The 55726-nt window shown below is 71.9% G+C and carries 52 protein-coding genes, 1 pseudogene and 1 riboswitch; of the genes and pseudogenes, 10 read left to right on the top strand and 43 right to left on the bottom strand.

What is annotated here, in order from left to right:
- Positions 1-90: 90 nt before the first annotated feature.
- The 8 genes from ACGFR9_RS00005 to ACGFR9_RS00040 all read right to left on the bottom strand — a co-directional run bounded on the left by ACGFR9_RS00005 (position 91) and on the right by ACGFR9_RS00040 (position 9067).
- The gene (locus ACGFR9_RS00005) at positions 91-549 is read right to left on the bottom strand and encodes an RrF2 family transcriptional regulator (RefSeq protein WP_393201126.1); all 459 of its coding nucleotides are present in this window, start codon (positions 547-549) and stop codon (positions 91-93) included.
- A gap of 28 nt (positions 550-577) precedes the next feature.
- Entirely contained in the window at positions 578-1102 is a 525-nt protein-coding gene (locus tag ACGFR9_RS00010; RefSeq protein ID WP_393201129.1) for a hypothetical protein, read from the bottom strand.
- Positions 1103-1314: 212 nt separating this feature from the next.
- Positions 1315-2685: a CARDB domain-containing protein gene (locus tag ACGFR9_RS00015; RefSeq protein WP_393201132.1), complete on the bottom strand. Its 1371-nt coding sequence runs from the start codon at positions 2683-2685 to the stop codon at positions 1315-1317.
- Between the two features lie 157 nt (positions 2686-2842).
- Positions 2843-4036 carry an MBL fold metallo-hydrolase gene (locus tag ACGFR9_RS00020; protein ID WP_393201135.1) on the bottom strand — a complete coding sequence of 398 codons (1194 nt, stop codon included), beginning with the start codon at positions 4034-4036 and terminating at the stop codon, positions 2843-2845.
- A gap of 33 nt (positions 4037-4069) precedes the next feature.
- Positions 4070-4549 carry a GNAT family N-acetyltransferase gene (locus ACGFR9_RS00025; protein ID WP_393201138.1) on the bottom strand — a complete coding sequence of 160 codons (480 nt, stop codon included), beginning with the start codon at positions 4547-4549 and terminating at the stop codon, positions 4070-4072.
- A 25-nt stretch (positions 4550-4574) separates the two neighbouring features.
- A complete protein-coding gene (locus ACGFR9_RS00030; protein ID WP_393202719.1) occupies positions 4575-5360 on the bottom strand; it encodes an SGNH/GDSL hydrolase family protein in 786 nt (261 codons plus the stop codon).
- Positions 5361-5566: 206 nt separating this feature from the next.
- The gene (locus ACGFR9_RS00035; RefSeq protein ID WP_393201141.1) at positions 5567-6514 is read right to left on the bottom strand and encodes a peptidoglycan DD-metalloendopeptidase family protein; all 948 of its coding nucleotides are present in this window, start codon (positions 6512-6514) and stop codon (positions 5567-5569) included.
- 4 nt (positions 6515-6518) lie between these two features.
- A riboswitch (cyclic di-AMP (ydaO/yuaA leader) is annotated at positions 6519-6676 on the bottom strand.
- 318 nt (positions 6677-6994) lie between these two features.
- Entirely contained in the window at positions 6995-9067 is a 2073-nt protein-coding gene (locus ACGFR9_RS00040) for an alpha-galactosidase (protein ID WP_393201144.1), read from the bottom strand.
- Positions 9068-9240: 173 nt separating this feature from the next.
- On the opposite strand from ACGFR9_RS00040, the gene ACGFR9_RS00045 reads away from it, so the two are divergent.
- On the top strand, positions 9241-10038 hold the full coding sequence (locus ACGFR9_RS00045) for a tyrosine-protein phosphatase (protein ID WP_030223232.1): 798 nt from the start codon (positions 9241-9243) through the stop codon (positions 10036-10038).
- A 45-nt stretch (positions 10039-10083) separates the two neighbouring features.
- Here the strand turns inward: ACGFR9_RS00045 and ACGFR9_RS00050 are convergent, their stop codons facing one another.
- The 20 genes from ACGFR9_RS00050 to ACGFR9_RS00145 form a co-directional block, all read right to left on the bottom strand.
- The gene (locus tag ACGFR9_RS00050; RefSeq protein ID WP_393201147.1) at positions 10084-10212 is read right to left on the bottom strand and encodes a DUF6126 family protein; all 129 of its coding nucleotides are present in this window, start codon (positions 10210-10212) and stop codon (positions 10084-10086) included.
- Complete coding sequence (locus ACGFR9_RS00055) at positions 10209-10832, bottom strand: helix-turn-helix domain-containing protein (protein WP_393201150.1); 624 nt, start codon at positions 10830-10832, stop codon at positions 10209-10211. Before ACGFR9_RS00055 ends, ACGFR9_RS00050 begins: the two co-directional genes overlap by 4 nt.
- Positions 10833-10898: 66 nt before the next feature.
- Entirely contained in the window at positions 10899-12314 is a 1416-nt protein-coding gene (locus ACGFR9_RS00060) for an aspartate aminotransferase family protein (RefSeq protein ID WP_393201153.1), read from the bottom strand.
- Positions 12311-14224 (bottom strand): 1-deoxy-D-xylulose-5-phosphate synthase, encoded by a 1914-nt coding sequence (gene dxs / locus ACGFR9_RS00065; protein WP_393201156.1) that lies wholly within the window; start codon positions 14222-14224, stop codon positions 12311-12313. The genes ACGFR9_RS00060 and dxs overlap by 4 nt, the downstream gene beginning before the upstream one ends.
- Positions 14225-14254: 30 nt before the next feature.
- The gene (ispG, locus tag ACGFR9_RS00070; RefSeq protein ID WP_393201159.1) at positions 14255-15412 is read right to left on the bottom strand and encodes a flavodoxin-dependent (E)-4-hydroxy-3-methylbut-2-enyl-diphosphate synthase; all 1158 of its coding nucleotides are present in this window, start codon (positions 15410-15412) and stop codon (positions 14255-14257) included.
- Between the two features lie 4 nt (positions 15413-15416).
- Positions 15417-16439 carry an adenosyl-hopene transferase HpnH gene (gene hpnH / locus ACGFR9_RS00075; RefSeq protein ID WP_393201162.1) on the bottom strand — a complete coding sequence of 341 codons (1023 nt, stop codon included), beginning with the start codon at positions 16437-16439 and terminating at the stop codon, positions 15417-15419.
- A 5-nt stretch (positions 16440-16444) separates the two neighbouring features.
- Positions 16445-17086, bottom strand: a complete 642-nt coding sequence (locus ACGFR9_RS00080; protein ID WP_030223242.1) for a hypothetical protein — start codon at positions 17084-17086, stop codon at positions 16445-16447.
- Complete coding sequence (gene shc, locus ACGFR9_RS00085; RefSeq protein WP_393201165.1) at positions 17086-19131, bottom strand: squalene--hopene cyclase; 2046 nt, start codon at positions 19129-19131, stop codon at positions 17086-17088. Before shc ends, ACGFR9_RS00080 begins: the two co-directional genes overlap by 1 nt.
- A 117-nt stretch (positions 19132-19248) precedes the next feature.
- Complete coding sequence (locus tag ACGFR9_RS00090; RefSeq protein ID WP_030223246.1) at positions 19249-20313, bottom strand: polyprenyl synthetase family protein; 1065 nt, start codon at positions 20311-20313, stop codon at positions 19249-19251.
- Positions 20314-20384: 71 nt separating this feature from the next.
- The gene (gene hpnE, locus ACGFR9_RS00095) at positions 20385-21812 is read right to left on the bottom strand and encodes a hydroxysqualene dehydroxylase HpnE (protein WP_393201168.1); all 1428 of its coding nucleotides are present in this window, start codon (positions 21810-21812) and stop codon (positions 20385-20387) included.
- Complete coding sequence (locus ACGFR9_RS00100) at positions 21809-21913, bottom strand: DUF6380 family protein (protein WP_393201171.1); 105 nt, start codon at positions 21911-21913, stop codon at positions 21809-21811. The genes hpnE and ACGFR9_RS00100 overlap by 4 nt, the downstream gene beginning before the upstream one ends.
- Complete coding sequence (hpnD, locus tag ACGFR9_RS00105) at positions 21913-22863, bottom strand: presqualene diphosphate synthase HpnD (RefSeq protein WP_393201174.1); 951 nt, start codon at positions 22861-22863, stop codon at positions 21913-21915. Before hpnD ends, ACGFR9_RS00100 begins: the two co-directional genes overlap by 1 nt.
- Positions 22860-23771 carry a squalene synthase HpnC gene (gene hpnC / locus ACGFR9_RS00110; protein WP_393201177.1) on the bottom strand — a complete coding sequence of 304 codons (912 nt, stop codon included), beginning with the start codon at positions 23769-23771 and terminating at the stop codon, positions 22860-22862. Before hpnC ends, hpnD begins: the two co-directional genes overlap by 4 nt.
- 359 nt (positions 23772-24130) lie before the next feature.
- A complete protein-coding gene (locus ACGFR9_RS00115; RefSeq protein WP_393201180.1) occupies positions 24131-24907 on the bottom strand; it encodes an ABC transporter ATP-binding protein in 777 nt (258 codons plus the stop codon).
- Positions 24900-25835 carry an ABC transporter permease gene (locus ACGFR9_RS00120; protein ID WP_393201183.1) on the bottom strand — a complete coding sequence of 312 codons (936 nt, stop codon included), beginning with the start codon at positions 25833-25835 and terminating at the stop codon, positions 24900-24902. The genes ACGFR9_RS00115 and ACGFR9_RS00120 overlap by 8 nt, the downstream gene beginning before the upstream one ends.
- A gap of 99 nt (positions 25836-25934) precedes the next feature.
- Positions 25935-26807, bottom strand: a complete 873-nt coding sequence (locus tag ACGFR9_RS00125) for a glycosyltransferase family 2 protein (protein WP_393202721.1) — start codon at positions 26805-26807, stop codon at positions 25935-25937.
- 8 nt (positions 26808-26815) lie between these two features.
- The gene (locus tag ACGFR9_RS00130; RefSeq protein WP_078621149.1) at positions 26816-27595 is read right to left on the bottom strand and encodes a CDP-alcohol phosphatidyltransferase family protein; all 780 of its coding nucleotides are present in this window, start codon (positions 27593-27595) and stop codon (positions 26816-26818) included.
- Positions 27573-28634 (bottom strand): iron-containing alcohol dehydrogenase family protein, encoded by a 1062-nt coding sequence (locus tag ACGFR9_RS00135; RefSeq protein WP_311647614.1) that lies wholly within the window; start codon positions 28632-28634, stop codon positions 27573-27575. The genes ACGFR9_RS00130 and ACGFR9_RS00135 overlap by 23 nt, the downstream gene beginning before the upstream one ends.
- A complete protein-coding gene (locus tag ACGFR9_RS00140) occupies positions 28622-29374 on the bottom strand; it encodes a sugar phosphate nucleotidyltransferase (RefSeq protein WP_393201187.1) in 753 nt (250 codons plus the stop codon). The genes ACGFR9_RS00135 and ACGFR9_RS00140 overlap by 13 nt, the downstream gene beginning before the upstream one ends.
- Positions 29371-31191: a DUF5941 domain-containing protein gene (locus ACGFR9_RS00145; RefSeq protein ID WP_393201190.1), complete on the bottom strand. Its 1821-nt coding sequence runs from the start codon at positions 31189-31191 to the stop codon at positions 29371-29373. Before ACGFR9_RS00145 ends, ACGFR9_RS00140 begins: the two co-directional genes overlap by 4 nt.
- A gap of 287 nt (positions 31192-31478) precedes the next feature.
- Here ACGFR9_RS00145 and galE point away from each other — a divergent pair, with 287 nt between their 5' ends.
- The 3 genes from galE (at position 31479) to idi (ending at position 34292) form a co-directional block, all read left to right on the top strand.
- Complete coding sequence (galE, locus tag ACGFR9_RS00150; RefSeq protein WP_393201193.1) at positions 31479-32468, top strand: UDP-glucose 4-epimerase GalE; 990 nt, start codon at positions 31479-31481, stop codon at positions 32466-32468.
- A 120-nt stretch (positions 32469-32588) separates the two neighbouring features.
- Positions 32589-33527: a cation diffusion facilitator family transporter gene (locus ACGFR9_RS00155; RefSeq protein WP_393201196.1), complete on the top strand. Its 939-nt coding sequence runs from the start codon at positions 32589-32591 to the stop codon at positions 33525-33527.
- Between the two features lie 171 nt (positions 33528-33698).
- On the top strand, positions 33699-34292 hold the full coding sequence (idi, locus tag ACGFR9_RS00160; protein WP_393201199.1) for an isopentenyl-diphosphate Delta-isomerase: 594 nt from the start codon (positions 33699-33701) through the stop codon (positions 34290-34292).
- A gap of 3 nt (positions 34293-34295) precedes the next feature.
- Here the strand turns inward: idi and ACGFR9_RS00165 are convergent, their stop codons facing one another.
- Together ACGFR9_RS00165 and ACGFR9_RS00170 are read right to left on the bottom strand one after the other, a co-directional pair.
- Complete coding sequence (locus ACGFR9_RS00165) at positions 34296-34757, bottom strand: ATP-binding protein (RefSeq protein ID WP_393201202.1); 462 nt, start codon at positions 34755-34757, stop codon at positions 34296-34298.
- Positions 34758-34895: 138 nt separating this feature from the next.
- Complete coding sequence (locus ACGFR9_RS00170) at positions 34896-35543, bottom strand: HdeD family acid-resistance protein (protein WP_393201205.1); 648 nt, start codon at positions 35541-35543, stop codon at positions 34896-34898.
- Positions 35544-35674: 131 nt separating this feature from the next.
- Here ACGFR9_RS00170 and ACGFR9_RS00175 point away from each other — a divergent pair, with 131 nt between their 5' ends.
- Positions 35675-36424 (top strand): enoyl-CoA hydratase/isomerase family protein, encoded by a 750-nt coding sequence (locus tag ACGFR9_RS00175; RefSeq protein WP_393201208.1) that lies wholly within the window; start codon positions 35675-35677, stop codon positions 36422-36424.
- Here ACGFR9_RS00175 and ACGFR9_RS00180 read toward each other — a convergent pair.
- Complete coding sequence (locus tag ACGFR9_RS00180) at positions 36411-37046, bottom strand: DJ-1/PfpI family protein (RefSeq protein ID WP_393201211.1); 636 nt, start codon at positions 37044-37046, stop codon at positions 36411-36413. The two genes, ACGFR9_RS00175 and ACGFR9_RS00180, sit on opposite strands and share 14 nt — an antisense overlap.
- A gap of 10 nt (positions 37047-37056) precedes the next feature.
- Entirely contained in the window at positions 37057-38025 is a 969-nt protein-coding gene (locus tag ACGFR9_RS00185; protein WP_393201214.1) for a GlxA family transcriptional regulator, read from the bottom strand.
- A 150-nt stretch (positions 38026-38175) separates the two neighbouring features.
- Here ACGFR9_RS00185 and ACGFR9_RS00190 point away from each other — a divergent pair, with 150 nt between their 5' ends.
- Both ACGFR9_RS00190 and ACGFR9_RS00195 read left to right on the top strand, forming a co-directional pair.
- The gene (locus tag ACGFR9_RS00190; RefSeq protein WP_267883060.1) at positions 38176-38307 is read left to right on the top strand and encodes an LPFR motif small protein; all 132 of its coding nucleotides are present in this window, start codon (positions 38176-38178) and stop codon (positions 38305-38307) included.
- Positions 38308-38412: 105 nt separating this feature from the next.
- Positions 38413-40764, top strand: coding sequence for a Tex family protein (locus ACGFR9_RS00195; protein ID WP_393201218.1), 2352 nt, complete (start codon positions 38413-38415; stop codon positions 40762-40764).
- 146 nt (positions 40765-40910) lie between these two features.
- On the opposite strand, the gene ACGFR9_RS00200 is transcribed toward ACGFR9_RS00195, so the two are convergent.
- From ACGFR9_RS00200 to ACGFR9_RS00210, 3 genes are all read right to left on the bottom strand, one after another.
- Positions 40911-42551 carry an ABC-F family ATP-binding cassette domain-containing protein gene (locus ACGFR9_RS00200; protein ID WP_393201221.1) on the bottom strand — a complete coding sequence of 547 codons (1641 nt, stop codon included), beginning with the start codon at positions 42549-42551 and terminating at the stop codon, positions 40911-40913.
- A gap of 291 nt (positions 42552-42842) precedes the next feature.
- Positions 42843-44564: a BCCT family transporter gene (locus ACGFR9_RS00205; RefSeq protein ID WP_393201224.1), complete on the bottom strand. Its 1722-nt coding sequence runs from the start codon at positions 44562-44564 to the stop codon at positions 42843-42845.
- Between the two features lie 151 nt (positions 44565-44715).
- A complete protein-coding gene (locus ACGFR9_RS00210) occupies positions 44716-45195 on the bottom strand; it encodes a macro domain-containing protein (RefSeq protein ID WP_393201227.1) in 480 nt (159 codons plus the stop codon).
- Positions 45196-45353: 158 nt separating this feature from the next.
- Here ACGFR9_RS00210 and ACGFR9_RS00215 point away from each other — a divergent pair, with 158 nt between their 5' ends.
- Positions 45354-46049, top strand: coding sequence for a MerR family transcriptional regulator (locus tag ACGFR9_RS00215; RefSeq protein ID WP_393201230.1), 696 nt, complete (start codon positions 45354-45356; stop codon positions 46047-46049).
- Positions 46050-46086: 37 nt separating this feature from the next.
- Here ACGFR9_RS00215 and ACGFR9_RS00220 read toward each other — a convergent pair whose 3' ends face one another.
- The 4 genes and pseudogenes from ACGFR9_RS00220 to ACGFR9_RS00235 form a co-directional block, all read right to left on the bottom strand.
- Positions 46087-48264 carry a 3-hydroxyacyl-CoA dehydrogenase NAD-binding domain-containing protein gene (locus ACGFR9_RS00220; protein ID WP_393201233.1) on the bottom strand — a complete coding sequence of 726 codons (2178 nt, stop codon included), beginning with the start codon at positions 48262-48264 and terminating at the stop codon, positions 46087-46089.
- A 38-nt stretch (positions 48265-48302) separates the two neighbouring features.
- Positions 48303-49517 carry an acetyl-CoA C-acetyltransferase gene (locus ACGFR9_RS00225; RefSeq protein ID WP_393201236.1) on the bottom strand — a complete coding sequence of 405 codons (1215 nt, stop codon included), beginning with the start codon at positions 49515-49517 and terminating at the stop codon, positions 48303-48305.
- Entirely contained in the window at positions 49514-50674 is a 1161-nt protein-coding gene (locus ACGFR9_RS00230) for a CaiB/BaiF CoA transferase family protein (protein WP_393201239.1), read from the bottom strand. The genes ACGFR9_RS00225 and ACGFR9_RS00230 overlap by 4 nt, the downstream gene beginning before the upstream one ends.
- A gap of 98 nt (positions 50675-50772) precedes the next feature.
- A pseudogene (locus tag ACGFR9_RS00235) lies at positions 50773-51181 on the bottom strand (MmcQ/YjbR family DNA-binding protein).
- 91 nt (positions 51182-51272) lie between these two features.
- Between ACGFR9_RS00235 and ACGFR9_RS00240 the strand changes: the two are divergent.
- The gene (locus ACGFR9_RS00240; protein ID WP_393201242.1) at positions 51273-52487 is read left to right on the top strand and encodes a saccharopine dehydrogenase family protein; all 1215 of its coding nucleotides are present in this window, start codon (positions 51273-51275) and stop codon (positions 52485-52487) included.
- On the opposite strand, the gene mmpA is transcribed toward ACGFR9_RS00240, so the two are convergent.
- The 3 genes from mmpA to ACGFR9_RS00255 all read right to left on the bottom strand — a co-directional run bounded on the left by mmpA (position 52460) and on the right by ACGFR9_RS00255 (position 53887).
- Positions 52460-52606: a morphogenic membrane protein MmpA gene (gene mmpA / locus ACGFR9_RS00245; RefSeq protein WP_393201245.1), complete on the bottom strand. Its 147-nt coding sequence runs from the start codon at positions 52604-52606 to the stop codon at positions 52460-52462. The genes ACGFR9_RS00240 and mmpA overlap by 28 nt on opposite strands.
- 207 nt (positions 52607-52813) lie before the next feature.
- The gene (locus ACGFR9_RS00250; protein ID WP_393201248.1) at positions 52814-53506 is read right to left on the bottom strand and encodes an endonuclease V; all 693 of its coding nucleotides are present in this window, start codon (positions 53504-53506) and stop codon (positions 52814-52816) included.
- A gap of 57 nt (positions 53507-53563) precedes the next feature.
- Positions 53564-53887: a plasmid stabilization protein gene (locus tag ACGFR9_RS00255; RefSeq protein WP_393201251.1), complete on the bottom strand. Its 324-nt coding sequence runs from the start codon at positions 53885-53887 to the stop codon at positions 53564-53566.
- Positions 53888-54131: 244 nt separating this feature from the next.
- Here ACGFR9_RS00255 and ACGFR9_RS00260 point away from each other — a divergent pair, with 244 nt between their 5' ends.
- Positions 54132-54545: an SsgA family sporulation/cell division regulator gene (locus ACGFR9_RS00260; RefSeq protein ID WP_393201254.1), complete on the top strand. Its 414-nt coding sequence runs from the start codon at positions 54132-54134 to the stop codon at positions 54543-54545.
- 431 nt (positions 54546-54976) lie between these two features.
- Here the strand turns inward: ACGFR9_RS00260 and ACGFR9_RS00265 are convergent, their stop codons facing one another.
- Entirely contained in the window at positions 54977-55588 is a 612-nt protein-coding gene (locus ACGFR9_RS00265; protein ID WP_393201257.1) for a GPP34 family phosphoprotein, read from the bottom strand.
- Positions 55589-55726 lie beyond the last annotated feature (138 nt).

Consider the following 55726-nt stretch of genomic DNA (forward strand, 5'->3'; position numbering starts at 1 on the left):
GTGCGGCGAGTGGGGGCACCTCCCGCGCCCTTGAGGCAGCGGGGGAGCGTGCATGGCGTCGCGCGGCAGACGGGAATTGTCAGACAGGCCCTAGGGGTTGGTCCAGGCGGCCGGCGCGTCGGCCAGCCGCACGACGTCCTCGGGCAGCCGGCCCGAGACGACGTCCGCGAGGGACACGCCCTCCAGGATCTGCCGCACATTGGCCCGCAGGGCGATCCACAGCGGCAGCAGGGCGGTGGCCGGTCCGGTGTACGAGAGGTCGGGCGGCCGCACGTCCTGCACCGAGACGAGCGGGCCGTCGACGGCCCGGATGACGTCGGCGATGCTGATGTCGTCCGCGGGCGCGGCCAGCCGGTAACCGCCGTTGGCGCCGCGCCGGCTCGTCACCAGGCCCTCGCGGCGCATGTCGTTGAGGATGCCCTCCAGGAACTTGTGCGGGATCCCCTGCGCGTCGGCGATCGTCTCCGCGGTGAGCGGACAGGCCTCCGGCGCGGCAGCGAGCTGCAGCGCGGCACGCACCGCATAGTCCGCCCTGGCCGAGATCCGCATACCCGCATTATCCAGCACGCCCGTACGGCTACAGCTGGTCCCCCACGCCCGCCGGCTCCGGGGGATGCGCCCCGCCACCGTCCTTGGGGTCGTCCTCGCAGGTCCGTCTGTCGAAGACGGACTGGTCATTGGGGATCATCAGCACGGCGGCAACCCGCTCCGGATGCTCAACGACGAGATAGTCGTCCCCGGTGGGATCGCCGCCCGGCCCGAACGCCTGGGACGCGTGGACCGTCCGGCACCCCAGCGCCACCCGCTCGTCATCGACCGCACAGGCGTCCACCGCCGGACCGGATCCCTCGTCACCGCCGTGGAAGCGGAACCGGAAGTGCACCTGGTCGCCTTCGGCGGGCACCTGCGGATGCGGCTCGAGCCGCCACCCGACGACCTCGGCGGTGGTCCCGACAAGCCGCCCCGTCTCGTCCTCGACCTCCACCCTGACCCCGGCCTCCCCCCGCTCCGCGGTCGTCTCGGAACAGACCCAGGAAGAACACCCGGACAGCGCGAACACCAGCCCCAGCAGACCACCGGCACGCGCCCACGGGACCGACACTCAGGTGACCTCCAGTCGGGGCGGAGTGGATCAGTGTATGTCCGCGCCCGGTGGCCGCAGGTGCGGGGGGGGCGCCACGTCGGGCGCCTGACGGAGACGGCCGACTCCGGCGACTCGCCGCCGCTGCCGAGCCTGCCGGGGCGTGGCCCGTCACCCCGGCATCACCGACGCGCTGTCGGAGCGGCTGCTTCCGGACCCGGTTCCCGAGGTCGTCAGTTGACGGCCAGGACCGCCGAGTTGTTCGCGAGATCCGGGTCGAAGCCGCGGGGGTACTCCTCGAACTCACCGTACGCCGGGTGAATGCTCACCGCACCGGTCGCGCCGGGCACCACGGTGTCGACGCGCACGGAGAACGCGAACGTGCGCCGGGTGTCCTCCAGTACCCAGTACCGCAGGGCGCAGTCGTAGCGCGGGGCGCCCGTCCGCTTGGGGTAGTAGCCGCCTTCGAGGGTGCGCGGATAGCAGCCGGACGGCACCTCGGTGACCGTGGTGCCGCCGGGCACGACCAGCCGGACCATGGCGACCGGGTCGCCGGAGCCGAGGTTCCCGAGCCAGGCCGGTCCGTTGTTCTCGAACGTGATCTCGGCCGTGGCCGTCTCCCCCGCCGCAGCGGAGACGGCGTCACCGGTCACGGAGAAGTCAGCGGTGTTGTCCGCGCCGATCTGGAGGGCCACGTAGTCGTTGTCGGAGTCGATGTCCTGGGCGCCGCCGCCCGGTTCGACGTCGATGTCGAGTCGCTCGTTCAGCGCGTGCGGGGCGAGGCGCACCGTCAGCGGCTCGGGCAGTTCGAAGGAGTCGCCCGGCGCCAGCACCTGGTCGAACCTGCAGATCGCCTTGTTCGACGGTGCGTAGTCGTCGCCCGCCGTGGATGTGTAGACGCAGGCGTCGTACCGGGTCAGATCCGTCAGGCCGTACGAGGCGTACAGCTCGACGGTGAATCCGTTCGCGCTCTCGTTGCCGTTGTTGGTGACCTTGAACGGGATGGTCCGCTCGTCGCCGGGCCGGCCCTTCTCGATGCCGCTGACGGGGTCGATGGCGAGATCGGGTCCCGCGCCGACGGTGAGCGTGGTGTCGAAGCTCTCCTGCGGCGCGGTGAGCGTCCCCTCGGGGCCACCGGTGGCCGTCGCCTCGTAGGTGATCCTGCCCGTTGCTCCGGCTTCGGCGCCGTCGGCCGCGCGGACGGTCAGGAAGACCTGGTCCTCGTAGTCGCCCCCGATGGCGGGCACCACGGGGATGTCGCACACCGCGCCGGTTCCGCCCGGGGTGCAGTTGTCCGGCCAGGTCACCTCGGCGACCCCGGCCAGGTCGGAGACGTCGACGACGAGCCGGCCGTCGGTCACCGTGAAGTTCTCGTTGTCGTGGTAGAGGCCGATGCCGAGGGTGCGGGACTGCGGCTGACCACCGTCGGTGGCGGTCGGCAGCGTCTGCTCGTACGGCGAATTGATCCACAGCTGATCGGTCTGCGGCGGGTCGTCGGCGGCGAACGCGGGCGCGGCGAGACCGGCCGTCACCAGACCGGCCGCCACCGCCACGGCGGCACCGGATCTGAGTCGGATCAGACGTCCGGCGGACAACAGACGCATAGCTCCCCCAAGGGTGTGGTCACACGACCGGTGTGCCGGAGGCCCCGGCACACCGGCATGATCGTCACACGACGGGGAAGCCCGCCGCACCCCGGTTTCCGGCCCTCGAAGAGACTGTCCGGTTCCCCTCGGTACGGCGGTCTCCGTGGCTCCCGCGTCAGCGGTCGCCGGCCAGGTCGAGGGTCTCCTCGGGGGCCGGGGTGGCGTCACCCCGCTTCGCGGTGGGGGTCCAGTGGTGTGTGACCGGGGAGGTCAGGGGGCGCCACCAGGGGGTGGTCGGGACTTCACCCGTGGGTTCGAAGGGTTCGCCGGGGCGGGGGAACGCCGCCGTCTGGCCGACGGCCGCCGCCGCGTCCGTCATCCACTCCCCCGGCTCCGCCCACGCGTGCGGGGCCAGGTTGAAGGTGCCCCAGTGGATGGGGAGGAGGACGCCGGTCGCCTCGCCGGACTGGAGGTCGAGGTGGGCGCGGACGCCTTCCTCGGGGGTCATGTGGATGTCGGGCCAGAAGTCCGAGTACGCGCCGACCTGGATCATCGTGGCGTCGAACGGGCCGTGGTCGGCGCCGATGTCCTTGAAGCCGTCGAAGTAGCCGGTGTCGCCGCTGTGGTAGATCCGGTGGTTCTCGCCCGCGACGGCCCAGGAGGCCCACAGGGTGTGCTGGGTGTTGCGCAGGCCCCGGCCGCAGAAGTGGCGGGCCGGGGTGGCGGTGAGGGTGAGGCCGCCGACCTTGGTCGCCTCGTGCCAGTCCAGCTCGCGCAGCCTGCCGGGGGACACGCCCCAGCGCTCCAGGTGCGCGCCGACGCCGAGGGGCACGGCGAACAGCGTGTCCGTGCCGGCCAGCGCCTTGATCGTGGGCAGGTCGAGGTGGTCGTAGTGGTCGTGGGAGATCACCACGACGTCGACCGGGCCGAGGGCGGCCAGCGGCAGCGGGGCGGGGTGCAGCCTCTTGGGGCCCGCGAAGGGGAACGGCGAGCAGCGCTCACCCCATACGGGGTCGAAGAGCACCCGGTGTCCGTCGATCTCCGCGAGCACGCTGGAGTGGCCCATCCAGGTCAGCCGCAGCCCGCTCGCCGGCGGGCGGGAGATGTCGGCGAGGGTGGTGGGGTGCACCGGGATGGTGCCCTTGGGTGCGCGCCGGGAGCGGGAGTCCTTGTCGAAGTAGATCTTCGCGAGGTCCCGCGTCGAGCCCGAGGGGCGGATCCGGGCGGTACCGCCGGGGTTCTGGAACACGCCGTCCCTGAAGTGCGGGGATCTGCGGATGCGGGCCATGCGCTCACCGCTCGGGTCCGCGCCGAAGGCTTCGGGCCGCAGGGCACGCAGCCCGGAGCTCTGGGAACGGGAACCGGCCACGGTACCTCCAGGTGGAGTCGGTCAGACATTCCATTATGTGCGGCCGGACCGACAACGCGGTGCCGGGTACGGCCGGGACGGTTCGCGGGTCATGAACACGTCGACCGGGTCCTCCGTCCGTACGGTGAATCCGTGCCGCTCGTAGAGGCGGCGGGCGGGGCTGCCGCGCACAACGTTCAGCCGTACGACGGTGGCGGCGCGGTCGCACCGCTCCAGCAGTCGGCGCAGCACGGCCGACCCGATGCCGCCGCCCTGGCGGTCCGGGGCCATATAGAAGTGCTCCAGCCAGTGGCAGTCCCCGGCGGGACGCAGCGCCACACAGCCGGCGAAGGCGCCGCCCGTCTCGATCACCCACGTGTGGGCCGGGTCGAAGCCGTCGCGCAGCCGCTGCCGTACCCGCCGCGCGTCGTAGCGGCCGAGCCGTTCCGGATCGGCCCGCAGGACCAGGGCGCGCAGCTCGGCCACCGCCTCCACGTCCGTGGCGGCCGCCTGCCGCAGGCCCCAGTTCTCCATGATCACCACGCTACCGCGCGGGTGCTCACGCCACCGAGGCGATCCGCTCCTTGATGGCGTGCGGCGACAGCGCCCCCTTGGCGATCACATGGTCGCCGGAGGACTCCCCGCGCAGCCGGCGGCCGATCCACGGCACCAGGTACTCGCGGGCCCAGTGGACGTCGTCCCGCCGGATCTCCAGGACGCCGCGGGGCGGCAGGGACGGCCAGGGCTGCTCCGGGTCCGCGGGGGTCCTGAGGCCGAGGGCCTGTCCCGCGCGCAGTGCGACGCGGGTGTGCCCCTCCGGTGACAGGTGCAGCCGGTCGGCGTCCCACGCCCTGCGGTCCTGGACGCTCCTGAGGGACCACAGGTCGAGCACCGGGCAGCCGTAGCGGTCGGCGACGGCCCGCACATGCCCGTTGTACGTCGCGATCTTGCCGCGCAGATGCTTCAGCAGGGGTACGCCACGGGTGTCGAACCCGGTCGTCACCATCACCGTGCCCGATACGGCCGTGAGCGCGGCGATCGCCTGCTCGAACCGCTCGGCCACCTCGTCCGGGTCGCTGCCGGGACGGAGGATGTCGTTGCCGCCCGCGCAGAACGAGACCAGATCGGGGGCGAGTTCGACCGCCCTCGTCAGCTGGTCCGCCATGATCTGGTCCAGTAGCTTTCCGCGCACCGCGAGATTCGTGTACTGGAAGTCGCCTTCGGGCCGGAGGTCCGCGAGAAGGACGGCGAACCGGTCGGCCCAGCCGACGAACGCCCCGTCGGGGCCGGGGTCGCCGACGCCCTCGGTGAAGCTGTCCCCCACCGCCACGTACGACCCGATCACTGCTCTGCTGTCACTCTTCGAATCGTCTGCCACGGGAGCTCATGATTCACCTTCCATTGTGACCTACGCGACCGTAAGGAAGGGTTGACGCGCGGTGAGATAAGACACTCTCAAAATGTTGGCCAATTCCGGAATACGCCGAAGGCCGGCCCCGTGGATCGGGGTCCGGCCTTCGGCGCGCGTGTCAGGAAGGGGTGCCGCGGGGGTCAGCCGATGGAGACGCCCTTGGAGCGGAGGTAGGAGACCGGGTCCACGTCCGAGCCGTAGTTCGGGGTGGTGCGGATCTCGAAGTGCAGGTGCGGGCCGGTCACGTTGCCGGTCGCACCGGAGAGGCCGACCTGCTGGCCGGCGGTGACGGACTGGCCGGCCGAGACGGACAGCGAGGACAGGTGGGCGTACTGGGCGTAGTAGCCGTCGTTCAGCTTGACGACGACCTGGTTGCCGTACGCGCCGCCCCAGCCGGCGGAGACGACGGTGCCCGCGCCGACGGCCTTCAGGGAGGTGCCGGTCGGGACGCTGAAGTCGACACCGGTGTGGTAGCCGCTGGACCACATGCTGCCGGCCACCTTGTAGGCGGTGCCGAGGCCGCCGGCGCCGGGCACCGGGGAGCTGTAGGCGGAGGTGTTCGCGTTCTGCGCGGTGGTGTCCGGGGAGGACTGCTCGGCGGGCTGCTCGGCCGCCTTGGCGGCGGGCTTCGCGGCCTTCGGCGCGGCGGGCTTCGCCGGCGCCGGAGAGGACTGCTCCGGTGAAGAGGACCGCTTCGGCGTGCTCTTGGCGGTCTCGCCGTCGATGGAGAGCCTCAGACCGGGGTGGATGAGCGCCGGGTCGGCGCCGACGGCCTCGCGGTTGTCCGCGTAAAGCTGCTTCCAGCCACCGTCGATGTGCTCGGTCGCGGCGATCTTCGCGAGGTAGTCGCCGGCCTTCACGGTGTACGTGCGGGCCTCGTCGCCCTTTTCGGCGGTGGCCTGCCGGCTCACCACGGAAAGGGACTGGACGGCCTTTCCGGGGGCGGCCGCCTCGGTGGCGGCGTGCGCGCCGGTCGCGCCGAGAAGCGGCAGGGCCAGTGCGGCGCCACCGGTGCCGGCGACGGCGACGGCGATGGAACGGGTGAAACGCTGTGCCGTGGTACGGCGGTGCTTACCCTTCGCGGGCATGTCGAATTCCTCTCCGGCGCCTACGAGGTGAGCTGTCGGGTTCGGGCTGGAGATGCCCGGCCGCATTGCCGCGCGGCTTAACCCCTAGCCGTTCCGGGAACCGGAACAGGCGGTCCTGCCTGTGGGTCCCCCGTTCCTGCCGTGCACGGGTATGTGTGTGCGGGGCTCCGGGCGGCGGCAGGATTAGGCGTCCGTCCGGATCGGTGGCGAACGTAAGCGACCCGGACGCGAAGGGACAAGCGCGGGTTCACCGGGGACGGGTTTTTCCGTGATCCAACAACGGAAAAGATCTCACCCAGCGTCAGCCGGGATTCCTTTTACCTCACGAATTCCCTTGTCGCTCCACGGAATTACGTGAGCATGGCGACAACACATCGTCACGGATATGACGATGCTCACGCACCCTCGCCCCATCCCCCCTCCTTTCGGGGCGCGTTATATCAAAGCCACCCAACCGGACAGAACGCCCCAATCGGTCGATCACCGGCGGCGGAGGCGAAGCACCGCGGCGTCCAGATCCCCCCGCAGCCCGGTGAGCAGTCCGTGGTGCAGCAGTACGGCGCCTCGGTGCGTTTCACCCGTTTCGAGGCATTCGTACGTCGCCTCCGGGTCAAGGCCGCGCAGCCGGAGCGCCGGGGCGGGTTCGCCGTAGTGCTGCGCCCGGAGACACGCGAGGACGACGGTCTCGTCGCCGAGGACGTACTGCACCGCGCTCAGCCCGCCCTCCGGGGGCCGCAGCCGGTACTGGTCGCCACGCTGGACGAGCGGCCGGATCTCCTTGTAGAGCCCGACCCACTCCCGCGCCTCGGCGAGCTCCTCCCCGGTCCACCGGGTGAGGTCGCCGCCGACACCGAGCACCCCGGCCATGGCGCTGACGAACCGGAACCGCAGCGAGCTGACCCGTCCGTTGAGCATCACGTTCGGGCTGTCGGTGACCCAGGCCGCCATCACCCGGGCCGGGTGGACCTGGCTGAAGCCGTGCTGGATGGCGAGCCGGTCGAGCGGATCGGTGTTGTCCGAGGTCCATACCTGGTCGGTACGGGAGAGGACGCCCAGGTCGATCCGGCCGCCACCGCCCGAGCAGGACTCGAAGGCCACGCCCGGATGGGCCGCCCGCAGCCGGTCGAGGAGCGCGTACAGCCCGCGCACATGGTCCGTCCACAGCCGCTGCGGATACGGGTCGTCCGGCCAGCCGGCGTCGGTGAAGGACCGGTTGAAGTCCCATTTCACATAGTCCACGGGAGCGCTGGAGAGCAGCCCGTCGAGCTGTTCCCAGAGGTACTCCCGGACGTCGTCCCGCGCGAGGTTGAGGACCAGCTGGTTGCGCAGCTCCGTACGCCGGCGGCCCTGCTGGAACTGCACCCAGTCGGGGTGCGCCCGGTAGAGATCGCTGTCGGGGTTGACCATCTCCGGCTCGACCCAGATGCCGAACTGCATCCCGAGTCCGTGCACATGGTCGGCAAGGGGTTTCAGTCCGCCCGGGAAGCGGTCCGGGTTGGGCGTCCAGTCGCCGAGCCCGGCCCGGTCGCTCGTACGGGCCCCGAACCAGCCGTCGTCGACGACGAACAGCTCGACGCCCATCGCGGCGGCCCGCTCGGCCAGGGCCCGCTGCTGCTCCTCCGCGATGTCGAACTGGGTGGCCTCCCACGAGTTGAACAGCACCGGCCGGTCCCGGTCCGCGGCCGGGATCACATACGTCCGCTGATAGGCGTGCCAGGCACGGCTGGCGCCGCCGAAGCCGCCGTCGCTCCACAGTCCGGCGAAGACCGGCGTGACGTACGTCTCGTCCGTGCCCAGCATCAGCAGGCCGGAGTCGTCGTGTCCGGCGCCGCCGGTGATCTGCACGCGCGCGTCGGGAAGTTGGGCGACGCCGATCCGCCAGGACCCGGACCAGCCCAGCGCGCAACCGTAGACCTCGCCGCGCTCCTCGGTGGCGTCGGTGTCGAGCGCGACCCAGGGCAGATGGTGGTGCCCGGTGTGGCCGCGGCGGCTGCCGACGACCTTCTCGCCGTAGGTGAGCGGGGCGCGGGTCAGCCGGGACTCGGCGGCCCAGCGGCCGTGCAGCTGGGACAGCCGCCAGTGCTCGCGCTCGGGCAGGGTCCAGGTCGCGGAGTCGGCGCGCAGGAGTTCGACGGCGGGTCCCCGGTTGCGCAGGGACACCCAGCGTTCGATCACGTCGTCGCGCATCCGGTAGTGCAGGGTGACGGCCAGGTCGCCGTCGCGAAAACGCAGACGCAGTTCGCCGTCGTCGCTCTCGTGGCCGTCGAAGGTCCACTCGGTGCCGCGCCGTCCCTCGGCGGTACGTACGGACAGGGCGGGCCGGGTGAAGCGCGGGCCGCCCTCGACCGGGTACTCCTCGCGCCCGTCCAGCGGGGACTCGAAGGAGCAGTGCTCCGGCATCGGACGGGCGGCGAGGGCCTCCGCGTCGGCGAGCGTGATCCTCGGACCCCAGTGCAGATGCACCAGCTCGTCACGGTCGGTGAGATGCAGCGCGTAAGCACTGGCCGGCCCCGACAGGAGCCATGTACGACCGTTTTGGGAGACCTGCGTCACCCGAACCTCCAACAGACCCGAACAGATGCGATCAGACACCAACATCATCGAGGATATGGGGGCGGCCGGGCAATGCCTGTGGACAACTCATTGGCCCAGGCAGGCATGTCGTATCGTCGAGGCGTGCCCGTCGGCGAGCCCGCCGACGGCGCCGCGAGTGGGAGGAGTCCTTCGTGACGCAGCAGGTGCCGTCGACCGAACCCGAGCTGGCCGGAGTACGCAACTTCCGCGACGTGGGCGGGCTGCCGACCGTCGACGGTCGGCGGGTGCGCCACGGGGTGCTGTTCCGCAGCGGGCATCTCGCCCACGCGACCGCCGAGGACGCCGCCTTCCTCTCCTCGCTCGGACTGCACACGGTGTTCGACTTCCGCAACGCGGCCGACCAGAAGCTGGAAGGGCCGGACGTCGCGCTGCCGGGCGTGCGCAATGTGAACCTGCCGCTGAGCGACCCGGCCGACGGCGCCGAGTTCTGGAAGATGGTCCGCGACGGCGATCTGGAGCAGCTGCGCTCGATCCTCGACGACGGCAAGGGCGCGGACCGGATGATCAGCTCCTACCGTCTGATCGTCAAGGAGCGCACCGCCGAGCACTCCCGTGTGCTGCGCTCGCTCGCCGAGGACAGCGTGCCCGCGCTGATGCACTGCGCGGCCGGCAAGGACCGCGCGGGGCTGTCGGTGGCGGTGACGCTGCTGGCGGTGGGTGTGGAGCGCGACGCGATCCTCGCCGACTATCTGAAGTCCAACGAGAAGCACCGGCGCTACAAGGTGCGGCGCAGCGGCAGCTCGGCCTCGGCCTACTCCCCCGAGGTGATGGAGCTGCTCAGTCCGCTGTTCGACGCGCGCGCGGAGTACCTGTCGGCGGCCTTCGAGACCGTGGAGGAGACCTGGGGCGGGGTCGAGCCGTATCTGGAGAAGGGGCTCGGACTCACCCCCGAGGCCCGGGAGCGGCTGCGCGAACGCCTGCTCGACTGATACGCGGCCCGAGGCCGGGACCGGTACGAGGGCCGGGGCGGCCGGTCACTTCTTCGGAGCCACCTCGAAGAGGAAGTAGATGAAGGCCGCGAAGAGGTGCCCCACGACCACGTAGACGAACAGCCGCACCCACAGGGCCCGGGGGAACTTCTCTTCCATGTCACGGCCGGTCATGTCGTGTCTCCGTGGATCGGGCCCAGGCACAGGGCGGCCGTGGGACTCTGCAGCAGGGTGTGGACGAACAGCAGTTCGACCCCGTCGGGGTCGGATGCGGCGATACGGTGCGGGGTCAGCGAGTCGAAGTGCGCGCTGTCCCCCGGCCCGAGGCGGTGCAGGGTGTCTCCGAGGCGCAGCCGCAGCCGCCCCCTGAGGACGTAGAGCCATTCCTCGCCGGGGTGGACGCGCACGATGTCGCCCTGGGAGCCGTGCGGCACGCGGACCCGCAGGGCCTGCATACCGCGTCCGGCGGCACCCGCCTGCCAGTACGTCCAGCCGCCGGCCTCCGTGGACTCCATGTCACCGGCGCGTACCACGGGGTCCCGGTCGGCGGCCGTCTCACCGAGCAGGTCGGAGACCGTCGTACCGTAGACGCGGGCGAGGGAGAGCAGCATCGGCAGCGAGGGCTGGCGCTGCCCGGTCTCCAGCCGGGAGAGGTGGGCCGGCGACAGACCGGCTTCCCGGGCGGCGGCCTCCAGGGTGAGGGAGGCGCGTCGCCGCAGGGCGCGCAGCTGTGGCGCGACCACGGGGAGCGCGTCGGCCGGTTCGGCCGGCGGCCCTGTGTCGGAGGAGCTCATGCCTCCATTCAGCCCCGGATTTGCCTCGCGGGCAAATTTCTTGCCTCTGTGGCAAATCGCGCGGGTTCAGCGATGGGCGACCGCCTGCTTCATCAGTGTCCTGCCGAACTCCCACACCAGTCCGCCGTCGTGCGCGTCGTCCATCACCGCGGTGAAGGCGTCCACGAACCGCTCTACGTCCTCCTCGTCGATGACCAGCGGCGGAATCAGCTTGATCACCTCCATGTGATCACCGGACACCTGGGTGAGGATGCGGTGCCGCTGGAGCAGCGGTACGACCACCATCTGCGCGAAGAGTCCCTTGCGGGCGGCCTGGAGCATGGCCCAGCGGGGGCGCAGCCGCAGCGAGCGGGGCCGGCCGAACTCGATGCCGATCATCAGGCCCCGGCCGCGGACGTCGGCGAGCAGCTCGTACCTGTCGGTCAGCGCGGCCAGCCGGGTGCGCAGCAGATCGCCGGTGCGCCGGGCGTGGGCGACGGTCCCCTCGTTCTCCATGACCGACAGCACCGCGAGGCCCGCCGCCATGGCCTGGGCGTTGGCCCCGAAGCTGGCCGAGTGGACCAGCACCCGGTCCATCGAGGAGTACACCTTCTTGAAGATCCAGTCCTTGCCGAGGGTGGCTCCCACCGGTACGTAGCCGCCGGAGAGCGCCTTGGCGACGCACACCAGATCGGGTTCGACGCCCTGCTCGTGCTGGTAGGCGTAGAAGTCGCCGGTGCGGCCGAGGCCGGTCTGCACCTCGTCGGCGATCAGCAGCGCCTTGTGCCGGTGCAGCAGTTCCTGAGCGGCCCGCAGATAGCCGGGCGGGGACTCGTGCACGCCCTTGCCCTGGATGGGCTCCACGATCAGGGCGGCCACGTCCTGCTTGCGCAGCTCCCGCTCCAGCGCGTCGAGGTCGCCGAGGGGGACGGCCGTGTCGGGCAGCAGCGGGGCGAAGCCGTCCCGGAAGCCGGACTCGCCGTTGACGGAGAGGGAACCGGTGGTCAGCCCGTGGAAGGCGTGCTCGCAGTACAGGACGCGCGGTCGGCCGGTCGCGAACCGGGCGAACTTCAGGGCGCCTTCGACCGCCTCGGTACCACTGTTGCCGAAGAACACCCGGTCCAGATGAGGGCTGTGGGCGAGCAGCCGCTCGGCCAGCAGGCCGGGCAGGGGCTGGCAGTCGAAGCGGGTGAGGTCGGCGAGGGAGGCGTCCAGGACGTCGTGCAGCGCCTTGCGGACGACGGGGTGGTGGCGGCCCAGGCCCATCACCCCGAACCCGGCGAGCATGTCCAGGTGGTCGTTGCCGTCGGCGTCCCAGAAGTGGGCGCCCTCGGCACGCTCGTAGACCTTGTCGAAACCGATGGTGTGCAGCATGCGCGGGAGCTGGTGGTTGAGATACCGGCTGTGCAGCTCGTAGCGCTCGGCTCCGCGTTCGGCCAGCAGTGCGCCGAGGTCGAAGTCTCCGGTTCCGGACGGCGCCGGCGCCGACTCCGCGGTGGTCATGCCTGGTGCTCCTGTGGGTCCTGGGACTGTTTCGCGAGATGGTCCCCGACGGCGAGGCTCGCGCTGATCCGTCCGGCGATCTCGACGGGGGTGAGGCCGATGTCCGCGAGCAGCTCGCCGCGTTTGGCGTGCGGGAGGAACTGCTCCGGGATGCCGAACCGCCGTACGGGTACGTCCACTTCGGCGTCGCCCAGTGCCAGCGCCACCGCCGAACCGACGCCTGCCGCACGGCTGTTGTCCTCGACAACGGCCACCATCCGGTGTCCGGCGGCCAGTTCCAGAAGCGCGGGGTCGACGGGTTTGACCCAGCGGGGGTCGACCACCGTGCAGCGGATGCCGCGTGCTTCGAGCAGTGCGGCGGCCTGGAGACAGACCGGCGCCATCACACCGACGGCCACCAGGAGCACCTCGGGCCCGGCGGTCCGGTGGAGTACGTCCATGCCGCCGGCCCGGTCGAGGGCGGGGATCGCCGGGCCCACGGACTCCTTGGGGAATCTGAGCAGGGTGGGCGCGTCGTCGACGGCGACCGCCTCGCGCAGCTGGGCACGGAGCTGGTCGGCGTCGCGGGGCGCGGCGATACGCAGTCCGGGGACGACCTGGAGGACGGACATGTCCCACATGCCGTTGTGCGAGGGCCCGTCGGCGCCGGTGACACCCGCCCGGTCCAGGACGAAGGTCACCCCGCAGCGGTGCAGCGCCACGTCCATCAGCAACTGGTCGAAGGCGCGGTTGAGGAAGGTGGCGTAGACGGCGACGACCGGGTGCAGGCCGCCGGTCGCGAGGCCCGCCGCGGACACGGCCGCGTGCTGCTCGGCGATGCCGACGTCCCACACCCGGTCCGGGAACCGTTCGGCGAAGCCGCCGAGGCCGACCGGGTGCAGCATGGCGGCGGTTATCGCCACCACGTCCTCGCGCTCCTCGCCGATCCGGACGATCTCCTCGCCGAACACCGAGGTCCAGGACGGGCCGCCGGACGGTGCCAGCGGCGCGCAGGTGAGTGGGTCCATCACCCCGACGGTGTGGAAGTGGTCCTCCTCGTGGGCGAGGGCGGGTTCGTAGCCGCGGCCCTTCTCGGTGAGGCAGTGGACCAGGACGGGGCCGTGGAAGCGTTTGGCGCGGCGCAGCGCGGACTCCACGGCCTTGATGTCGTGCCCGTCGATGGGGCCAACGTACTTCAGGCCCAGGTCCTCGAAGAGGCCCTGGGGGGCGAAGGCGTCCTTGAAGCCCTTCTTCGCGCCGTGCAGCGCCTCGTAGACGGTGCGGCCGATCACCGGGGTGCGCTGGAGCACGTCCTTGCCCCAGGCCAGCACCCGTTCGTAGCCGTCGGTCGTACGCAGGGTGGCGAGGTGGTTGGCGAGGCCGCCGATGGTGGGGGCGTAGGAGCGTTCGTTGTCGTTGACGACGACGATCAACGGCCGGTCCTTGGCGGCGGCGATGTTGTTCAGTGCCTCCCAGGCCATGCCGCCGGTGAGCGCGCCGTCGCCGATCACCGCGACGACATGGCCCCGCTCGCCGCGCACCTGGCGGGCCTTGGCGAGTCCGTCGGCCCATCCCAGGGCGGTGGAGGCGTGGCTGTTCTCGATGACGTCGTGCTCGGACTCCTCGCGCGAGGGGTAGCCGGAGAGTCCGCCCTTGCCGCGCAGCTTGGAGAAGTCCTGACGTCCGGTCAGGAGTTTGTGGACGTAGCTCTGGTGACCGGTGTCCCACAGGACGCGGTCGACGGGCGACTCGAAGACCCGGTGCAGGGCGACGGTGAGTTCCACCACGCCCAGGTTGGGTCCGAGATGGCCGCCGGTCCTGGCGACCGCCTGCACCAGGAACTCCCGGATCTCGTGGGACAGTTGGCCGAGTTCCGCCTCGGACAGCGCCTTCAGGTCGCGTGGTTGCCGGATGTTCTCCAGGATCGTCACGCTCTGGCCCCCTTCGAAATGCCGTGCTGTTCAGCTCACGGTGACGGCCGGCTCCCCCGGCGCGGCGCCGTCCTTCTCCATCTGCTCGGCGATCTTCATCGCCTCTTCGATCAACGTCTCGACGATCTTCGACTCGGGGACGGTCTTGATGACCTCGCCCTTGACGAAGATCTGGCCCTTGCCGTTGCCGGAGGCGACACCGAGGTCGGCCTCGCGCGCCTCACCGGGCCCGTTGACGACACAGCCCATGACGGCCACCCTGAGCGGCACCTCCATGCCGTCCAGGCCCGCGGTGACCTCGTCGGCGAGCTTGTACACATCGACCTGGGCGCGGCCGCAGGACGGGCAGGACACGATCTCCAGCCGGCGCTGCCTGAGGTTCAGCGACTCCAGGATCTGGATGCCGACCTTGACCTCCTCGACCGGCGGCGCGGACAGCGACACCCGGATGGTGTCGCCGATGCCCTCACTGAGCAGCGCGCCGAACGCGACGGCCGACTTGATGGTGCCCTGGAACGCCGGCCCGGCCTCGGTCACGCCGAGGTGCAGCGGGTAGTCGCACCGCTCGGCGAGCTGGCGGTAGGCGTTGATCATGACGACCGGGTCGTTGTGCTTCACCGAGATCTTGATGTCGCGGAAGCCGTGCTCCTCGAAGAGGGACGCCTCCCACAGGGCCGACTCGACGAGCGCCTCCGGGGTGGCCCTGCCGTACTTCTGGAGCAGGCGCCGGTCCAGCGAGCCGGCGTTCACCCCGATCCGGATCGGCGTGCCGTGGTCCCTGGCTGCCCGGGCAATCTCCTTCACCCGGTCGTCGAACTGCTTGATGTTGCCCGGGTTCACCCGGACCGCGGCGCAGCCGGCCTCGATCGCGGCGAAGACGTACTTGGGCTGGAAGTGGATGTCGGCGATCACCGGGATCTGCGACTTGCGGGCGATGACCGCCAGCGCGTCCGCGTCGTCCTGCGTGGGGCAGGCGACCCGGACGATCTGGCACCCGGACGCGGTGAGCTCGGCGATCTGCTGGAGGGTGGCGCCGATGTCGGACGTACGCGTCGTCGTCATCGACTGCACGGACACCGGGGCGCCGCCGCCGACCGGCACCGGGCCGACGTCGATGCGCCGGGACCGCCGCCGCTCGGCGAGCGGCGGCAGGGGCACCTCGGGAATGCCGAGGGAGACGGCGGTCATGGCCTCACGCCCTGTTCCCGGAGACCGTCTCGCGCATGGCGCGCAGCGACTCCTTCAGCGATCCCATGGTGGCGAGGACGGCGGTGGGCTCGTAGCCGCAGTGCGCCATGCAGTTGTCGCAGCGCGGGTCCTTGCCGCGGCCGTACCGGTCCCAGTCGGTGTCCTCGATCAGTTCCCGGTACGTCGGCACATAGCCGTCGCTCATCAGATAGCAGGGGCGCTGCCAGCCGAAGAGGGAGTAGTTCGGGATCGCCCACGCGGTGCAGGGGAAGTCGACCTTGCCCTCGAGGAAGTCGAGGAACAGCGGGGAGTGGTTCAGCCGCCAGCGGCCCCGGTTGCCGCCCGCGAAGGCCTTCTTGAACAGCTCCCGGGTCTGCTCCACACCGAGGAAGTGCTCCTGGTCCGGGGCCTTCTCGTAGGCGTAGGCGGGCGAGATCATCATCTCGTCCACGCGCAGGTCGTCGTTGAGGAAGTTCAGCACCTCGACGATGGTCTGCGGGGTGTCGGTGTTGAAGAACGTGGAGTTGGTGGTGACGCGGAAGCCGCGCCGTTTGGCCTCCTTGATGGCCGCCACGGCCTCGTCGAACACACCCTCCTTCGCCACGGACTCGTCGTGCCGCTCGCGCAGTCCGTCGATGTGCACGGCGAACGCGAAGTACGGCGACGGGGTGAACCTGTCCATCTTCTTGCGCAGCAGCATCGCGTTGGTGCACAGGAAGACGTACTTGCGCCTGGCCACCAGCTGGCGCACGATCTCGTCGATCTGGGGGTGCATCAGGGGCTCCCCGCCGGCGATGGACACCATGGGCGCCCCGGACTCCAGTACGGCGCCCACGGCCTGCGCGACGGGCATCCGCTGTTTGAGCACCCCGGCCGGGTGCTGGATCTTCCCGCAGCCCTCGCACGCGAGGTTGCAGGCGAAGAGCGGTTCCAGCTCGACGATCAGCGGGAACTTCTCCCGCCCGCGGAGCTTCTGTTCGGCCAAGTATGTAGCGACCTTGATGGACTGACGCAGCGGCATGGCCATCTGGCTCACCTCCTGGGGAGCAGCAAGGAACGGTGCCATTCATAGAAAGCCGGGAGTACGGAACGAAGGACACGGAAAGCCGATATTCCACCGCGCACCGTGCCGATGCGGACCAGTTCGTGTTCAGGAGCGTCCACGACCACCCGGACGGCCGCAACCGGGCGCTCGCCCGCACGCACGGCGCTCAGAAGCGTGGCGGCGGATTCCATGTCGACCGCGATCGCGCCGGTCGCCAGCAGATCGGCGCGTTCGTGACCGCGCACGACATGGTCGGAGCCGGTGAGCGGCCCGGTGTGGACGGTGCGCCCGGGCACGGCGCGCACCAGCTCCTTCTTCAGCAGTTCGGTCCCCACGCACGGAACACTGCCGCGCGGGTCCCGGGTCTCCTCGGCGACGACCAGGTCGCCGGGGTGCATGCCGGGGGCGAGTCCGGCGCAGAAGCCCGTGGCGAGGACGGCCGCCTCGCGCAGGGCCGGATCGGTGAGCATCCGGGTGACGGACCGCTCGGCCGCCGCCGGCCCCATGCCCGTACGCAGCACGGTGACGGGTCCGCCGGTGGTGACCCGCTCGCGCCTGCGCAGGGCGAACTGCTCGATGCCGAGCGCGCAGGCGATCAGCAGCGGGGCCGGGGCGGGCCGGGGGCTCATCAGCTTCCCTTCGCCTCGGCGAGCGACGGCTGCCCGGCGGCGGCCTTCGCCACGGGCGGCCTCTTGGCGAAGGGGTCGCCGTGCACGTACCGGCCGAGCGCGGTGAGCGGGAACACCTGCCGGTAGAGGTGGTAGTTGATGGAGAAGTCCCAGGGGAAGCCGGTGCCGGTGAAGTACGGCTCGTCCCAGGAGCCGTCCTCGCGCTGGGTGTCCGCGAGCCACTGGACCCCGTGTTCGACGGCCTTGGACTCCCTCTCCCCCGCCGCGAGCAGCGCCATCAGCGCCCAGGCGGTCTGCGAGGCGGTGGAGGCGCCGCGGCCGCTCCACTCGCGGACATGGCGGTAGGAGCGCAGGTCCTCGCCCCAGCCGCCGTCGTCGTTCTGCACCTTCTCCAGCCAGGACACCGCCCGGCGGATCGCCGGGTGGGAGGTGGGGAACCCGGCCGCGGTCAGCGCGGGGACCACGGAGCCGGTGCCGTAGAGGTAGTTGACGCCCCAGCGGCCGAACCAGGAGCCGTCGAGCTCCTGTTCGGCGAGCAGCCACTGGATGCCGCGCCGGGTGCGCGGGTCGTGGGTGAGGCCCTCGAAGGCGAGCATCTCCACGACGTGCGCGGTGACATCGGCCGACGGGGGGTCGATGACCTCGCCGAAGTCGCAGAACGGCAGCCGGTTGGGGAACGGGCTGGTGTTGTCGACGTCGAAGGCGCCCCAGGCGCCGTTCTTCGACTGCATGCCGAGGTTCCAGCGGACCCCGCGCCCGATCGCGTTGTCCATCCGCTCGGGGTCGTGGTGCTTGACCCGGCGCAGTGCGAGGACCACCTCGGCGGTGTCGTCGATGTCGGGGTAGTTGTCGTTGTGGAACTCGAACGCCCAGCCACCCGGCGGGAGATGGGGGCGGCGTACGGACCAGTCGCCGGGCCGTACGATCTGCTCGCCGAGCATCCAGTCGGCGGCCTTGACCAGTTGGGGGTGGTCGGCGGGCAGGCCGGCGTCCGCGAGCGCGATGGTGGCGAGGCAGGTGTCCCAGACCGGGGACTGGCAGGCCTCGATCATCCGGGCGCCGTCCTCACGCCATACGGCGAACCGGTCCAGCGATTCCAGGCCGGCGCGCATCACCGGGTGGTTGAGGTCGTAGCCGAGCAGATGGAGCGCGATGACCGAGTAGACGGCGGGGGGCTGGATGCCGCCCCAGCAGCCGTCGTTCTCCTGGCGTTCGACGATCCAGCGGGCGGCGGTGTTCATGGCCGCCCCGCGCAGCCGGCGCGGTACCGCCCTGCGCAGGGTGTGCAGGGCCTTGTCGAGGCGCTGGAAGGCGCCGTCCCAGGTGTTCACCGGGGCGAACGGCCGGGCGGGGTTCGGGTGTTCGGGGTCGGTGTGCAGTTCGTCCAGCGGGAACGGGGCGGGGCGCACCGGCCGTTTGGCGGAGACGATCGTCAGCGGCACGATGGTCTGCCGGGCCCAGCAGCCGAAGTCGTAGATGTTGAGCGGCAGCCAGGACGGGAACCAGATGAGCTCGGGCGGGAGTTCGGGCAGGTCCTCCCACTTCCACCAGCCGAACAGGGCGAGCCAGATCCGGGTGAAGACGCGGGCGGCGGCGACTCCGCCCCGCTCCCTGACCCAGGCGGAGGCCCTCGCCATGTGCGGGGCGTCGGGCGGGTCGCCGGCCAGTCGCAGGGCGACGTACGCCTCGATGGTGGCGGAGAGGTCGCCGGGTCCGCCGAAGAAGGTGGCCCAGGTGCCGTCCTCGCGCTGCTCGCCGCGGATGAACAGGGCGGCGGCACGGGTGGTGTCCTCGTCGGGGATGCCGAGGAACTGGCGCAGCAGCAGGTCCTCGGCGTCCATCGTGACGTTGGTCTCGAGGTCGCCCTTCCACCAGCCCTGGTCGTCCTGCTTGGACAGCAGGAAGTCGGTGGCGCGCCGCATGGCGCGGGCGGCGACGTCGGACGGTGCCCCGGTCGCCTCGGGGATTTCGGTGTCGGTGTCGCTGGCCGCGGTCACGCGGAACGGCAGGGCCGCCCCGGTGCTTCCGTCGGTCGTCGCTGTCATGGCTTCCCCTTCGTGCAGTCCTGCGAGTGGTGTCTGCTGTGGGTCCGCCGTCGGCCGGTGCCTTTCTCCTCGCCGCACCGGCCGGCGACTAAGCGAGGGCTATTCGACCGATAGTGATCATCTCTTTCGTACGACGACGAAGTCCGCGAGCGCCGTGAACTGCTCCCGCACCCGGTCGGGCATGTCCACGGCGTCGAGGGCCTCGATGGCGATGGTGTGCTGGCGGCGTGCCTCCCCGGCGGTCCAGTCGCGGCCGCCTGCCTCCTCGATCAGGGCGGCACGGGCCGCGAACTCCTCCTCGGAGAAGTTCGCGAAGTCGCTGCTCTTGGCGTCCGCGGCGAGGATCTCGCCGAGCCGCTCGGAGGCGGGGCCGCCCGCCGCGAGCGCGGCCACGACGGGGAGGGACTTCTTGCGCTGGCGCAGGTCGCTCCAGGTCTGCTTGCCGGTGGCCTCCGGGTCGCCCCAGATGCCGAGGAGGTCGTCGACGGCCTGGAAGGCGAGGCCGAGGTGGTAGCCGTACCGCTCCAGGCTGTCGGCGGTGCGGTCGTCCGCGCCGCCGAGCACCGCTCCGATGGAGCTGGCGCAGGCGAGGAGGGCGCCGGTCTTGTTGCCCTCCATCTCCAGGCACTCCTCGACGCTGACGCGGTCGCGGTGCTCGTAGGAGATGTCCTGGGCCTGGCCGTCGATGAGGGAGCGGCTTGCGGTGGTCAGCCGGCGGGTGGCGCGGCCCGCCTCCACGGTGCCGAGTTCCAGCAGCACCTCGTTGGCCAGGGCGAACAGGGCGTCGCCCACCAGGATGGCCTGGGCGGGGCCGTGCACCTTCCAGACGGTGTCGCGGTGCCGGCGCTGTTCGTCGCCGTCCATCAGGTCGTCGTGCAGAAGGGAGAAGTTGTGGACCAGTTCGACGGCGACCGCGCCGGGTACTCCGGTCTCGGGGGCGGCCCCGGTGACCTCGGCGGACAGCACGGCGAGGGCGGGACGTACGGCCTTGCCTCCGTCGCCGTCCGCAGGCCGGCCGTGGGCGTCGATCCAGCCGAAGTGGTACGCGGCGACGGTGTCCATGGGAGGTGCCAGGCGGTCGACGGCCGCCCGCAGTACCGGCGTGGCCAGGGTCCGGCCGCGCTCCAGGAGCGCGGACACGTCCACCGCGGTCCTTCGAGCGGCCTGCGAGGCCGGGGGCACAGTGGGCACAGTCTCTCCTCTTGTCGCGGTACCGGGAGTGCGGGATCCCGCCGCGCCGGTCTCGTGCAGCATCAGGCCGCCTCCTCCAGTGCGAAGAGCCGGCGGGGGCGAGGGCGGCCCAGGGCGTTCAGCGCGGCGTCCGCCGCGCCGACGCCGCTGCGGACCGCGCTCTCCATGGTCGCGGGCCACCCTGTGGCGGTCCACGCTCCGGCCAGGTACAGGCCGGGTGCCTTGGTGCGGGCGCCGGGCCTGAGGCGTCCGACGCCGGGGGCGGGAGCGAACGTGGCGGTGCGCTCCCGGGTGACGAAGAAGTCCTCGACCCGGGCCTCGCGGGTGTGCGGCAGCAGCCGCTCCAGTTCGGGCAGATACCGGTCGCGCAGGACGGCGACCGGCTCGTCGATGTCGTCGTGGGCGACCGACTGGGACAGCGCCAGATACTGACCGCGCTTCAGCCCGGAGGCGTCGGTGCGGTCGAAGACCCACTGCACGGGGGTGCCGAGGGCGGCGAAGAAGGGAGCGTCGAGCACCTTGCGGTCGTAGACGACGTGCATGTTGAGGATGGGCGCGGTGCCGATGGCGAGCAGCAGCCCGGGGTCGTCGAGCGCGCCCTCGGGCAGCAGGTCGTACGCCTCGCGCTGCGGTACGGCGAGGACGACCGCGTCGGCCGCGATCGTCTCGCCGGGAACCTCGACGCTCCATCCCCCGTTCCCGTCCGCACGGACGGAGGTGACCCGGGTACGGACCTCGGTGCGCACGCCTGCGGCGTCGAGCGCCTCGCGGGCGAGCCGGTCGTGCAGTTCGCCCAGCGGCACCCTGGCCCAGCCGATGTCGGCCGCCGCGGGGTCGGACAGCAGACCGGTCTTGAAGACCATCGCGGCGAGCGCCAGGGACGAGTCGCCCGCGACCGCGTTGAGGGTGGCGACCCCGACCAGGTCCCACAGGGCCTCAACGGCACGCGCCGACTGGCCGTGCGCGGTCAGCCAGCTGCCGAAGTCCTGGGCGTCCAGGGCCGGATCGGTGAGGTCGAGCCCCTTCAGCGCGAGCGCGGCCCGGCCCACCCTGGCCCGGTCGGCGAGGGACAGGTGCGGATAGGTGGCGAGGCCGCGCCCCAGGTGCAGGGGCACGGGCAGCGCGTCGCGCCGCAGTCTGCCGAGCCGCCGCCCCTCGGGGCGGCCGGCGTCGACGACGGGCACGTCGAGACGGTCCTGCAGCGGCGCCAGTGCCGCCCCGCCGATCCGGTCGAGGAACCAGCGGTAGGCGGTGCAGCAGCGCAGATACACGTGCTGGCCGTTGTCGACGGTCAGCTCGCCCCGCTGGAAGGAGAAGGCGAGCCCGCCCAGACGCGGCCGGCCCTCGAGCAGGGTGACGCGGACTCCGGCGTCGGCCAGCGCGAGCGCGGCGGTGACACCGGCCAGCCCGCCGCCGACGACCACGGCGTGCCGTCCCGCCGGGACGGGGTCGTCCGTGCGCGGCTCACCGGAGCGTGTGCCGTGGCTCATGCGCCCTCCCCCGACGGTGCGGAACCGGCCGTCTCAGTGGGGGACGCGGCGCCGTGGCGGAGGGTTGCCCGCCGTTTGCCGCCGGGGTACGGGATGCCCATCAGGCACGCCTCCTGACGGTCCGCCGGGTGACATGACGGGTGTCCAGGCCGGACAGGCCGCGCACCGCGACATACGCCTTCTCGCGCCCGGGGAGGGAGACCCGGCCGCGCAGCACCGCCTCGGGGTCGCGCTCGATACGGTCCAGGAGGCGGCGGTAGATGCCGGCCATGGCGGCGACACAGGCGCCGCTGCGCCGGTCGAGCAGCGGGAGCAGCCGGTAGCCCTCGGCGAAAAGGGCGCGGGCCCTGCGCACCTCGAAGTGCACCAGGCCCGCGAAGTCGGACCCCTGCGGTGGCGTCGGCCCGGCGAACCCGGCCGAGCAGCCGAACTTGGCGAGGTCGTCCGCGGGCAGATAGGTGCGCCCGCCCTCGGCGTCCTCACGGACGTCCCTCAGGATGTTGGTGAGCTGGAGGGCGAGGCCGAGCGTGTCCGCGTACTCGGACGCGCGCTCGGCGCCGCGCGCGCCCGGTTCGGCGCCGAACACGCCGAGCGAGAGCCGGCCGATGGCGCCCGCGACACAGCGGCAGTAGACCTTGAGGTCGTCCCAGGTCTCGTAGGTCTCGCCGCGTACGTCCATCTGGACGCCGTCGATGAGTTCGTCCAGGCCGCCGAGCGGGATCGGGAAGTGTCCGGCGGCGTGGGCGAGGGCGACCGCGACCGGGTCGGTGTCGTCCTCGTCGACCGCGCCGTCACGGATCCGGGTGAGCAGCGCCCTGGTGTCCTCCAGCCGGGTGACCTTGACGTCGTTCGCCAGCGGGCCGTCGCCGATGTCGTCGACGCGCCGGGAGAACGCGTACAGCGCCGACATGGCGCGCCGCTTGGGCGTGGGCAGCAGCCGGATGCCGTAGGCGAAGTTGCGTGCCTGCTGTCCGGTGACGGCCTCGCAGTAGCTGTAGGCGGCGAGTACCGGTGCGGACGTGGGTGGTTGCGACTCCACGGTCCGGATCACCCCTCTTCTCGCAGAGTCACGCTCGCCGCGCGCAGCAGCTGGACCTTGCCGGGCTTGGGCGGGCCGGGAAGTACGTCGTAGTCGGCGGCGGCGATCGCGTGGAGGGCCGCCCTGCCTCCCGCCACGAACCCGGCCAGCAGCAGCCTGAGCCTGCCGTGAACGCTACCCACGAGGGGGGCGCCCGCATTCAGCAGCTCACGGGCGCGTTCCGCCTGGAACGCGACCAGGGCGCGCACCGACGCGCCGGCGCTGGGCGCGGCGAGGTCCGTCTCCTGCACGTGGAAACGTTTCATGTCCGTGGCGGGCAGGTAGACGCGGTCGCGGCCGAGGTCCTCGGCGACGTCCTGAAGGTGTTCGACGATCTGGAGTGCGGTGCAGATGTCGTCGGAGCGCCGCACCCGCTCGGGGGTCGAGGTGCCGGTGACGGCGAGGACCAGCCGGCCGACCGGGTTGGCGGACAGTGCGCAGTAGGCGAGCAGGTCGTCGTAGGTCTCGTACCGCTTGACGAGCTGGTCCTGGCGGTTGGCGGCGATCAGGCCGAGAAAGGGCTCGGGGCTCAGGCCGTGGCGGCGGACGGTCGGCAGGAGCCGGCGCAGCAGCGGGTGGCGCGGGTCGGGTCCCGCCGGGTCGAACACCCGGTGAAGGTCCGCCTCGAAGGCGTCCAGCAGCACCGGCCGGTCGCCGGCCTCGTCGTCGGCGACTCCGAGGAGGCGGGCGTCCGCGCCGCCGGGGGCCAGATCACCGTCGCCGATGTCATCGACCAGACGGGCGAAGCCGTACACCGCCATGAGGTCGGCCCGCCAGGAGCGGGGCAGGAAGAAGGGAGCCACCGGGAAGTTCTCGGCGGCGGCCTTGTCGAGGGTGGCGCGCTCGGTGTCGGCGGCGCGCGCCGTGGCCACGGGCGTCATCGCGGACTGCCATGGGCGGGGACGGCACACGCTGCGTTCACCTGGGGAGTTTCCGTAGCCATTGCCGTCACATCTCCCGTTCTACACTGCTGACCCAATGCACACTATTTCGGACACGCCGCCCAGGCTTTCGCCGGGCAGCATCGTTGGATGGTGTCGGGCATTATGGCCCTGATTGCCGCCTTTCGGGACCGCTCCAGCTTACGTTGTACAACGCGGCGGGCTCCGGCGGGGGTCTCCGCGCACCACGACAACACACCGTTCGGCGTCAAGATTCCACAGGGCGGCCGGAGTTGACGCTTCCTTTGCAGACGCCGGGCCCCGCCGGAGGGTTCCGGCGGGGCCCTGGACTCACCGGGCTACTTGCCGGTGAACTTCTCGTACTCCCGGAGGACCTCGTCGGTGGGGCCGTCCATGCGGAGCTCGCCGCGCTCCAGCCAGAGGACCCGGTCGCAGGTGTCGCGGATCGACTTGTTGTTGTGGCTGACCAGGAACACCGTGCCGGCCTGCTTGCGCAGTTCCCGGATCCGGGCCTCGGAGCGCTTCTGGAAGGAGCGGTCGCCGGTGGCCAGCGCCTCGTCGATCATCAGGACGTCGTGGTCCTTGGCGGCCGCGATGGAGAACCGCAGCCGGGCCGCCATGCCCGAGGAGTAGGTGCGCATCGGCAGGGTGATGAAGTCGCCCTTCTCGTTGATGCCGGAGAAGTCGACGATCTCCTGGTAGCGCTCCTTGATCTGCTCGCGGGACATCCCCATGGCGAGGCCGCCCAGAATGACGTTCCGTTCGCCGGTGAGGTCGTTCATCAGGGCGGCGTTGACGCCGAGCAGGGAGGGCTGGCCGTCGGTGTAGACCTTGCCCCGTTCGGCGGGCAGCAGCCCGGCGATGGCCCGCAGCAGGGTCGACTTGCCCGAGCCGTTGGAGCCGATCAGGCCGATGGCCTCGCCCCGGTAGGCGACGAAGGAGACCCCGCGTACGGCGTGCACCTTGCGCACGCCCCGCTCCTCGCCCCGCTTGACGATGCGGCTGAGCGCCGCCGTGGCACTGCCCTTGCCGGTCTTCGCGCCATTGACGCGGTAGACGATGTGCAGATCGTCCGCGATGACCGTGGGGATCTTCGCGTCGGTGGTGTCAGCCACGGCCGTACCTCTCCTCTGCCTTCCAGAAGTAGACGAACCCGATCACGCCGGCCAGCAGGGCCCAGCCCAGCGCGAACGCCCACACGTGCGGGGGCAGGTACGAGGAGCCGTAGCCGTCGATCATCGCGAAGCGGATCAGGTCCATGTAGACCGCGGCCGGGTTCCACTGCAGGACGTCGGCGAGCCAGCCGGGCACGTCCTTGCCCTCCAGCATCGCCGGGATGCTGAACATCACGCCGGACGCGTACATCCAGGTGCGCAGCACGAACGGCATCAGCTGGGCCAGGTCGGGCGTCTTGCTGCCCATCCGCGCGAAGATCAGCGCGAGCCCGGTGTTGAACACGAACTGCAGCAGCAGCGCCGGGATCACCAGCAGCCAGGAGAGATCCGGGAAGCTGCCGAACGCGCACAGCACGATGACGAGCACGAGCATCGAGTACAGCAGCTGCTGGAGCTGCTGGAGCGCGAAGGAGACGGGCAGCGACGCTCTGGGGAAGTGCAGGGCCCGCACCAGCCCGAGGTTCCCGGAGATCGCCCGCACCCCGGCGAGCACGGAGCTCTGGGTGAACGTGAACACGAACACGCCCGTCACCAGGAACGGCACATAGATCTCGTGCGGGATGCCCCGGCGGGCGCCCAGCAGCAGGCCGAAGATGAAGAAGTAGACGGCCGCGTTCAGCAGTGGCGTCGCCACCTGCCACAGCTGGCCCAGCTTGGCCTGGCTGTACTGCGCGGTCAGCTTCGCCCGGGAGAAGGCGAGGATGAAGTGCCGCCGGTCCCAGAGCTGACGGACGTACTCCCGGAGGGTGGGCCGGGCGCCGCTGACCGTGAGGCCGTACTTGGCGGCGAGTCGCTCCGCCGTCAGGCCCTCGTCGGGCGACACGGGCGCGCCGACCGCGACCGTGCCGTCGTGCGTGGTCTCACTCACTGGTGGAAAACTTTCGTCCTCGAGATGCCGGGCCCGGGGGCGGGCCCGGCATGCGCCGGGGAGCCTGGGTAGGGCCCCGATGTTCCGGACACGAGCTTGTCAGATGACGGGAGGCCGGCCCAGTCGGGTCAGCCGCCACACCGTACGCCACTTCATGGGCCGGCGGGGACCGCAGGGGGTGGCCCAGCCCTCCCGGAATCCGCCGAACCACGCCTTCAGCGCGGGGCGCGAGGGCCGGCGCAGCAGGGTGAGGAGCAGCCAGACGCCCAGATAGACGGGGACGAGGAGCACGGGGAGATTGCGGCGGGCCAGCCAGACCCGGTTACGGGCGACCATGCGGTGGTAGACCGCGTGCCGTGAGGGGGCCGTGGTCGGGTGCAACAGCACCATGTCGGACCGGTAGTCGATCATCCAGCCGGCGTCGAGGGCCCTCCAGGCCAGATCGGTCTCCTCGTGGGCGTAGAAGAACTCGTCGGGCAGCCCGCCGACCTCGGCGATGACCTTGGTGCGTACGGCGTTGGCGCCGCCGAGGAACGTGGTGACGCGGGAGGAGCGCATCGGGTCGGAGGCGCGCAGCCGCGGGACGTGGCGGCGCTGGGTGACCCCGGTCTCCGGGTCGGCGATACGGAAGCTGATGATGCCGAGCGCCGGGTCCGCCGTGAAGGCCTGCCGGCACAGCTCGGCGGTGTCGTGGCCGGCGAGCAGTCCGTCGTCGTCGAGGAAGAGCAGGACGTCGACGTCGGTGCCGCCGGGGCCGAAGGCCTCGATGCCGACGTTACGGCCGCCGGGGATTCCGAGGTTCTCCGGCAGTTCGACGGTGCGCACGCCCTCGGGGACCTCGGGGACGGGCGAGCCGTTGCCGACGACGACCACCTGGACCGGGTCGCCGTCCTGCTTGGCGACCGAGTCCAGCAGGGCGCGCAGTTCCTCGGGGCGGTTGCCCATGGTGATGATCACCGCGCCGACCTTCATGCCGGTGCTCACTTCAGCCTGCTGGAGGCGAGGACGGACACCAGGTGCAGCAGGGTCTGCAGCAGGGCGATGCCGGCCAGGACGGCGGTGCCCAGACGGGTGAAGAAGAGGTCGTCCCGGACCGCGTCCACGATCGCGAGGGCCAGGATCAGCAGGGACGCCTCGATGCCGAGGATGAGGCGGTGGAACTTGAACGCGGCGGCGGCCCGGCGGGCCAGCGCCATGCCGGAGGAGCGCATCTCGGCGGCGGCCTCCTTCACCGGCGGCAGCCCGTTCTGGTGCCGGGCGACGCCGACGAGGTCGGTCTCCGCCTTGATCAGGATGGCGCCGAGGGCGGCCAGCGTGCCGAGGAAGGCCCAGAGCCAGTCGATCCGTCCGCTGCCGAACGGGTCGGCGGCGCGCAGGCCGAGACCGACCAGGACGGCGGCGTCGGTGAGGTAGGCGCCGACCCGGTCCAGGTAGACCCCGCCGAGCGAGTACTGCTTGCGCCAGCGCGCTATCTCGCCGTCGACGCAGTCCAGCAGCAGGTACAGCTGCACGGCCACGACGCCGAGGACGGCCCCCGTGATCCCCGGCACCAGCAGTGCCGGGGCCGCGAGGACGCCGCAGACGGTCATCAGGTACGTGAGCTGGTTGGGCGTGACCCTGGTGTTCACCAGGTAGCGGTCCACCCGCAGGGACACCTCACGCATATAGAGGCGCCCCATCCAGTGCTCACCGCTGCGCCGGTCCTTGACCCCCGGGGGGTGGACGACCGGACGGAGTTCAGCTACCGATGGCCTTGACATAGTCGGCGTAGACGTCCTTGATCTGTTCGGTCTTCAGGTCGAGATGTTCGAGAATGGTGAAGCGGCCGGGGCGGGTCTCCGGGGCGAACTCGACGACCCGGACGAACTCGTCCACGGTGAATCCGATCTCCTCCGGCAGCACCGGAAGTCCGTGTCTGCGCAGCACCTCGGCCATGGCGGCCGATTCGTCGTGGGCACCGCGCAGATACATCGCGAAGGCCGCGCCCAGTCCGCACTGCTCGCCGTGGGCTGCGGCCCGCTGAGGGTGGAGCAGGTCGAAGGCGTGGTTGATCTCGTGGCAGGCGCCGGATCCCGGACGGGAGTCACCGGAGACGGACATGGCGATCCCGGTGAGCACCAGCGACTCGGCCAGTACCTGGAGGAATCCGTCGTCGCCGACGCCGCCCGGGTGCCGCAGCACCGCCTCGCCGGCCTGCCGGGCCATGGCGGCGGCGAGACCGTCGACCTTCTCGCCGTTGACGCGGTGGGACAGCTCCCAGTCGGCGACGGCGGAGATGTTGGAGACGGCGTCCCCGATGCCGGACCGGACGAAACGGACCGGGGCCTCGCGGATGACGTTGAGGTCGATGACGACCGCGATCGGGTTCGGCACGCCGTACGAGCCGCGGCCCGCGTCGTTGTCGAGGGTGGCGACCGGGGAGCAGAGGCCGTCGTGCGCGAGGTTGGTGGCGACGGCGACCAGGGGCAGGCCGACGCGCGCCGCCGCGAACTTGGCGCAGTCGATGATCTTCCCGCCGCCGAGGCCCACGACCGCGTCGTAGTGGCCGGCCTTCATGGCGCCCGCCAGCCGGACCGCGTCGTCGATGGTGCCGCCGCCGACCTCGAACCAGTCGGCGCCGGGCAGCGAGGGCGCGACCCGCTCGCGCAGCCGGGCGCCCGAACCGCCGCTGACGGCTATGGCGAGCCGGCCCGACTGCGAGATGCGCTCGTCGGCGAGGACACAGGCCAGGTCGTCGAGGGCGCCCGGGCGGATGTCGACGACGACCGGCGAGGGGATGAGCCGGGTCAGTACTGGCACGCGATCTCCCGTCCACGGGCGAGGTCGTCGTGGTTGTCGATCTCGACCCACTGGACGTCGCCGATCGGCGCCACGTCGATCCGGAAGCCGCGGTTCACCAGCTCCTGGTAGCCGTGCTCGTAGAACTGCTGCGGGTCCGTCTCCCAGACGGTCTTCAGCGCGTCGGCGAGCTCGGCGGCGGCGGCGCCCTCGATGAGGGTGACGCCGATGTACTCGCCCGTCGCCTCGGCGGGGTCCATCAGCTTGGTGATCCGCGTCATCCCCTTCTCGGGGTCGACGACGACCTTCATCTCCTCGTCGGCGAGCTTCTTCACCGTGTCCAGGGCGAGGATGATCTTCTTGCCGTCGCCGCGGGCGGCGAGCAGGGTCTTCTCGACGGAGACCGGGTGGACGGTGTCGCCGTTGGCGAGGATCACACCGTCCTCGAGGGCGTCACGGCCGCACCACAGGGAGTAGGCGTTGTTCCACTCCTCGGCCTTGTCGTTGTCGATGAGGGTGAGCTTGACGCCGTACTTGGCCTCGAGGGCGGCCTTGCGCTCGTAGACGGCCTCCTTGCGGTAGCCGACGATGACACCGACCTCGGTCAGCCCGATCTCGGCGAAGTTGCCGAGGGTGAGGTCCAGGACCGTCGGTTCGCCCTCTGTACCCGCGGGCCCGACCGGCACCAGCGCCTTGGGGAGGCTGTCGGTGTAGGGGCGCAGACGCCGTCCGGCGCCTGCCGCCAGCACGAGGCCGATCATGCGGGTTCTCCTTCGTCGTGTACGGCGGGCGCCCCGGAGGAGGCCCAGAAGCGGATGCTCTCGACGAGCACCAGCAGCGCCACGGCCACGGCGAGGACCGTGAGCGCGACGGTGAACTGTGAAGCGGTGAGCACCGCCGCCAGGACGGCGACCGCGAGCGTGCGGCCCTCGTGTCCCCCGATCGCCCGCACCAGCCAGCGCGGGGACGCGCCCGCGTTGCCGCGGATGCGGTAGACCGTGTCGTAGTGATGGTAGGCGACCGCGGCCACCAGTCCGTAGGCCGCCGGAAGGGCTCCGTTCACGTTCGCGTCGGCCGCGAGCGCGAGGACGGTGCCGTACTCGGCGGCGCGGAGGAAGGGCGGGACCAGCCAGTCGAGGGCACCCTTGAGGGGGCGGGTGACGGCGAGGGCGGAGGTCAGGACGTAGCCGCAGGCGGCGACGACCGTCCAGGGGCCGCCGAAGCCGGTGAGTACGGCGGTGGCGGTGACGGCGAGGCCGCCGGTCAGGGCGAGTGCCGGAACGGCGAAGCCGGGCAGCCGGCGGGCGGTCCGGTCCAGCGGGCCGGCGAGGGCCTGGGCGAGCGGACCGGAGTCGGCGAGGTCCGCCAGTGCCCGCGCGGCCCGGTCGGTGCGCTTCGCCTTGCGGGTCACCGAGCGCAGGACCCGGCCCGCCGTGGTGTACGTCGCGGCGAAGGCGCAGCCGATGAGCAGGGCGTAGAAGGTGATCCTGGGGGTGGTGACGGCCGTGAGGACGGCGATCATCGCCCAGCGTTCGCCGATCGGCAGGACGATCATGCGGCGCAGCCAGACCGTCCAGCCGACGCTGTCGAGCCTGTCGGAGAGGGCGGCGGTGGGGCTCGCCAGCGACAGTTCACCGAGCGCGGAGGCGTCGTGGTTGGCCTCGTTGAAGGAGAAGTCCACGACGTGCCGGCAGGTCTGCAGGATCATCGCGCCGAGGGCGAGGGCCCACACGTCGTCGCCGCCGCGGGCGGCGCCGAGGGCGAGGCCGGCGTAGTAGGCGTACTCCTTGGCGCGGTCGAAGGTGGCGTCGAGCCAGGCACCGAGGGTGGAGTACTGCAGGGAGTAGCGGGCGAGCTGGCCGTCGGTGCAGTCCAGCACGAACGAGGCGATGAGCAGAGCGCCGGCGGCGACGAAACCGCCGCGGGTGCCGGTGGCGGCGCAGGCGGCGGCTATCAGCGCGGTGAGCAGGGAGGCGGTGGTGACCTGGTTCGGGGTCAGTCCGCGGCGGGCGCACCAGCGGGCGATGTAGCGGGAGTACGGGCTGATGAAGTGGGTGGTGAAGAAGCCGTCCCGGGCCTTGACGGCCGACTTCAGACGTACGGCCTCGTCGTCGACGGCGGCGACGGCCTGCCGGGCCTCGTTACGGGTCTGGGGGTCGCCGGGGACCGTGGCGACGAGGCTGCCCAGCTCGGGGCGGTGCACGTCGGCGCCGTCGGTGTCGAGGGCGCCGGCGATCCGGTCGGCGAGGCTGTCCACGAGGGTGGTGCCGCCGGCCGCGGAGTTCTCGCGGGCCAGCGCGCGGGTCAGGGCCTGCCGGGCGGCGGGCTGGGCGGTGACCGCGCCGGTGATCGCGGAGAGCGGGAAGCGGGGGTCGGTGAGGCCGAGGCGCAGGGCGTGCGCATGGCCCACGAAGCGGGCGTCGACGACGGCGACCCGCTGTCCGGCGGGCACCGCCGTGAGCAGCGTCTCGGCCTCGGCGATGCCGGTCGCGATCCGTACGTCGAAGCCGAGGGAGCGCAGATCGCCCTCGAGTGACGAACCGGGGACCGGCGGACCGGTGAGGATGGCGGTCGACAACCGAATCTCACTCCCTGGGTGCCGACGCGTCGACGCCGGTCATGTACACGATGAGCTGCCCGTGCGGGTCCCCCGGGCGGCATGTCGGCAGAGGCTATCGGATGCCCACCAGGCCGTGTTCACCGCCCGTTCGACGAGTGGATCGGTGTGGTTCGCCCGCGCGCCGCTGCCGCGATCATCATCGGTGATGCGGGGCCCCGCCCACAAACCGCCGTAGCGGAACGGGCATGTGGCCGCAAGGGTCGCATAACCGGCCGCTGGGCCCGCTCGGCATAGGGTGGGCGACCATGACATGGCTGATCACCGGCGGAGCCGGTTATATCGGGGCACATGTGGCGCGAGCCATGACCGGTGCCGGGGAACGGGTCGTCGCGCTGGACGATCTCTCGGCCGGGGTGCCGGCGCGGCTGCCCGCCGAGGTCCCGCTGGTCCGGGGCTCGTCACTGGACGGCGAGCTGCTGGAGCGGGTGTGCGCGGAGCACGGGGTGACGGGGGTGGTGCATCTCGCCGCGCGCAAGCAGGCGGGCGAGTCCGTGGCGCAGCCGACCCGGTACTACCGGGAGAACCTGGGCGGCCTCATGACCCTCCTGGACGCCGTCGCCGGGGCCGGGATCAGGCGTTTCGTCTTCTCCTCCTCGGCGGCCGTGTACGGCGACCCCGGTGTGGATCTCATCGCGGAGGACGCGCCCTGCGCTCCGGTGAACCCGTACGGCGAGACCAAGCTCGCCGGTGAGTGGCTGGTCCGGGCGGCGGGCCGGGCGCACGGCATCGACACGGTGTGCCTGCGTTACTTCAACGTGGCGGGGGCGGCGGCACCGGAGCTGGCCGACACCGGGGTCTTCAACATCGTGCCGATGGTGTTCGACCGACTCACGCGTGACGAGGCCCCGCGCATCTTCGGGGACGACTATCCGACACCGGACGGCACGTGTGTCCGCGACTACATCCACGTGGCCGATCTGGCGGACGCGCATCTGACGGCGGCCCGACGGCTGTCCGCGGGGGACGTCGCGGGGGATCTGACGGTGAACATCGGCCGCGGCGAGGGCGTCTCGGTGCGCGAGCTGATCACGGCCATCGGCGAGGTCACCGGGGACACCCGGGCCCCGGTCGTGGAGGACCGCCGGCCCGGCGACGCGCCCCGCGCGGTGGCGTCGGCCGCCCGCGCGGAGGAACGGCTGGGCTGGACCGCGCGGCGCTCGGTGCCCGAGATGATCGAGTCGGCCTGGCGGGGCTGGCAGCTGCATCACGGCCGCCGGCCATCGCCAGGCCTCTGACCTGCGCATCGTTTCCGCAGGTCAGAGCACATGACAACGGTGTTCAGTGCCGCGTTGCGGATACCCCCTCCCCGTAGTTGACTGTGGTCCGGACGGGGGTCACGGGAAGGGGTTCCGGGCATGGGGGCAGGGCACGATCACGGGCATGCGCACGGGGCGCCCGCCGGCGGTACCGCGAGCGCCGCGTACCGCGGCAGGCTGCGGGTGGCGCTGGCGATCACGCTCGCCGTCATGGTCGTGGAGATCGTCGGCGGGATCATGGCCGACTCGCTGGCGCTGGTGGCGGACGCCGCCCACATGGCGACGGACGCGCTGGGGCTCGGCATGGCGCTGGTCGCCATCCACGTCGCCAACCGCCCGCCGAGCGAGCGCCGTACCTTCGGGCTGGCCCGCGCGGAGATCCTGGCCGCGCTGGCCAACTGTCTGCTGCTGCTCGGTGTCGGCGGCTATGTGCTGTACGAGGCGGTCGAGCGGTTCGTCACCCCGGCCGGCACCGAGGGCGGTCTGACGATGGTGTTCGGCGCCATCGGTCTGGTCGCCAACATGGTGTCGCTGACGCTGCTGATGCGCGGGCAGAAGGAGAGCCTGAACGTGCGCGGCGCCTTCCTGGAGGTGGCGGCGGACGCGCTCGGCTCCCTCGCGGTCATCCTCGCCGCGCTGGTGATCGTGACGACCGGCTGGACGGCCGCCGACCCGATCGCCTCCCTGGTGATCGCGGTGATGATCGTGCCGCGGACGTGGAAGCTGCTGCGCGAGACCCTGGACGTCCTGCTGGAGGCAGCGCCCAAGGGTGTCGACATGGGGCAGGTGCGGGCGCACATCCTGGCGACGGAGGGCGTGGAGGACGTGCACGACCTGCACGCGTGGACGATCACCTCGGGGATGCCGGTGCTCTCCGCGCACGTGGTGGTCAGCTCCGACGTCCTGAACGCCATCGGACACGAGAAGATGCTGCACGAGCTGCAGAACTGCCTGGGCTCCCACTTCGACGTGGAGCACTGCACCTTCCAGCTGGAGCCCGGCGGACACGCGGAACACGAGGCGCGACTCTGTCACTAGGTCCTGTCGTCACGACAGGACCTGGGCGCCCCCGCGCGCGCCCGCGCGCCGGGGAACGCGGCCTTCCGCCCCCGCGCGGGGCGGTCCGGGACATGCGGGGGTGTCGGGGAGTGCCGGGAGTGCCGGATTCGTGCGGCAGACTGGGGCGCGAAGACCGAGTGAAGGATGGGTATGCCGATCACACCTGCCACCGCGACGAACAGCCCGTCGAACGGCGCCGGCGAGCCGATTTTGCTGGAACTGGTCGACGAGGACGGTGTGACGATCGGTACGGAGGAGAAGCTCGCCGCCCATCAGCCACCGGGACGGCTGCACCGGGCGTTCTCGGTGTTCCTGTTCGACGAGCGGGGGCGGTTGCTGCTGCAGCAGCGGGCGCTGGGGAAGTACCACTCCCCCGGTGTGTGGTCGAACACCTGCTGCGGCCATCCCTACCCCGGTGAGGCGCCGTTCGCGGCGGCGGCCCGGCGGACCTTCGAGGAGCTGGGGGTGTCCCCCTCGCTGCTCGCCGAGGCGGGCACGGTCCGCTACAACCACCCGGACCCGGCCTCGGGCCTGGTGGAGCAGGAGTACAACCATCTCTTCGTCGGGATGGTGCAGGCGACGGTGCGGCCGGATCCGCAGGAGGTGGGGTCCACGGCGTTCGTGACCCCGGCGGAGCTGGCGGAGCGGCACGCGCGGGACACCTTCTCGGCCTGGTTCCCGACGGTCCTGGACGCGGCCCGCCCGGCGGTCCGCGAACTGACGGGAGCGTCGGCGGGCTGGTGACCGTCAGGGCAGGGCGGGGGGCTTGAGCGGCAGGGCGGCCCAGATGACCTTGCCGCCGGTCGTGGTGTGCTCGACGTCGCACGCGCCGCCCGACTCGCGGGTGATCTCCCGTACCAGGAGCAGTCCGCGTCCGCCGGTGCGGCCGTGGTCGGTCTCCAGGGCGGTGGGCCGGTAGGGGTGGTTGTCCTCGACGGCCACCCGCACCCACTCGGCGCCGACGGCGACCTCCACGGCGAGCATCGGGGACAGCAGTGCCGCGTGCCGTACGGCGTTGGTGACCAGCTCGGAGACGATCAGCAGCAGTCCCTGTACGACGTCGTCCGCGACCGGCACCCCCTGGCGCAGCAGCAGGTCCCGCACGGCGTGGCGCGCCTGCGGGACCGAGGCGTCGACGGCCGGGGCGGTGAACCGCCAGACACCTTCGTACGGAAGCTGATCGCCGCTCTCACGCTCGATTGTCACCACACGTCGAGTGTTGGTACCGATCGCCTCCACACCTCGTCACTGAACAGAAGTCAGCGGATATCGAGCGTTTCCGACCGATCGGTTATGCCACGGCCCCCTGCGGGACCGTTCGGGCCCGCTCCGTGCCGGGTCGGCACACTATTCGGGTTGTACGGGTTTGGCGGCCCGGTGAACGCCCGTCTCCGGTGTCCCCGGGGCCGTCTCCTCGCCGGCCAGCCGTTCGGAGACCATGCCGACGATCCTGCGGCCGCCGTAACCGGTGGCGATCAGGCCGAGCCCGTCGAAGAGCAGGGAGAGGGAGAAGAACGTCCCGATGACGTACTGGCTGCTGCTCGGCCAGGTGCCCAGCACCAGGATGCCGAGGAGCAGTCCGAAGGCGCCCTGCACCAGGGTCCAGCCGAACTGCGGCCCGCGCACCACCAGGCTGCCGACCAGGCGGAACAGCCCGCCGGTGAGGAACAGCAGGGCGGCGAACATGGTGAGCGCCTCGGCTGCGGCCTCGGGTGTCTTCAGGACCACCACGCCGGCCGCGATGTTGAGGGCGGCGACGACCACGCCGAGCCAGAAGAAGTTGGTGGCCCGCGCCTGGACAGCGTGCAGCAGTCCGACCACACCGCCGATCAGCAGCAGCCAGCCGAACAGCACCATCGAGGTCAGGGTGGCGACGCCGGTGTAGACGAGACCGACCAGGCCCGCGAGGACCAGGATCACGCCGAGTACGGCGAGCCAGCCGAAGCCGCGGCTCAGTTTCGCGGTCTCGTCCCTGGATGTGGCGGACCCGGCCATGACTGCCTCCTCGCTCCCGCTTCCCCTCTCCCAGTCTCCGCCGTACGGACCTCCCCCGCCGTCCGTCGCTCACCCGCCGGGCGGGATCCCTGCCGCCGGGCGCTGTGACCGGGGCGGATAGCATCCGGCGCATGGAGCCCCAGTTGCTGCACGACGTCACCGGGCAGGTCGCCACGGTCGTCATACGCAATCCCGCGAAACGCAACGCCATGACGGCCGCGATGTGGGGTTCCCTGCCACCGCTGCTGGAAACCCTGGTGGCCGATCCGGACGTACGGGTGCTGGTGCTCACCGGCGAGGGCCGCACGTTCTGCGCCGGGGCCGACATCTCCACCCTCCGGGGGTCGCCGCTCGAGGCGCAGCGGCTGGCGGTGGCGGCGGAGGAGGCGCTCGCCGCCTTCCCCAAGCCGGCCCTGGCGGCGGTCCGCGGGCACTGTGTGGGCGGCGGGGCGCAGCTGGCGGCGGCCTGCGATCTGCGGTTCGCCGAGGAGGGGGCCCGGTTCGGGGTGACGCCGGCGAAGCTCGGCATCGTCTACCCGGCCTCCGCGACCCGGCGGCTGGTCTCCCTGGTGGGCCCGGCGACCGCCAAGTATCTGCTGTTCTCGGGCGAGTTGATCGATGCCGGGCGTGCGCTGCGCACGGGTCTGGTGGACGAGGTGTTGCCGGAGGGCGAACTGGACGGGCGGGTCGCGGAGTTCGCGCGGATCCTGGCGTCCCGCTCACAGCTGACGCAGGCGGCGGCGAAGGAGTTCGCGAACGGCCGCACCGACCGGGACGCGTACTGGGGCGAGCGGGCCTCGGGGAGCGGCGACACCGCGGAGGGCGTCGCCGCGTTCCTGGAGCGCCGCCCGCCCCGCTTCACCTGGTCTACGTCAGGATAAACCGGCTCTTCGACCGGAACTCCTCGACGAGGTGCGCGGGCGCCTTCCGCGGTGAGCCGGCGTCGTAGGGCGGCTGCGGGTCGTACTCGGTGAGCAGCTGGACGGCCTGGGCCTGTTCGTCGCCGGCGATCCGGCCGAGCAGGGTGAGCCCCATGTCGATGCCGGAGGAGACCCCGGCCGCGGTGACGTACTTGCCGTCGGTCACCACCCGCTCCCCGGTCGGCTCGGCGCCGTACCGCCGCAGGTGGTCCAGCGCCAGCCAGTGGGAGGTGGCCCGGCGGCCGCGGAGGAGCCCCGCCGCGGCCAGCAGCAGGGATCCGGTGCACACGGACGTCGTCCAGGTGCTGGTGGCGTCGGCGGTGCGCAGCCAGTCGAGCAGTGTGCCGTTCTCCATCTGGGGTGTCTGGCCGGGGCCGCCGGGGACGACGACGATGTCCGGGGACGGCACCTCGTCCAGGGTCTTGTCGGCGGTGATGGCCAGGGCGCCGGTGTCGGTGCGTACGGGCCCGGTCCGTTCGGCGACGAACACGGTCCGTGCGTCCGGGAGCCGGCCGAGGGTCTCGTAGGGGCCCACCGCGTCCAGGGCGGTGAAGCGGTCGAAGAGGACGATGGCGATCTGCATCGGCTTCCTTTCAGGCGTGGGTGGGTGCGGGGGCGGGCCGGAAGCGGCGGCGGTACTCCGCCGGTGACACGCCGAGGGTCCGGACGAAGGCGCGGCGCATCGCCTCGGGGGTGCCGTAGCCGCTCGCGCGGGAGATCTCCTCGACGCCGTCGGTGGTGTCCTCCAGCAGGCGGCGGGCGTGTTCGAGGCGTACGCGGTCGACGTAGCGGCCCGGTGTCATGCCGGTCTCGGTGTGGAAGGCGCGGGCGAAGTGCCGCGGGGAGAGGGCCGCGCGGGCGGCGAGGGCCTCGACGGTGAGATCGGCGCCGGGATGCTCGGTGATCCACTGCTGGACCTCGCGCAGTGGCTCGCGTTGTGCGGTCTGGGCGGCGAGCTGGGCGCTGAACTGTGCCTGGTTGCCGGGCCGGCGCAGGAACACCACCAGGTGCCGGGCGATGGTGAGGGCGGTCTCTCGGCCGAGGTCCTCCTCGACGAGGGCGAGCGCGAGGTCGATGCCCGAGGTGACGCCGGCGGAGGTGGCGACCCGGCCGTCCCGGACATAGATGGGGTCCGGGTCCACCTCGACCGCCGGATGGTTCCTGGCCAGGGTGTCGCAGTAGGCCCAGTGCGTGGTGGCGCGCCGGCCGTCCAGCAGCCCGGCCCCGGCGAGCAGGCCCGCTCCCGTGCAGACGGAGACCAGCCGCTCGGCACGCGGCCCGTGCCGCCGCAGCCACTCCGTCAGCCTGGCGTCGGGTCTGCGGGTGCCCTGCCCGCCGGGCACGAGCAGCGTGTGCGGACGGGGCGCGTCGGCCAGCGCCCCGTCCGGTACGACGGTCAGCCCGCTGGTCGTGCGCACGGGAGCGCCGTCCAGGGACGCGGTGCACAGGCGGTACGTCCCCGGGGTGTGCTGCTCGGCGCCCGCGAAGACCTCCACGGGGCCGGTGACATCGAGACTCTGCACGCCGTCGAAGAGGACGACGAGAACGGTTCGCTGCGCCATGCCGTCGATTCTTCGCGGCATCCCGTCATGGCCGCAACGACGAGTTCCCCACCATTTCTGCCATGCCCCGCACGCATGTTGAAGCGTTGACGAGGTACACGGTCCTCCGTCCGGACGAACGACGGCCGGGCGGAAGGAAAGGAGTTCGACATGTTTCGTGCCATCGCGGATGTCCTGCGTCAGATCGGCGGGGCGATCGCCACTGTGGTGACCCTGCCGTTCCGGGCGCTCGCCAGGCTGTTCGGCGGAGCCTCGTCCTCCGCACGGGGCCGCCGCGCCTGACGCCGCCCGTGCGCTCCCCCGGCGAGTCGCCGCCCTGATCCCCGATTGTCGCCGCCACCTGCCACAATTGCCGCGCAACCTCAGTGGAGAAGGCGGTACGGGAACGTGACGACACCCCTGACAGGGTCCATCGAAGGCAGGATCGCCGAGGAGCTCGGCGTACGGGAGCGGCAGGTCAAGGCCGCGGTGGAGCTGCTCGACGGCGGTTCGACCGTGCCGTTCATCGCCCGCTACCGCAAGGAAGCGACCGAGATGCTCGACGACGCGCAGCTGCGCACGCTCGAGGAGCGGCTGCGTTATCTGCGGGAGCTGGAGGAGCGCCGGGCGGCGATCCTGGAGTCGGTGCGCGAGCAGGGCAAGCTCACCGAGGAGCTGGAGGCGCGGATCCGGGGCGCGGAGACCAAGGCGCGCCTGGAGGACATCTATCTGCCGTACAAGCCCAAGCGGCGTACCAAGGCGCAGATCGCGCGCGAGGCGGGTCTTGAGCCGCTGGCGGAGGGGCTGCTCGGCGATCCGGGCGTCGAGCCCCTCGCCGCGGCCGCCGCGTTCGTGGACGCCGGCAAGGGCGTCGCCGATCCGCAGGCCGCGCTGGACGGCGCGCGGGCGATCCTCACCGAGCGGTTCTCGGAGGACGCGGACCTGATCGGCGAGCTGCGTGAGCGCATGTGGGTGCGCGGGCGGCTGGTCGCGAAGGTACGCGACGGCAAGGAGGAGGCCGGCGCGAAGTTCTCCGACTACTTCGACTTCGCCGAGCCGTTCACCGAACTGCCCTCGCACCGGATCCTGGCGATGCTGCGGGGCGAGAAGGAGGAGGTCCTCGACCTCGTCCTGGAGCCCGAGGAGGCGGTGGACGGCCCGTCGTCGTACGAGGGGATCGTCGCGAGCCGCTTCAGGGTCTCCCAGCAGGGGCGTCCGGGCGACAAATGGCTGGGCGACACGGTCCGCTGGGCCTGGCGTACGCGCATCCTGGTGCACCTCGGCATCGACCTGCGGCTGCGGCTGCGTACGGCGGCCGAGGACGAGGCGGTACGGGTCTTCGCGGCGAACCTGCGCGATCTGCTGCTGGCCGCCCCCGCCGGTACGCGCGCGACGCTGGGACTCGACCCCGGTTTCCGTACGGGTGTGAAGGTCGCCGTGGTGGACGCGACCGGCAAGGTCGTCGCCACGGATGTGATCCACCCGCATGTTCCGGCCAACCGGTGGGACGAGGCGATCGCGAAGCTGGCGCGGCTGGCGAAGGAGCACGCGGTCGAGCTGATCGCGATCGGCAACGGTACGGCGTCCCGCGAGACCGACAAGCTCGCCGGTGAACTCATCACCCAGCACCCCGAGTTGAACCTGACGAAGGTGATGGTGTCCGAGGCGGGCGCCTCCGTGTACTCGGCGTCCGCGTTCGCCTCGCAGGAGCTGCCCGACATGGACGTGTCGCTGCGCGGCGCGGTGTCGATCGCGCGCCGGCTCCAGGATCCGCTGGCGGAGCTGGTGAAGATCGACCCGAAGTCGATCGGCGTCGGCCAGTACCAGCACGACCTGTCCGAGGTGAAGCTGTCGCGCTCGCTGGACGCGGTGGTGGAGGACTGTGTGAACGGCGTGGGTGTCGACGTCAACACCGCGTCCGCTCCGCTGCTCGCCCGGGTCTCCGGCATCACGTCCGGGCTCGCCGAGAACATCGTGGCGCACCGGGACGGCAACGGTCCGTTCCGGTCACGGAGCGAGCTGAAGAAGGTGTCCCGGCTCGGTCCGAAGGCGTTCGAGCAGTGTGCGGGCTTCCTGCGGATCCGGGGCGGTGCCGATCCGCTGGACGCGTCGAGTGTCCACCCGGAGGCGTATCCGGTGGTGCGGCGGATGGTGAAGTCCTCCGGGGCGGACGTCGCCGCGCTGATCGGGAACACGGCGGTGCTGCGGTCGCTGCGGGCGGGGGACTTCGTCGACGAGACGTTCGGTCTGCCGACGGTGGGCGACATCCTGAGGGAGCTGGAGAAGCCGGGGCGTGACCCGCGTCCGGCGTTCAAGACGGCCGTGTTCAAGGAGGGGGTCGAGAAGATCTCCGATCTGGTCTCCGGGATGGTGCTGGAGGGGGTCGTCACGAACGTCGCCGCGTTCGGGGCGTTCGTGGACATCGGAGTGCATCAGGACGGGCTGGTGCATGTGTCGGCGATGTCCAGGACGTTTGTGAAGGATCCCCGGGATGTGGTGAAGCCGGGGGACATCGTCAAGGTGAAGGTGCTCGAGGTCGACATTCCGCGGAAGAGGATCTCGCTGACGCTGCGGCTGGACGACGAGGCCGCGCCTCAGGGGGAACAGCGGGGGCAGCGCGGGGAGCAGCGGCAAGGAGGGCGGCCCCCCAAGCAGCGGCAGGGGCGGACCGGTTCCGGGGGGAAGGGGCGGTCCGCGGCCGCGCCCGCTCCGGCCGACGGGGCGATGGCCGACGCGTTGCGGCGGGCCGGGTTGGCGTAGGCGCGGCCTCGTCGGGGCGAGGGGTGCGCGGGCCCGGCGCTTGCCGGGTGCCGCCCGCGCCCTCCGCGCCGCCGGGGCGGCACGGGTGGGCGCGGAGGGGCCGGGTGACTACCCGCGGAGGGGCAGGCGGGGGCGACTGTCCGTGGCTACCGTTCCACGACCTTGCCGTCCGTGACCTCCAGGCGCCTTGTCACGTGCACCGCGTCGAGCATGCGGCGGTCGTGGGTGATGAGGAGGAGGGTGCCTTCGTAGGTGTTGAGGGCTGATTCGAGTTGTTCGATGGCCGGTAGGTCCAGGTGGTTGGTCGGCTCGTCGAGGATCAGCAGGTTGACGCCCCTGCCCTGGAGGAGGGCCAGCGCGGCTCGGGTGCGTTCGCCCGGGGAGAGGGTGGCCGCGGGGCGCATGACGTGGTCCGCCTTCAGGCCGAACTTGGCCAGGAGCGTGCGGATGTCGGCCGGATCCAGGTCGGGGACCGCCGGACGGAACGCGTCGAGCAGGGGCTCCGGGCCGTGGAACAGGGCGCGGGCCTGGTCGACCTCGCCGATCAGGACACCCGAGCCCAGGGAGGCGTGCCCGGCGTCGAGGGGGACACGGCCCAGGAGGGCGCCGAGCAGGGTCGACTTGCCGGCGCCGTTCGCGCCCGTGACCGCGACCCGGTCCGCCCAGTCGATCTGCAGGGACACCGGACCCAGCGTGAAGTCGCCGCGCCGGACCTCGGCGTCGCGGAGGGTGGCGACGACCGCGCCCGAGCGGGGGGCCGCCGCGATCTCCATGCGCAGTTCCCACTCCTTGCGCGGCTCCTCCACCACCTCCAGGCGCTCGATCATGCGCTGCGTCTGACGGGCCTTCGCGGCCTGCTTCTCGCTGGCCTCGCTGCGGAACTTGCGGCCGATCTTGTCGTTGTCGTTGCCCGCCTTGCGGCGCGCGTTCTTCACGCCCTTGTCCATCCAGGCGCGCTGTGTCTGCGCCCGGTCCTGGAGTGCGGACCGCTTGTCCGCGTACTCCTCGTAGTCGTCACGGGCGTGCCTGCGGGCGACCTCCCGCTCCTCCAGATAGGCGTCGTAGCCACCGCCGTAGAGGTTGATCTGCCGCTGGGCCAGGTCGAGTTCGAGGACCTTGGTGACCGTGCGGGTGAGGAACTCACGGTCGTGGCTGACGACGACCGTGCCGGCGCGCAGTCCGGCCACGAAGCGTTCGAGGCGTTCCAGGCCGTCCAGGTCGAGGTCGTTGGTGGGCTCGTCGAGGAGGAAGACGTCGTAGCGGGAGAGGAGGAGGGAGGCGAGGCCGGCGCGGGCCGCCTGGCCGCCGGAGAGTGAGGGCATCGGCTGGTCCAGGCCGACGGCCAGGCCGAGGGAGTCGGCGACCTCCTCGGCGCGCTCGTCGAGGTCGGCGCCGCCGAGCGACAGCCAGCGCTCCAGGCTGCCGGCGTACGCGTCGTCCGCGCCGGGCGCGCCGTCGACCAGGGCCTGGGTCGCCTCGTCCATGGTGCGCTGGGCCTCGGCGACACCGGTACGGCGGGCCAGGAACTCCCGGACGCTCTCCCCGGGCCTGCGCTCCGGCTCCTGCGGGAGGTGCCCGACGGTCGCGGTGGGCGGGGAGAGGCGCAGCTCGCCCTGTTCCGGTGCGGTGAGACCGGCGAGCAGGCGCAGCAGCGTGGACTTGCCCGCGCCGTTGGCGCCGACGAGACCGATCACGTCGCCGGGTGCGACGACGAGGTCGAGACCGGTGAACAGGGAGCGGTCGCCGTGCCCGGCGGCGAGATTCTTGGCGACGAGTGTGGCAGTCATCAGACAGCCGATCCTAACGGCCGGGTGCGGACGGGCGCCGCCGGGTTCGCACCGCCGCACCGGCGTCACCAGGGCGCCCTGGCGTCGTCCGCTCCCGTCCCCGCAGGGGAAACGGAACCGGGCTGCGATGTGCTGGTGATCGGCGGCGGGGTCGTCGGTCCGACGGCTCGTGGGCCGCGGCGCGGCTGCCGTCGGGCCACGACTGCCCGCGGAGCGCGGGGCGCGGGAGGCGAAGGTGCCGCCCCCGCGGCACGTTGCCCGCGGGGGCGGGCGGCGCGGCCGGCCGCGGGGTCAGTGTTTGCCGATGGGGTCGCCTTCCACGTCCGGGCCCCGGCCCGGGCCCACTCGGAGTTCGAATTCGCCGTCGTATTTCTTGTGGCCCTCGATGACCGCCAGTTCCACCGCCTCGGAGCCCATTTCGCCGCGCACGATGAGCGGGTCGTGGCGCAGGTCGCGCATGAGGGCCACGCACATGAAGATCATCACGATGACGAACGGGGCCGCCGCGAGGATCGTGAGGTTCTGCAGACCGGTCAGGGCGTCGCCCTGGCCGCTGCCGACCAGCAGCATGATCGCGGCCACGCCGCCGGTGACCACACCCCAGAAGATCACCACCCAGCGGCTGGGTTCGAGCGAGCCCTTCTGCGAGAGGGTCCCCATGACGACGGAGGCCGCGTCGGCACCCGAGACGAAGAAGATACCGACGAGGATCATCACCAGCAGGCTGGTGAGGGTGGCGACGGGGTACTCCTGCAGCACGGCGAAGAGCCGGCCCTCGGGGGTCGTCTCGTCGCCGAGCCGGTTCTGCTCCTGGAGCCGCATCGCGGTGCCGCCGAAGATCGCGAACCAGATCAGGCTGACGGTACTGGGGACGAGGATGACCCCGCCGATGAACTGGCGGATGGTGCGGCCCCGGCTGATGCGCGCGATGAACATGCCGACGAAGGGCGTCCAGGAGATCCACCAGGCCCAGTAGAAGACGGTCCAGCTGCCCAGCCAGTCGGCGACGCCCTCTCCCCCACTGGCCTCGGTGCGGCCGGCCAGCGTGGGCAGATCGCCGAGGTAGGCGAAGACCGAGGTCGGCACCAGGTCGAGGATGAGGATGGTCGGTCCCGCGACGAACACGAACACGGCGAGGATCAGGGCCAGCACCATGTTGGTGTTGGACAGCCACTGGATGCCCTTCTCCACACCGGAGACCGCGGAGGCCACGAACGCCACCGTCAGGACGGCGATGATGCCGACGAGCAGCCCGGTGCTGACCTTGTCCATCCAGTCGAGCTTCTCCACCCCGGAGCCGATCTGCAGGGCGCCGAGACCGAGTGAGGCCGCGGAGCCGAAGACCGTCGCGATGATGGCGAGCACGTCGATGATCCGGCCGCCGACGCCGTTGGCGTGGTGCTCGCCGATGAGCGGGGTGAAGACGGCGCTGACGGTCTGGCGGCGGCGCCTGCGGAAGGTGCTGTAGGCGATGGCGAGGCCGACGACGGCGTAGATCGCCCACGGGTGGAGCGTCCAGTGGAACAACGTGGTGGCCATGGCCGTCTCCATGCGTTCGCCGGAGTCGGCCGGGCTGGTGCCGGGCGGGGGCGTCGTGTAGTGCGCGAGCGGTTCGCTCACGCCCCAGAACATCAGGCCGATGCCCATGCCGGCGCTGAACATCATGGCGATCCACGACACCGTGCGGAACTCCGGCTTCTCGCCCTCGGCGCCGAGGTGGATCCGGCCGTAGCGGCTGGCGGCGATCCAGAGGGCGAAGACGACGAAGCCGGAGGCGGTCAGCATGAACCCCCAGCCGCCGTTGTGGATCAGTCCGCCGAGCAGGGTGCTGGACACGTCCTCGAGCGAGTCCGTCCAGGCGGCACCCCACACCACGAAGGCAAGGGTGAGGACGGCCGTGACGCCGAACACCACCCGGTCGGTCCGTGGGTGCCCTCGGCCCGGCAGGTCCGCCTCGGAGCCCGGCAACGGGCCCGCCGTGTCGTCCTTGTCGCTGTGCTCGTTCTGCGTCACAGGCGGCACCTTTCCTCAAGAGCCATCGGGCGGAGAGCACTCCTCCCGATACGCCCCTACCACCTTTGGCGCAAAACTCACCCCGCCGGGAGAAAGTACCGGCCTCCTCCACCGGGTGATGCGCCGCGCGGGTGGGGTCGGAGACGTCCGCTCAGTCACCGTGGTCGTACACGGTCACGGGTATCCCGCGCCGTACCAGCCGCTCCGTGATCAGGGGCTCGACGCGGGACCACTTGCCCCCCGCGAGGCCGCAGCCGATGCGGGGCATGTGGACCGAGGCGCCGAGCCCGGCCGCGTGGCCGGCGAGGCGGCCGAGGGCGGTGTCGATCGCCTCGTAGCGGACGGGGACGCCCTTGCTGCCCGTCCGGGTGCCGCGCTGGCCGATCATGTTGGCCACCCAGACGTAGCGGTCCACCCGCACCAGCTGGACCGCGCCCAGGCCGAAGTCGGTCGAGGCGCGGTCCCGGTGCCAGGCACGGTAGGCGGCCTCCGGTTCGGGCCAGCGGCGGGAGAGGGCGAGGACGAAGCCCTTGCCCCAGCCGCCGATGTCGTTGCAGACATGGGCGATGACCTTGACGCCCTTCACCGACGGAACGGTGGCGTCACCCCGGACGTAAGTGATCTCCGACATGACCCCACCGTAGGCGCCGTCACTGACAGTGGCCTTGAGCTGCCGCTTCGTCGGCCGCGAGAGGTGCGGGGCACCGCCGTGCCGGCCGGTGACGTCCTCATGGCGGGGGGTGACAGGAGAGGTGTCACAGCGGTGGTGGGACAGCGATACTGCTGCACATGACGACCGAGACCGAGCAGCCGCTGACGATCGACGAACTGGCGGCGCGGGCGGGTGTCACCGTGCGCACGGTCCGGTTCTACGGCACCAAGGGGCTGCTGCCGCCGCCGGTGATCGGTCCCCGGCGGGTCGGCCAGTACGGGCGGGAGCATCTGGCCCGGCTGGAGCTGATCGAGGAGTTGCAGCACCGGGGCATGACGCTGGCCGCGATCGAGCGGTATCTGGCACGGCTGCCCCCGGATCTGACGGTGCGGGACCTGGCGGTGCAGCGGGCGGTGGTGGCCTCCTGGGCGCCGGAGTCCGTGGAGACGGTGTCGCGCGCGGAGCTGGAGCGCCGGGCGGGGCGGGCGCTGAGCGAGGAGGACGTGGAGCGGCTGGCCGCGATGAGCATCGTCGAGCGGGGCGGCGGGGCGTTCCGGGTCGACCCGGGGATGCTGCGGCTGGGCGTGGAGCTGCTGGACGTACCGCTGTCCCACGAGACGCTCCTCGCCGCCCGGACGGCGCTCATCGAGCACTCCCGCGCGGCCGCGCGGGAGCTGTCGCGGCTGCTGCGCGACGCGGTCGCGGAGCGGGACGCGCGGGATGTGCGGTCGCTGTCCGCGCGGATGCATCCGCTGGTGGTGCAGGCGCTGCTGACCACCTTCCAGCGGTCGCTGCGGGAGGAGCTGCGGGAGTGGCTGGACGAGGAGGGGTGACGGGCCGCCGGACCCGTCGCCCCCGCCCCGCCGGGGTTCAGCGCGCGTCCGTGAAGACCTCGCCGTTCTCCGCCTTCGTCAGCAGCAGCGCCGGCGGGGTGAAGCGCTCGCCGTAGCGTTCGGCGAGTTCCCGCGCGCGGGCGACGAAGCCGGGCAGGCCGCCGTCGTAGCCGTTGATGTACTGCAGCACTCCGCCGGTCCAGCCGGGGAAGCCGATACCGAGGATGGAGCCGATGTTGGCGTCGGCGACAGAGGTCAGCACGCCCTCCTCGAGGAGCCGGACGGTGTCCAGCGCCTCGGCGAACAGCATGCGTTCCCGCATGTCGGCGAACGGGATCTCGTGTCCGGGCTTGGTGAAGTGCTCACGCAGTCCCGGCCACAGCCGTACCCGCTTGCCGTCGTCGCCGTACTCGTAGAACCCGGCGCCGCCGCTGCGGCCGGGGCGCTCGAACTCGTCGACCATGCGGTCGACGACCGTCTCGGCGGGGTGCGCGGTCCAGGTTCCGCCGGCCTCCTCCACGGCCCGCCGCGACTCGTTACGGATCTTGCGCGGCAGGGTGAGCGTCAGCTCGTCCATCAGGGAGAGGACCTTGGCCGGGTAGCCCGCCTGGGCGGCCGCCTGCTCGACGGAGGTGGGCTCGATGCCCTCGCCGACCATGGCGACGCCCTCGTTGATGAAGTGCCCGATCACACGTGAGGTGAAGAAGCCGCGCGAGTCGTTGACGACGATCGGCGTCTTGTTGATCTGCCGGACCAGGTCGAAGGCGCGGGCCAGGGCCTCGTCGCCGGTGCGCTCGCCCTTGATGATCTCGACCAGCGGCATCTTGTCGACGGGTGAGAAGAAGTGCAGGCCGATGAAGTCGCCCTGGCGCTCCACGCCCTCGGCGAGGGCGGTGATGGGCAGGGTGGAGGTGTTGGAGCAGAGCAGCGCGTCCGGGGCGACGACGTCCTGGATCTCCTGGAACACCTTGTGCTTGAGGGAGGTGTCCTCGAAGACGGCCTCGATGACCGCGTCGCAGCCGGCGAGGTCGGCGGCCTCGGCGGTGGGCGTGATCCGCGCGAGCAGCGCGTCGGCCTTCTCCTGGCTGGTGCGGCCCTTGGCGACGGCCTTGGCGCAGAGTTTCCCGGAGTAGTCCTTGCCCTTGACGGCGGCTTCCAGGGAGACGTCCTTGAGGACGACGTCGATGCCCGCGCGGGCGCACGAGTAGGCGATGCCGGCGCCCATCATCCCGGCGCCGAGGACGGCGACCTTGGTGACCTTGCGCGCTGCGACGCCCCGGGGGCGGTTGGCGCCGGAGTTGACGGCCTGGAGGTCGAAGAAGAACGCCTGGATCATGTTCTTCGAGGTCTGTCCGGCGGCCAGTTCGACGAAGTAGCGGGCCTCGATGACCTGGGCGGTCTCGAAGTCGACCTGAGAGCCCTCGACGGCGGCGGCCATGATGTTGCGCGGGGCCGGGTAGGGGGCGCCGTTCGTCTGCTTGCGCAGGTTGGCCGGGAAGGCGGGCAGGTTGGCGGCGAACTTCGGGTGGGCGGGGGTGCCGCCGGGAATGCGGTAGCCGGGCCTGTCCCAGGGCTGGGCGGACTCGGGGTGGGCGTCGATGTAGGCGCGGGCCTTGGCGAGCATGTCCTCGCGCGTATCGGCGATCTCGTCGACGAGGCCGTTGTCCAGGGCGCGGCGCGGGTTGTACTGGGTGCCCTGGAGGAGCACCTTCAGCAGGGCGTCGGTGATGCCGAGCATGCGGACGGTCCGGACGACGCCGCCGCCTCCGGGGAGCAGGCCGAGGGTGACCTCGGGGCAGCCGATCTTGGAGCCGGGGGCGTCGAGGGCGATGCGGTGGTGGCAGGCGAGGGCGAGTTCGTAGCCGCCGCCGAGGGCCGCGCCGTTGAGGGCGGCGACGACGGGCTTGCCGAGGGTCTCGATGCGGCGCAGGTGCCGCTTGATGGTCATGCCGCCGTCGAACAGGTCCTGGGCCGTGTCGGGGGTGACGCGGATCAGGTCGCGCAGGTCGCCGCCGGCGAAGAAGGTCTTCTTGGCGGACGTGACGATGATGCCGCGGATGGTGTCGCGCTCCGCCTCGAGGCGATCGGTGACCTTGGCGAGGGAGTCGCGGAACGCCCGGTTCATGGTGTTCGCGGACTGGTTCGGGTCGTCGAGGACGAGGGTGACGACGCCGGAGCGGTCCTGTTCCCAGCGGATGGTGGTGCTCTCGGTCATGAGGGAGTCTCCGTGAGTGAGGGGGCGGTCGCTGGGGCTCAGAGGCGTTCGACGACGGTGGCGATTCCCATTCCGCCGCCCACGCACAGGGTGGCGAGGCCGTAGCGCTTGTCCTGGCGCTCCAGTTCGTCGACGAGCGTGCCGAGGATCATCGCGCCGGTGGCGCCGAGGGGGTGGCCGAGCGCGATGGCGCCGCCGTTGACGTTGACCTTGTCCAGGGACAGGCCCATGTCCCGCGCGAAGCGCAGGACGACCGCGGCGAAGGCCTCGTTGATCTCGACGAGGTCGATGTCGTCGATGGTGAGGCCGGCCTTGGCGAGGGCCTTGCGGGTGGCGGGGGCGGGGCCGGTGAGCATGATGGTGGGCTCGGAGCCGGACACGGCGGCGGAGACGATCCGGGCGCGCGGGGTGAGTCCGTAGCGGTCGCCGACCTCCTTGGAGCCGATGGCGACGAGTGCGGCGCCGTCGACGATGCCGGAGGAGTTGCCCGCGTGGTGCACGTGGTCGATCGACTCGACCCAGTGGTACTTCTGCAGTGCCACGGCGTCGAAACCGCCCAGTTCGCCGATGTCGGCGAAGGACGGCTTCAGCCGGGCCAGGGAGTCGGCGGTGGTGCCGGGGCGCAGGTGCTCGTCGTGGTCGAGGACGGTGAGGCCGCTGCGGTCCCTGACCGGGACGACGGACCGCTCGAAGCGGTTCTCCTTCCAGGCGGTGGCAGCGCGCTCCTGCGAGAGGGCGGCGTACTCGTCGACGTCGCGCCGGGAGAAGCCCTCGACGGTGGCGATCAGGTCGGCGCCGATGCCCTGCGGGACGAAGTCGACGGCGAGGTTGGTCATCGGGTCGTTGAACCAGGCGCCGCCGTCGGAGGCCATCGGCACCCGGGACATCGACTCGACGCCGCCCGCGAGTACGAGGTCCTCCCAGCCGGAGCGCACCTTGGCGGCGGCCATGTTGACGGCTTCCAGGCCGGAGGCGCAGAAGCGGTTCTCCTGGACGCCGGCCACCGTGTCGGGCAGTCCCGCCGCGATGGCGGCGATACGGGCGATGTCGGAACCCTGGTCGCCGACGGGCCCGACGACGCCGAGCACGATGTCGTCGACGGCGGCCGGGTCGAGGCCGGGGAAGCGGTCGCGGATCTCGTGGATCAGGCCGACGACCAGGTCGATGGGCTTGGTGCCGTGCAGGGCGCCGCTTGCCTTGCCGCGCCCGCGCGGGGTGCGGATCGCGTCGTAGACATACGCTTCGGTGCTCACGGGAGGGCCTTTCGCTGAGGGTTCACAGGCGGGGGCAGCAGTCGGGGTACGCCCCAGTCGCGGGCCACGTCGTCGGTGTCGGCCCCCGGCCGGGCGGGGCCGGTGCGGACGGTGGTGGGGGTCGCGGAGAACCGCGGGGCCGGTGCGGGCTGGGTGATGCCGCCGTGACCGGTGAAGGTGGAGCGGGCGGCGAGGTGCGGGTGGTGCGGGGCCTCGCGCAGGGACAGCACCGGCGCCACGCAGGCGTCGGAACCGTCGAAGACGGCCGTCCACGCGTCGCGGGTGCGGGACGCGAAGCGGGCGGTGACCTGTGCGCGCAGTGCGGGCCAGCGGGTGATGTCGGCGTGGGCGCCGGCCTGGTCCTCGATGCCGAGGAGGCGCAGGAACTCGGCGTAGAACCGCGGTTCCAGCGCCCCGACCGCCATGTGGCCGCCGTCGGCGGTCTCGTAGGTGCCGTAGTAGGGGCAGCCGCCGTCGAGGAGGTTGGCGCCGCGCCGGTCCTGCCAGACGCCGGCGGCCAGCATGCCGTGGATCATCGAGGAGAGGTGGGCGGTGCCGTCCACGATGGCGGCGTCGACGACCTGTCCGGTGCCGGTCGACCGCGCGTGGTGCAGGGCGGCGAGGACACCGACGACGAGGTAGAGGGAGCCGCCCGCGTAGTCGCCGAGCAGGTTGGCCGGGACGGCCGGGGACGTCGCCGGGTCGCCGATCATGCCGAGGGTGCCGGTGAGGGCGATGTAGGCGATGTCGTGGCCCGCGCGGTCGGCGAGGGGGCCCTGCTGGCCCCAACCGGTCATCCGCCCGTAGACCAGGCGCGGGTTGCGGGCGTGGCAGTCCCCGGGGCCGACACCGAGCCGTTCGGCGACGCCGGGGCGGTAGCCCTCGATGAGCACGTCCGCGCGGTCGGCGAGGTCCAGGACGCGGGCCGGGCCGTCGGGGGCCTTGAGGTCGACGATCACGGAGCGCTTGTTGCGGTTGGTGATGTCGAGAGCGGGGTCGATGCCGAGTCCGGGGCCGTCCGGACGGTCCACACGGACGACGTCGGCTCCGAGGTCGGCGAGCAGCATGGCCGCGAACGGCCCGGGCCCGATCCCGGCCAGCTCGACCACGCGTACGCCACCGAGCGGACCGGGTCCGTGCGGCTTCGCCTCGGTCATCGCACCCCCATCGGCTGTGACACTACCGGTGTAACACCTGAGATGTTAGGAATGCCGTCCGTCCGGCACAAGAGCGGGCGAGCAAGCGCTTGGCCACTCTACGGCGCGGCCCGCCGCCCCGTCCCTCGGCCGGCGTCGAGCCCGGCCGCCGGCCGCTTCGGCGCCATGGTGCGGTGGCTCTCCTCCATCCGGTCGCGAAGCAGCCCCGCGGCCGGGGCACCCCCGGGTTCGAGCGGGACGCGCGCCCAGCCGGCCTTCCCCGGTCCGTACCCCGGCGGGCTCGGCGCCCGGGCAGGTCGTCGCGTGGGCGTGCACCGTCGCGTCCGTGAGCCTCACGGTCGCCCCCAGGGGGTGACCGTCGTCGACGGCGCCGAGGAGGACGCACGCCGTCTTGTCGGCCTTGGCGACCGTCACGCCCCAGGGGTGGTTCTCGGCGGCCTCCGGCAGCCCGAGGGCGTGGTCGCGCACTTTTTCCCACTTCTTCAGGGCGTTCGGGGGCACGGCCATCGGCTTTCCTCCGGGCTCGTCGTCGGGCTCCGCATCCCTCACGCTAGCCTCGGCCACCGACAGCGGCGCGGCTGCACGACCAAGGGGTGTCATGAGCAGGCTGAACAGGGCGGACCGTCCGTACGACATCGTGCTCTTCGGGGCGACCGGCTTCGTCGGGACGCTCACCGCGGAGTACCTCGCGGCCCATGCCCCGGCCGGGCTGCGCTGGGCGATCGCCGGCCGTGGCACGGAGCGGCTGGAGCGGCTGCGGGAGCGGCTGCCCGGCGGCGCGGAGATCGGGCTGCTGCGGGCGGACGTGTCGGACCCGGCCTCGCTGCGGGCCCTCGCCGAGCGGGCGCGCGTGGTCGCCACGACCGTGGGCCCCTACGTGGAGTACGGCGAGGAGCTCGTCGCCGCCTGCGCGGACACCGGGACGGACTATGTCGACCTCACGGGTGAGCCCGAGTTCGTGGACCTGATGTACGTGCGGCACGACGCACGCGCGCGGGAGACCGGGGCCCGGCTGGTGCACGCGTGCGGCTTCGACTCGGTGCCGCACGACCTGGGCGCGTACTTCACCGTGCGGCAGCTGCCCGAGGGGGTGCCGCTGACCGTGGACGGCTTCGTGGCCGTCGACGCGGCCTTCTCGGGCGGAACCCTCGCCTCCGCGCTGAACCAGTTCGCCCGGCATCGCGGGCTGCGCGCGGCGGCCCTGGACCGGCGGCGCCACGAACCGCGGCCGGCGGGCCGCCGGGTGTCGGCCCCGGCGGGCGCGCCACGCTACGCGCCGGAGGTCGGCGCCTGGGCCCTGCCCCTGCCGACGATCGACGGGCAGATCGTGCGCCGCTCGGCGAGGACGCTCGACCGGTACGGTCCCGACTTCCGCTACCGGCACTACGCGGCCGTCCGGCGGCTGCCGATGGCGGTGGGCGGGGTGGCGGCGGTGGGCGCGCTGGCCACGGCCGCGCAGCTGCCGTGGCTGCGCCGCCGGCTTTCGGACCGGCTCGCGCCCGGTGCCGGCCCCGGCCCCGGGAAGCGCGCGCGGAGCTGGTTCTCCGTCCGCTTCGTCGGCGAGGGCGGCGGGCGCCGGGTGTACACGGAGGTCGCGGGCGGCGACCCCGGCTACGACGAGACGGCGAAGATGATGGCCGAGGGAGCCCTCTGCCTGGCCTTCGACGACCTGCCGCCGACGGCCGGGCAGGTCACGACGGCGGCGGCGATGGGCGACGCCCTCACCGAACGCCTCCGCGCGGCGGGCATCCGCTTCCGCGTGGCCGCGACCCGGCAGGACGAGGGCTACAACGGCCACTCGACCAGTGTGTAGATCATCCCGACGATCCAGCCCAGCCCCGCCAGTACGGCGAGGCCGAGCCCGACGGTGACGGTCCGCTCGACGGGCCGTCCGTCGGCGGTGACGGGCTCGGGTGCGCGGTGCGTTGTCATGTACGGCAGCCTGCCGGGGCGGCGGCGGCCGGACATCCGTACGCGTACTCAGTCCGCGGCTGAGTGCCGTACCGCTCGGAACGGGACGTCCGCCCAATCCTCCGGGTCCGCGTCGATCTCGCGCGGCAGCCGGCCGAACGGCTCACCCTCCCTGAGCACCCGGCTGTACTCCGCCGGGATCCACTCCCCGTCGATGTCGGGGAGCGGTCACAGCACGGCGGCCTCGCGCAGTGCGCGGCGGCAGAGGGCGTCCGCGCGGCGGGTGGTCTCCGGGAGGCGGTAGGCAGGGGTCAGGGCGAGGGTGTGCGCGCAGCCGTTGTCCAGGCTCACGCGGTGGCCGACCGAGACGAAGACCGGTTTGACGGCGTCCCTGGTGCGCAGGGCGCGGCCCACCTCCTCGTCGCCGGCGAGCAGCGGGGACGTGCTGCCGCGCGGGGTGCCCGGGTCGTCGTGGCGGAAGGTGAAGGGGTTCTTGGCGACGCCGATCGTCGGCAGTCCGGTGAGGACGCCGAGGTGGCTGGCCAGTCCGAAGCGGCGGGGGTGGGCGAGGCCGTAGCCGTCGCAGACCACGAGGCCGGGCGGGCACGGCAGTGCGCCGAGGGCCGCCAGCACGGTGGGAATCTCACGGAAGGCGAGCAGTCCGGGGACGTACGGGAAGGAGATCCGTCCGACGGCCGTGGACTCGGCGACGACGTCGAGGGTCGCCGCGTACAGGACGACAGCCGCCGCGGCGACGACGTCGCGTTCGTCGTCGTACGCCACGTCGACGCCGGTGACATGGCCCGTGCCGGGCGGCGGGCCCGGTTCGTCGAGCACCACGCGTGTGCGCAGCCCGTCCTGGACGGCGCGGGCGGCTTCCTCGGTCACGGGCCAGCCGGCCGGTGTGCTTACGGTCGTCATGGTGCCGCCGAGCCTACGCGGCGGATGCGCTCCGCGCGGAGGGTGCCCGGCGGAGGCTCACTTGCCCAGCGCCCGCCGGAGCTGGCTCTTGTTCATGTTCGAACGGCCCTCCACGCCGCGCTTCTTGGCCTCCTCGTACAGCTGGTCGCGCGTGGGACCCTGGGAGCCGGTCCCGGACCGCAGGCCGCCCCGCCTGCCGGACGACATGTCCTCGGTGGAGGTACGGCTGGCCGTCTTCGACTCGCCGGCCCTGGCGCGCTCCTTGTTCACGGTCCGGGCCGCGATCTCCTCGGCCCGTCCGGTGCTCTCCCCCCGGTCCTCGGCGCTCTCCTTGATGTGCTCGTACTGACGCTCCCGCTTGGGGCTCGACCCGCGTGGCATGTCCGCTCCCTTTCTGTCGCGTACGGCCGGCGTACCGGTGACGGGTACCCGCGTGGGCGGGGCCATGCCGCGTGTCAGCGCCCCGCGAGGCACGCGAGGAGAGTCGTGTCACTCGGGTGCATGAAGGCGGTGACAGAGGTCACTCGCCTTTCGTGTGCACGGAATGGCTGATTCCGTCGTCTCTACAAGTAGCCGATCCGTTCCGCCCGGAAAGCTTGTCCAGCCGTCACGAGGGAGCAAGGCGTTGTCCATCGTCATCGAGCAGACCGTCGAGGCCCGTCTCGTCGCCGCAGCGCCGCGGATGCCGAGCATTCCCGCCACCCTGCTGTACGACCGCGACGACCCGTTCGCCGTCCACATGACCTTCCCCGCGCCCGCCACCCTTGAGGGTGTCGAGGTCTGCTGGACTTTCGCGCGCGAGCTGCTCGCCGCGGGGATGGAGGAACCCGAGGGCGAGGGCGACGTACGGGTGCGGCCGTACGGCTACGACCGCACCGTGCTGGAGTTCCACGCCCCCGAGGGGACCGCCGTCGTGCACGTCCGCTCGGGTGAGCTGCGCCGCTTCCTGGAGGCCGCCGGCGAGCTGGTACCGGCGGGCCTGGAGCACCTCCGCCTCGACCTCGACCACGAACTGGCGGAACTGATGCGCGACGCGTGATGACCGGCCGCCCCTCGTCGGCGGCCCCGCCACGGTCCCGGGTGGACGGCCCCGGGACCGCCGCCCCCGCCCCCGCGCGGGGGCGGCGACGGCTCGCGCGGGTCGGCACGCCGGTGCCCCGGGTGGACGGTCCCGGGGCCGGTCGCCGAGAACGCCGTCGGCCGAGGCCGCGCGCAGCTCTCACGCGATCGTCCCGGCGGCGGGTGTCACGCGTGGTACGCGGGGCTCTGGCCGCCTGGGCCGGCGGCCCTCGCGAGGGGCGGTTTCCGGGCTCGGGGCAGACGCCTTCTCTCGCCCCCGCCGCCCCTTCCCGTCCCGAACCTGGGGCTCCGCCCCAGACCCCGCTCCTCAAACGCCGGAGAGGCTGGAAGTTCCGCTCCCCAGACGCCTGAGAGGCTGGGAGTTGCCGGGTCTTGAGGGTGCTTCGTTTCTCACACGCCTGAGAGGCTGGAAGCTGTCAGGGCTGCGCGAAGTTCGTGGAGGATCGCCTCGTACCCGGGCATCGCCGTCGTGGCGCGGTGGGCCAGGGCCTCGGCACGGGAGGGCGACGGGGGTGGCAGCAGGCCCGCTGCCAGGGCCAGGGTGAGGGTGGTCGCCGTTGGTTCGGGGACCGTCTCGGGCGGGGTGGCGAGGATGTCCCCCGCTTCCCGGCGCAGGGAACGGAACCGGCGGGCGTCGGACACCACGTGTTCCACCGACGGGAACAGTCCGAGGACCCGGTGTTTCTCCGCGCGGAGCACGCCTTCGGCGACCAACTGCTCCCGGACCGCGTCCAGGGTGTACCGCGCGTGCAGCTTCACCCAGACGCGCCAGCGGTGCGGGCGGGACTCGGTGACCAGTTCGAGAAGCCCGTCGAGGACCGCGTCCCCGGTGCGGGAGTCGAGGTCCAGCGGTGTGGCGATGCCGTCGTCGTCGGTCAGCAGCCCCCGCCGGGCCAGTGCGGCGAGGGCCCCGGCCCGCACCACGGGGGCCTGCCGGGACGGGTCGGCGTCCCAGGCCAGCAGACACAGGCGGGCCGGCAGCGAGAGCGGGCCGTCGGGCACGGGGCCTCCTCGGGGCGATGACGATGACGTGGTGCTCCGAAATTCCGTTGACAGCCCTTCGGGGCACTCCTACGGTGTTCAGCGGTCCTGTTGCCGTCGAATGGAGAAGGACGTTGCTCGTCTGAGGTTCTGAGACAC

This window comes from Streptomyces sp. NPDC048584 (genome assembly GCF_043199595.1).
Taxonomy (GTDB): domain Bacteria; phylum Actinomycetota; class Actinomycetes; order Streptomycetales; family Streptomycetaceae; genus Streptomyces; species Streptomyces edwardsiae.

Bases quoted from the DNA above. Each gene is read 5' to 3' on its own strand.
- ACGFR9_RS00005 (WP_393201126.1), bottom strand. From the start codon at position 549: ATGCGGATCTCGGCCAGGGCGGACTATGCGGTGCGTGCCGCGCTGCAG.
- ACGFR9_RS00015 (WP_393201132.1), bottom strand. From the start codon at position 2,685: ATGCGTCTGTTGTCCGCCGGACGTCTGATCCGACTCAGATCCGGTGCC.
- ACGFR9_RS00025 (WP_393201138.1), bottom strand. From the start codon at position 4,549: ATGGAGAACTGGGGCCTGCGGCAGGCGGCCGCCACGGACGTGGAGGCG.
- ACGFR9_RS00035 (WP_393201141.1), bottom strand. From the start codon at position 6,514: ATGCCCGCGAAGGGTAAGCACCGCCGTACCACGGCACAGCGTTTCACC.
- ACGFR9_RS00050 (WP_393201147.1), bottom strand. From the start codon at position 10,212: ATGACCGGCCGTGACATGGAAGAGAAGTTCCCCCGGGCCCTGTGGGTG.
- ACGFR9_RS00055 (WP_393201150.1), bottom strand. From the start codon at position 10,832: ATGAGCTCCTCCGACACAGGGCCGCCGGCCGAACCGGCCGACGCGCTC.
- ACGFR9_RS00060 (WP_393201153.1), bottom strand. From the start codon at position 12,314: ATGACCACCGCGGAGTCGGCGCCGGCGCCGTCCGGAACCGGAGACTTC.
- ispG (WP_393201159.1), bottom strand. From the start codon at position 15,412: ATGACCGCCGTCTCCCTCGGCATTCCCGAGGTGCCCCTGCCGCCGCTC.
- hpnH (WP_393201162.1), bottom strand. From the start codon at position 16,439: ATGGCCATGCCGCTGCGTCAGTCCATCAAGGTCGCTACATACTTGGCC.
- ACGFR9_RS00080 (WP_030223242.1), bottom strand. From the start codon at position 17,086: ATGAGCCCCCGGCCCGCCCCGGCCCCGCTGCTGATCGCCTGCGCGCTC.
- shc (WP_393201165.1), bottom strand. From the start codon at position 19,131: ATGACAGCGACGACCGACGGAAGCACCGGGGCGGCCCTGCCGTTCCGC.
- hpnE (WP_393201168.1), bottom strand. From the start codon at position 21,812: ATGAGCCACGGCACACGCTCCGGTGAGCCGCGCACGGACGACCCCGTC.
- ACGFR9_RS00100 (WP_393201171.1), bottom strand. From the start codon at position 21,913: ATGGGCATCCCGTACCCCGGCGGCAAACGGCGGGCAACCCTCCGCCAC.
- hpnC (WP_393201177.1), bottom strand. From the start codon at position 23,771: ATGACGCCCGTGGCCACGGCGCGCGCCGCCGACACCGAGCGCGCCACC.
- ACGFR9_RS00125 (WP_393202721.1), bottom strand. From the start codon at position 26,807: ATGAAGGTCGGCGCGGTGATCATCACCATGGGCAACCGCCCCGAGGAA.
- ACGFR9_RS00130 (WP_078621149.1), bottom strand. From the start codon at position 27,595: ATGTCAAGGCCATCGGTAGCTGAACTCCGTCCGGTCGTCCACCCCCCG.
- ACGFR9_RS00140 (WP_393201187.1), bottom strand. From the start codon at position 29,374: ATGATCGGCCTCGTGCTGGCGGCAGGCGCCGGACGGCGTCTGCGCCCC.
- galE (WP_393201193.1), top strand. From the start codon at position 31,479: ATGACATGGCTGATCACCGGCGGAGCCGGTTATATCGGGGCACATGTG.
- ACGFR9_RS00155 (WP_393201196.1), top strand. From the start codon at position 32,589: ATGGGGGCAGGGCACGATCACGGGCATGCGCACGGGGCGCCCGCCGGC.
- idi (WP_393201199.1), top strand. From the start codon at position 33,699: ATGCCGATCACACCTGCCACCGCGACGAACAGCCCGTCGAACGGCGCC.
- ACGFR9_RS00170 (WP_393201205.1), bottom strand. From the start codon at position 35,543: ATGGCCGGGTCCGCCACATCCAGGGACGAGACCGCGAAACTGAGCCGC.
- ACGFR9_RS00175 (WP_393201208.1), top strand. From the start codon at position 35,675: ATGGAGCCCCAGTTGCTGCACGACGTCACCGGGCAGGTCGCCACGGTC.
- ACGFR9_RS00180 (WP_393201211.1), bottom strand. From the start codon at position 37,046: ATGCAGATCGCCATCGTCCTCTTCGACCGCTTCACCGCCCTGGACGCG.
- ACGFR9_RS00185 (WP_393201214.1), bottom strand. From the start codon at position 38,025: ATGGCGCAGCGAACCGTTCTCGTCGTCCTCTTCGACGGCGTGCAGAGT.
- ACGFR9_RS00190 (WP_267883060.1), top strand. From the start codon at position 38,176: ATGTTTCGTGCCATCGCGGATGTCCTGCGTCAGATCGGCGGGGCGATC.
- ACGFR9_RS00200 (WP_393201221.1), bottom strand. From the start codon at position 42,551: ATGACTGCCACACTCGTCGCCAAGAATCTCGCCGCCGGGCACGGCGAC.
- ACGFR9_RS00210 (WP_393201227.1), bottom strand. From the start codon at position 45,195: ATGTCGGAGATCACTTACGTCCGGGGTGACGCCACCGTTCCGTCGGTG.
- ACGFR9_RS00215 (WP_393201230.1), top strand. From the start codon at position 45,354: ATGACGACCGAGACCGAGCAGCCGCTGACGATCGACGAACTGGCGGCG.
- ACGFR9_RS00220 (WP_393201233.1), bottom strand. From the start codon at position 48,264: ATGACCGAGAGCACCACCATCCGCTGGGAACAGGACCGCTCCGGCGTC.
- ACGFR9_RS00230 (WP_393201239.1), bottom strand. From the start codon at position 50,674: ATGACCGAGGCGAAGCCGCACGGACCCGGTCCGCTCGGTGGCGTACGC.
- ACGFR9_RS00240 (WP_393201242.1), top strand. From the start codon at position 51,273: ATGAGCAGGCTGAACAGGGCGGACCGTCCGTACGACATCGTGCTCTTC.
- mmpA (WP_393201245.1), bottom strand. From the start codon at position 52,606: ATGACAACGCACCGCGCACCCGAGCCCGTCACCGCCGACGGACGGCCC.
- ACGFR9_RS00250 (WP_393201248.1), bottom strand. From the start codon at position 53,506: ATGACGACCGTAAGCACACCGGCCGGCTGGCCCGTGACCGAGGAAGCC.
- ACGFR9_RS00255 (WP_393201251.1), bottom strand. From the start codon at position 53,887: ATGCCACGCGGGTCGAGCCCCAAGCGGGAGCGTCAGTACGAGCACATC.